This is a genomic window from Nitrococcus mobilis Nb-231 (assembly GCF_000153205.1).
GTDB lineage: Bacteria > Pseudomonadota > Gammaproteobacteria > Nitrococcales > Nitrococcaceae > Nitrococcus > Nitrococcus mobilis.
Map to the genome: position 1 here is coordinate 2451 of NZ_CH672427.1, position 57671 is coordinate 60121.

Below are 57671 nucleotides of genomic sequence, written 5' to 3' on the forward strand. Positions count from 1 at the left end.
CAACGTCTGCCCGTTGTGCTCACGCGAGAGGAAATCCGCTCCGTGCTGGCGCATCTGCAAGCCGTAACGCGCTGATGGCGTCATTGCTGTATGGCGCCGGGTTGCGGTTGCTGGAATGCGTTCGCCTGCGGGTGAAAGATGTCGAGCTCGACCGGCGGCAAATCGTGGTTCGGGATAGGAAAGGCGGACGGGATCGGGTGACACTGCTGCCGGAGTCGATGCGACCGTCGCTCGAAGAGCAGATCGACCGTGTTCGAGAAATCCATAATCAGGATCTAGCCGATGGCTTTGGTGCAGTTTGGCTGCCGCACGCGCTTGCGCGCAAATATCCCAATGCGCCGCGGGAGTTCGGCTGGCAGTACATGTTCCCGTCGGCGAAGCGCTCCACCGACCCGCGCTCGGGCCGCGTCGGTCGGCATCACATCGAGCCGAAATCGCTGCAGCGGGCGGTGAAACAGGCCGTGCGCGCAGCGGGCGTGTCGAAACCCGCCTCCTGTCATACGTTCCGGCACTCGTTCGCCACCCATCTACTGGAGGCGGGCTATGATATCCGCACGATTCAGGAGTTACTGGGGCACCGGGACGTGAATACCACGATGATCTATACGCACGTCGCGAACTGCGGCGGCCGGGGTGTGCGCAGTCCGCTGGATCGGTGATTCCAGAGCTGGCTGTTTTCGAGCTTCTCATGGCCGAAACTCGCGGACCACCAGCAGCGCAGCGCGTCTTACCCGATCCCATTACGGACCGGCCGCGGCGAGCCACGTGTTAAGGTGGTGCCGTTGGGGCTGGACGTGGTCGGTCGGCATAGCGATCGGTACTCATCCGGAACGGCGTCTTACGTGGGTTGTTGACCTCGTCAGCTCTTGCGGTGATGGGCGGCTGGGTGCATTCAAGGTACACTTTCGCCGAGCGTTGCAGACATCTGCAATGGATGTGGTGGGCGCGGTCTTACTGTTCCCGTTATTTAGCCATGTTGGCCGGTCAGTCGTCGCTGACCCGCTCGCGGGATGGCAAGATATGGACCCTATCCGGAATTAGATTGCAGGCTGTTTGCTATTCAGAAGCCGTGTTGCTTGCAGCGTAAACGCTTGCCGGCGGAATACACCGGCACACATGATGCAGAAAAACGCCGCGGCTGGCCGCAATTTTGAACACTATGCTAGCAGATTTATGAGGATCTATTGATATGGCACTTCCGGTATCGCTGCGCCAAATTGTGACTGAAGTCGAAGCCCTACAAGATGGCTGGACGATCTATCTCAATCGCAAAACCGGCGAGCTAATGACCATAACGGACAGGGAAGCGCGGATCGCCCTGGAGGAAGAGCAGGCGAGCGAGCTCGCCGATTGGTTGATGGAGGATTTTTTGCCAAAGGTCAAGGAAGTGGTGACCTCGGATGACTCTGTCGCTTTACCGAACAAAGCGAGCGTCGAATTCGCGCTGATGGAGAAATACTGCGCTGCGGTTGATGACCCGCAATTCCGGGAAAGTTTGCTGAACGCGGTTCGCGGCCAGGAGGCAGCGGCCCGTTTCAACGACCTGATCGAGGCCAAGAGCGCTCAGGATGAGTGGAATCAGTTCAAGGAAGAGGCGCTAAGAGATCTCATCGCCGAGTTTCTCGACTCGCACGGGATAGGCTATGTCGAGTCGAAAAGCTCCGCCTGAGCTTGGGACGAGAATCGCTTTGTTGTAGACGCCAGTGAATCAGTGCGTCGGGATCGGTGCGCGGCCCGTTCCCGGCGCCATCGAGTTAAAGCAACCGGTTGCGGGCCTTAAGATTTGCTCCAGTGCTCGCGCTGGCTGCAGCCCTGGCATTATCGAGTCACTCAATTCATCCGCCGATCGAGGGTTTCGGGTATGACGGAACGTGTTCAGGTCGGGGGATTGCAGGTGGCCAAGTCGCTGCATGATTTGGTGGCGCAAGAGCTGGCGCCCGCGCTCGGGTATGATGCAGAGGCGCTATGGACGGCCTTCGCCGGGGTGGTCGCCGAGTTGGGTCCGCGCAACCGCGAACTGCTCGCCGAGCGGGCCGAACTGCAAGCCAAGATCGATGGTTGGCACAGGGAACGCCGGGGGCGGCCGCACGACTCCGAAGCCTATAAGCAGTTTCTCGAGCAAATTGGCTATCTGCTGCCGGAAGAGGCGGATTTCCAGATCACGACCACCGATGTCGATCCGGAGATCGCGCAAGTGGCTGGACCGCAACTGGTCGTACCGGTGAACAATGCCCGCTATGCGCTCAATGCCGCCAATGCCCGCTGGGGCAGCCTTTATGACGCGCTATACGGCATCGACATTATACCGGAGACGGCCGGTGCCGAGCGTGGTACGCGCTACAATCCGCGGCGTGGTAGCCAAGTTATGGCCTATGCTGCCGATCTGCTCGATGAGATCGCGCCGCTAGCGCATGGCCGGCATCGCGATGCGCTTGGCTATGTGCTGGGTGAGGAGAGCGATGGTAAGCGGCGGCTGCTGATCAAGCTGAGCGACGGCCGTGAGACGGAATTGCGGCAGCCGCAGCAGTTCGTGGGCTATGTCGGTGGCCGCGAGCCTGAGGGCGTGCTGTTGCGCAATCACGGGTTACACCTGGAAATTTCGGTGGACCGCAGCCATCCCATAGGCCGTGAACACGCGGCCGGGGTGAAAGATATCGTTCTAGAGTCGGCGCTGACGACGATCCAGGACTGTGAAGACTCCGTCGCCGCGGTGGATGCCGCGGACAAGACGTTGGTCTACCGCAATTGGCTCGGCCTGATGAAAGGGGATCTGGAAGCCTCTGTGGAGAAATCGGGTCGGACCATTACGCGCTGCCTGCATGCGGATCGCCAGTATACGACCCCGGAAGGTGGCACGTTAGTGCTGCCTGGCCGCAGCTTGATGTTGGTGCGCAACGTCGGGCATTTAATGAGTACCGATGCCGTGCTCGACGGCAACGGCGCGGAGGTTCCCGAAGGCTTCCTCGATGCCATGCTGACTTCGCTCATCGCGCTGTATGACCTGCGGGGATTGGGTCGTTACGTCAACAGTCGAGCCGGCAGCGTGTACATCGTCAAACCCAAGATGCACGGTCCGGCCGAGGTCGCACTGAGCTGCGCGCTCTTTAGCCGGATAGAAGAGGCTCTTGGTCTGAGGTGCAACACGCTAAAGCTCGGGGTGATGGACGAGGAGCGGCGCACCACACTCAATCTCAAACAATGCATCCGCGCCGCCAGGGAGCGCCTGATCTTCATCAACACGGGGTTTCTGGATCGCACGGGGGACGAGATCCACACCAGCATGGAAGCGGGGCCCATGGTGCGTAAGGATGCTATGAAACAAACCGCTTGGCTGCGAGCCTACGAAGCTTGGAATGTGGCGGTCGGCCTGCAAGCGGGATTGCAGGGGCGGGCTCAGATCGGCAAAGGGATGTGGACCAAGCCGGATGAGATGGCGGCCATGTTGGCGACGAAGATCGAGCATCCGCTCGCCGGCGCGAATTGTGCTTGGGTACCTTCGCCTACGGCCGCAACGCTCCATGCCATTCACTATCATCGGGTCGATGTGGTTCACCGCCAGGAGATGCTAGCGGCTCGGCCGCGTCCCAACCTGGACGAGCTCCTGCTGCTCCCCCTAATGGACGGGCAGAGGCTCACAGACGCGGCGATTCAGCAGGAGCTGGATAATAACTGCCAGGGTGTCCTTGGTTATGTGGTGCGTTGGGTCGAGCAAGGAATCGGCTGTTCGAAGGTGGCCGATATCCACGACATCGGGCTGATGGAAGATCGGGCCACCTTGCGCATCTCCAGTCAGTATGTTGCCAACTGGTTATACCATGGTATTTGCTCGGAGCAGCAGGTGAGGGAGACGTTGCAGCGCATGGCGCGAGTCGTCGATCAACAAAATGCCGGGGGCTCGAACTACCGAGCCATGGCCCCGGATTTTGATAGTAGCATCGCCTTCCAGGCCGCTTGCGATTTAATCTTCCAAGGCCGAGAGCAGCCTAATGGTTACACCGAACCGCTATTGCACCGCCACCGCCGAGCGGCGAAAAAGAAATACGGCTGTTAGTCGCAGCCGGTGACGCAGGCCGGCATTATGTATGACTCGCGCGCCGCGGTGGCTTGGGTGCGGTATTCAAAGCGGTATTTAAAAAACCGTCGCTAGCATTAAAAACCAACGGGGAATCGGCTGTCCCGTTACACCTATCCAGACTATATAGATAGTGGCTGCGATGGCGGCGAGGAAAGCCCCCAAACCAAAAGATTTGAGCAAACGAGGCCCGCGTTGTTGCTGCTTTGCCATTGGTCTCTCCAGGTGGAGTAGCTGAGATATCGAATTTAATGGAAGCTATTCTACATTACCCGCACGCTTTCTCGGCATCCTTGGGGTGGACACGCTAAAGCGTAATCTCTCGCCGCGCACGCGCCTTGCCTCGAGTGAATTCGGCGCCAGGCGGCGCCGCGGCGTTCCAATATTAGATTCTAATTAGCGAAAGACCGCTGCATACGAGAAGCGGGATCAGCTCGCTTCGCTCTGCTTGGCGAGCGCTCTTATCACATAGTGCAAAATACCGCCATGCTGATAGTAATCCCATTCAGTCGGGGTATCTATGCGCACTGTTGCCTCGAATTCAGTGACCTCTCCGGTCTCGGTAACCGCTTTAACGGATACGCTCCCCGGCTCACCCGCCAGAGTGCCGATCGAAAAAATCTCCTTGCCGCACAAACCAAGCCGCTCGGCGCTCTCCTCGGGCTTGAATTGCAGGGGAAGTACGCCGAATCCCACCAAGTTGGAGCGATGGATGCGTTCGAAACTCTCGGCGATGACTGCGCGAATGCCGAGTAGCTTAGTGCCTTTAGCCGCCCAGTCGCGCGAAGAACCGGCTCCGTAGTCTTTGCCGGCGAGCACCACCAGCGGAGTCATCGTTTCTTGGTAGCGTTGCGCGGCATCGAAAATGCTCATCTGGGTATCGGATGGGAAGTGAGTGGTCCAACCACCCTCGGTATCCGGAGCGAGTTTGTTGCGCAGGCGAATGTTGGCAAAGGTGCCGCGCATCATCACCTCATGGTTGCCCCGGCGCGAACCGTAGGAATTGAAGTCCTTCGGTGCCACGCCATGTTGTTGCAGATAATGCCCGGCCGGGCTATCCGGCTTGATGGCTCCGGCCGGGGAAATATGATCGGTGGTGATGGAATCGCCCAGCATGATCAGGCAGCGTGCGGCCTCGATCTTGGGTGGGCCCGGGGGCTCTAGGCTCATGCCCTCGAAAAACGGCGGGTGCTTAACGTAGGTGGACTCCGGCCATTGATAGATTTCCCCCTCGGGGACCGGTAGCGCCTGCCAGGCCTCACTGCCGGCAAAGACATCGGCGTACTGCTCGCGGTACATGGTTGACGAAATATTGTTTCCCATGAGCTCGGTGATCTCTCTTTGGCTGGGCCAAACGTCCTTGAGATAGATCGCTTTGCCATTGCGGTCTCGACCCAGCGGCTCGCGATAGGGGTCGCTGGCCATGGAACCGAGCAATGCATAAGCGACCACCAAAGGGGGGGATGCCAGATAGTTGGCACGTACGTCCTGATGGATGCGGCCCTCGAAGTTGCGATTGCCCGAGAGGACAGATGCCACGACGAGATCGCCTTCACGGATGGCCTGAGCTATGGCCTCCGGCAAGGGGCCGGAGTTGCCGATGCAGGTCGTGCAGCCGAACCCCACCACATTGAAGCCGAGCGCTGCCAATTCACCGAGTAAGCCTGCTTTCTCCAGGTAGGCGGGGACGACTTGGGAGCCGGGAGCCAGTGAGGTTTTGACCCAGGGTTTCACCTTCAGCCCCAACGCGTTGGCCTTTTTGGCTACCAGCCCGGCGGCGATCAGTACGGCCGGATTGGATGTGTTGGTGCAGGAGGTGATGGCGGCGATGACGATTGCGCCGTGTTTGAGCAGGTGCTTCTCGGCGCCGAGCTCGATCTCGATTGCACCGGTTTCGTGCCCACCCTGCCAGCCTATAGCCGTGTCGCCACCCTCGGAGGCGAAACGTTCCTCCTCATGGTTCGCTGGCAGTGCGTGTCGGCTTTCCAAGTCCTGGCGCAGCGTTCCGAGAAAGGCCTGTCGGGCATTTGTCAGTGCAATGCGGTCCTGGGGCCGTTTGGGGCCGGCAAGGCTCGGCACCACCGCGCCGAGATCCAGGGCCAGGGTGTCGCTATAGTCGGCTTCGCGGCTGCCGGACTCACGCCATAGCCCTTGCAGCTTCGCGTAGCTTTCTACCAACGCAAGCCTTGCCGGGTCGCGTCCAGAGAGTTCGAGGTAGCGCAAGGTTTCCCGGTCGATCGGGAAAATACCGCAGGTGGCGCCATACTCTGGCGCCATGTTGGCAATGGTGGCGCGGTCGGCCAGGGGCAGGTTATCCAGGCCGTCGCCGTAGAATTCAACGAACTTGCCGACCACGCCCTTTTGGCGCAGCATCTGGGTGACGGTCAGGACCAGGTCGGTGGCGGTGGCGCCCTCGGACAATTTGCCGGTTAGCTTGAAGCCGACTACTTGGGGAAGGAGCATAGTAATGGGCTGCCCCAGCATGGCGGCCTCGGCCTCGATGCCGCCGACTCCCCAGCCGAGCACTCCTAGCCCATTGATCATGGTGGTGTGCGAGTCGGTCCCCACCAGCGTATCCGGATAGGCGAGCGTGGCTGGCGGGGTCGTTTTGGTGAATACAACCTGGGCTAAATACTCCAGATTCACTTGGTGTACGATACCCGTGCCCGGCGGCACGACTCGGAAATTGGCAAAAGCCTTCTGGCCCCAACGCAGGAATTTATAGCGCTCCTCGTTGCGTTGGAATTCGAGTTCGGTATTTTTTTTGAGCGCATTTGGCGTCGCGAAGTAGTCGACCATGACCGAGTGGTCGATGACCAGATCGGCCGGTTCCAGCGGGTTAATGAGTTTGGGCTCGCCGCCGAGGCGTTGCATGGCATCGCGCATGGCGGCCAAGTCGACGATGGCTGGCACGCCTGTGAAATCCTGCAGGACCACGCGCGCGGGGGTAAACGCGATCTGCACGCCGGGTTCGGCCATTGGCTCCCAGTTCAACAGCGCCTCGATGTCCTGTTCGGTGACGTGCCTACCATCCTCCTTACGGAGGAGGTTCTCCAGCAGGATCTTCAGGGAGTAGGGGAGGCGGTCGACGTCATATTTGCTCTTCAGCGCCTCGAAGCGATAGATCTGGTAAGGATCGCCATCTACTTCGAGGGTGGATCGGGTATTGAAACTGTTGCTCATGTTATTCCTGCTTTCTTGTCTTTGATCCCGACCGTGGCCGCCGTCGGCATTCGAATAGCTGGTATCGCTGCCACGCCCTATATTTTATAGCCATGCTGAACAGTCATGCCGAGGTTGCGCACGCTCAGACTGCAGCGCTCAGGATGTGGCAAGCTGTCGGTGGGCTTCGGCAATAAGGCGCTGACGGAAGAAGATGAGCCGCAGTCGGTTGCCACCCGCTCGGCGCCAAAGGCTGGCGGCACGGATAGCGGAGAGCAACAACGCACGGATCAGTGCCGCATTGCGTGGATCATCCAGATGCGCGCGCTCGCCACTGACGATGATGGGTGGGCGAATCGAGCTGACCGCCTCAGTATACAGCCCGCCCAGATTTCGGATTACATTATCATGCAAGAGGCCAAAGTAGGCCGCCTGTTCGGCGGCGCGGCGTACCCCTTCGGTCACTTCTCGAAAACGCCGGTGGTTGGCGGTGAGCTTGCGCTCCAGATGCAGCACCGACACCAGATAACGGGTGAGTTGCACCTCGCTGGGGTGGGTGAGGTGGTCCGCCAATAAATGCAGTCCAGGCTGCAATTGATCACGCCCACCATACAGCGCGGCGGTATCGCCCGCATAGATTCCGAGCAACGCGCGCAGGCAGGGTTCGGTGCGGCGCGGGTCGGAATGGCCGTATCTGGCGACTTGGCGTACTTGCGCCAGGGCTTGGACCATCCCGGCCAATGCGAGCACCTGTTCGCTATCAGGCGATTCCATAGCGTGTCTCATGGGTATGCCAGGGGAATGTTTGTTGGATAACTCCACCACCGATACACTCCTCGTCACAATAGAACACCACCGATTGGCCTGGTACCACCGCCCGTTGCGGCTGATCGAATACGGTGCGTGCGCAATCGGCGGTAATGGCCTCCACTACACAGCTTTGGGAGGGTTGGCGATAGCGCGTCTTGGCAAAGCAGCGCAGCGGCGTGCTGGGTGGCCGCCCGGCCACCCAGCACAGCTCGGTTGCCTCCAACCCCACGCTCATCAGCAATGGATGGTCGTGCCCTTGGGCAACGATCAGGCGATTGGCCGGCGTATCCTTGCCGACTACGTACCAAGGTTTGCCTGAGCGCCCCGCGCGCCCACCGATTTCGAGTCCTTGGCGCTGCCCGAGCGTGTAGAAACTGACTCCTTGATGCCGGCCGACGACTACTCCCTCTGGGGTCTCGATAGGCCCCGGGGTGGGTTGGATGTAGCGGCTTAAAAACGGGCGAAAAGCGCGCTCGCCAATAAAGCAGATGCCTGTGCTGTCCTTACGGTCGAAATTGTCGAAGCCGGCTTGCTCGGCTAGGGCACGCACCGTGGATTTGGCGTGTTCGCCCAGCGGGAAGGTGGCGCGTGCCAGTTGGCGCTGCCCTAAAGTGTAAAGGAAGTAGCTTTGATCCTTGTCGGCATCCTTAGCTTTGAACAGATGGTACGTGCCATGGCGCTCGATATTACGGGCGTAATGGCCGGTGGCGATGTGATCGGTGCCTAGGCGTTGCGCATAGTTGATAAAGGCGTGGAATTTGATTCGCTGGTTACACAGAATGTCCGGGTTGGGTGTGTGCCCGCGACGGTATTCACGCAAGCAGTGGTCGAACACCTCCGCACGGTATTCGTGTGCAAAGTTCGCCACATGCAGCGGGATATCGAGCTGTGCGCATACCTGTTTGGCATAGGCGAGATCTTGCTCGGCACTGCAATAGGTGGCGGTATCGTCATCCTCCCAGTTGCGCATGAACAGGCCCTGAATTGCGTGACCTTGCTCAAGGAGCAGCAGTGCGGCGACGGCGGAGTCTACGCCACCGGAGAGGCCGACGATGTAACGCGTGCGAGGGGACATTGTCAGGTCAAAGTGTCACGGCTAATAAAGGTGTATTAATGATACATCTTACATCGGGTGGTAGTATAATACAGTTTGTTGGTCGTGCCCCACTGTTTACTCCAGATCGCGAAACAGCTCCAGCGGGTAACGCCGCCCGGCAAGGTAATCCGTAGCAGACTGAAGCACCAGGGGGCTGCGTAACCACTCCACTGCAGCGGTGAGTTCGTCGCGAGTCAGCCAATGCGTGCCCAGGATGCCCTTATCCAGCGCTTGGTGTGGGTTGTGGGAAAGCGCTCGCGCAGCGAACGTCACCCGCAGGAATGTCTTGCTGTGATTCGGGTGTGGCGGCCAGCGGTAGATGCCGACTAGAGCAAGCCCCTCCACCTCCCAGCCAGTTTCTTCTCGCGTTTCACGAACCATTGCCTCGAGCAGGCTCTCACCCGGCTCAAGGTGCCCCGCCGGTTGGTTTAGAACACGGCGTCCTTCGGCGGTTTCCTCCACCATCAGGAAGCGGTTCGCGCGCTCGACTACTGCAGCGACGGTTACATGCGGTTTCCATACAGTCATTGTCAACTCCGGGCTTCATGCCTCGTCCGCTGCGATGAACACGCTCGCATTGGGATGTAGTCTCGGCGCCGAGCGGTCGGTTGGCTGTGACTCGGGGCGCATCAGCTCGATAAACCGTTTGGCCTGGAGCGAGAGGAACTTGCCGTGGCGCACCATAATGCCGTAGGTCCGTTTCGGGAACACCTCCGGTAGTGGCCGGACCGCCAGCTTCTCGAAACCGGATAGGCAGAGGTTGCTGGCAATGGCGATACCGAAACCGAGCTCTACGTAGCGCTTAATGATCTCCCAACCGCCGACCTCAAGACGCGCTTTGTAAGGAATACTGTGCTGTTGAAACACCAGATTGATCAAGCGCCATGTAGTTAAGTGCCGCGGGGGCACGATGAGCTCGCTACTGGCGAGGTCTTGCAGCGTAATGGCACGCTTGCGTGCCAATGGATGATCGAGCGGGGTGATCAGAGACAAACTGTAGCAGTAGATTGCCCGGTAGCTGATGTCCTCCGGGAGATCCAGCATGGACCCGATGGCGAAGTCCACTTCGTCATGGCGGATGGCGTGACACATCGGCTTGCCCGCCAAGTTGTGCAGTTTTACGTGCATGCCGGGGTGGAGCGTCATGAACCGACCGATCAGATCCGGCAGAAGATACAGTGCTGTGGACTCGCCGGCCGCGATGTCCAGGCGTCCTGATTGTAAGTTTTCGTTGTGAGCGGCGAAGCGCTCAGGTAGCGCATCGATTCCTTCCACCAGCGGTTGTGCCAGTTCGTAGAGTGTTTCTCCGTCCGGCGTAAGACGGATGCGTGGGCCCCGGCGCTCGAACAAGGTAATCCCCAGTTCACGCTCAAGAGCCTGAATCTGCAGAGAGACCGAGGGCTGGCTGAGGCACAGCCGTTGGGCGGCCTTTGATACGCTGCGGTACTGTGCCGTGCAGCAGAAAGCACGTAGCTGTTTAATCCTATTGTATTTATTTCCCCTTTTTGAGGCGGTGCTGAGCACGTATCATTGCCCTCATAATTATTAAATATTGCAATATTTAATTCTTGGTAAATTGGGTTGTCAAATGATTTGGTGTGGCATTAGACTGATTTACAATCGCCTGCGCGCCACTCGTGTCAACGAGCGTACGTAGTGACGAGGTGATGCGGCTGAGGCTTGATCACAGGGGGTGTGGGTGTGACTGGTAAAACCCTCGACGAACTGGGTCGCCGGTCTCGATGGGGCTGGCGGGCAAAGGGAGTATCGGTCACACCGCAGTTTGCGGGAACCGCATAAGAGCGGCGGTTGCCCGATCAGCGTGGATCTCTACCGCGTAACCCTGCGGGAGGAGTTCAAGGTGTCTGCGCCGAAGTCGGTAAGGGGGCATAGCGGCCGATCAGAATGGGCGAACTGCCCGACTGATGGAGGAAATCTCCACGCGTGACGCTTTGAATATGGGACCGCTGGCCCGCGGTTGAGCCGGCAGTACCTCTAGCCCTGAAAGGGAGGCATGAGATGCATAACGACGAAGCGGCTATAGGACAACTCAAGCGGGATTGGGCAGAGAATCGACGCTGGCGCAACATAGCGCGCGGTTATAGCGCCGAAGATGTCGCGAGGCTACGGGGGACGGTAGCTATCGAGTACACGCTGGCGCGGCGTGGTGCCGAGAAGCTCTGGCAATTGCTTCACGAGGAGCCTTTTATCAACGCCTTGGGTGCGTTGACCGGTAATCAGGCCGTGCAGCAGGTGAAAGCCGGTCTGAAAGCCATTTATCTTTCCGGTTGGCAGGTCGCGGCCGATGCCAATCTAGGCCATACCATGTATCCGGATCAATCCCTGTATCCGGTGAACTCCGTACCGACTGTGGTTCGGCAGGTTAATAATGCGCTGCTGCGCGCCGACCAGATTCATCACTGCGAAGGCGCCGGCGGCATCGACTGGATGGCCCCCATTTTAGCCGATGCTGAGGCCGGCTTCGGAGGTGTGCTCAACGCTTTCGAATTGATGCGTGGGATGATCGAAGCCGGTGCCGCGGGTGTGCATTTCGAGGACCAGTTGGCGGCGGTCAAAAAATGCGGTCACATGGGCGGCAAGGTACTGGTGCCGACCCAAGAGGCCGTCCAGAAGCTCATCGCGGCGCGGCTTATGGCGGATGTCATGGGGGTGCCGACTCTGGTGATCGCACGCACGGATGCTCTGGGGGCGAGCTTGCTTACGACCGATGCAGACGAGCGCGACAAGGCGTTCTTGACCGGTGAACGAACTAAGGAGGGTTTCTTCTGTACCGCGGCTGGTCCAGCACAGGCCATCGCTCGGGGCAAGAGCTATGCGCCCTATGCAGACCTTATCTGGTGCGAGACTGACAAGCCGGATCTGCAGTTCGCCAAGGAGTTCGCGGAGGCGATTCGCAAAGACGATCCAGACAAGCTGTTGGCTTACAATTGCTCGCCGTCATTCAATTGGCGGCAGAATTTGGACGAGACAACGATCGCTCGTTTTCAGCGCGAACTCGGTGCCATGGGCTACAAGTTTCAATTCGTCACCCTCGCTGGTTTTCATACCTTGAATTACAGCATGTTTCGCTTGGCGAAGGATTACACGGAACGGCAGATGTCGGCTTATGTGGAGTTGCAGGAAGCGGAGTTTGCCGCGGAGAGCGGCGGCTATACGGCCACCCGGCATCAACGAGAGGTGGGCGCTGGTTACTTCGACGAAGTGACGCGGGTGATTCAAGGGGGAGAATCTTCGGTCACCGCCTTGAACGGTTCCACAGAGGAGTCCCAGTTCCAGGTGGCGAAATAAGACAGCTTTGACCTGAGGGGGGCTCTGTGACCATTCGGAAACCGGGGCCAAGCGTCCCGGTTTCTGGCTTTAGCGGAAACTTGTGCGCTGCTCGTTGGATGGACTCGCGGGGTCTTTTACAATGAACATTGAGGCCCCAGATAAATGGTCTGGGTCGATAGATTGATGGTAAGGCCATGAGTCGAGACAAAGCCCCCCGACGTGAAGGCGACCTTTCCGTAAAGCAGGCGGAGCCCCAGGTCAAACGTCCACCGTTGTACCGTGTGGTGCTGCTCAACGACGACTACACTCCTATGGAGTTCGTTGTAGAGGTGTTGCAGATATTTTTCCATATGGATCGTGGCAAGGCGACTCAGATCATGCTCCACGTCCATACGCGCGGGAAGGGTGTCTGCGGCGTGTACAATCGGGACGTGGCAGAGACCAAAGTGGATCTGGTCAACGAACATGCACGCAAGAACGACCACCCCCTGATGTGCACGATGGAGCCGGTCTGAGCGTGTTGGAACTCAATTTCGTACCCGTAGTCTAATTAGAGCGGGCGCTCCGTGAACACGTTGAAACCAGGTGAAGGCGCATGCTGAGTAAAGAGCTTGAGTTTACGCTGAATCTTGCCTTTAAAGAGGCGAGGGAGAAGCACCACGAGTTTTTGACCGTGGAACACCTTTTGCTGGCACTGACGGACAATCCGGCGGCGCTAGAGGTCTTGCGTGCCTGTGGTGCAAATCTGGATCAGCTGCGCCGGGACCTGGAGAGCTTTCTGGATGAGACCACGCCGGTGCTGCCACCCAATGACAGCCGCGAAACTCAGCCGACACTGGGCTTCCAGCGCGTGTTACAACGGGCAATTTTGCACGTGCAGTCTTCAGGGAGGAAGGAAGTTACTGGAGCGAATGTGCTCGTGGCTATCTTCAGCGAGCAGGAATCGCAGGCGGTGTATTTCCTGCACAAAGAGAACATTTCTCGTTTGGATACGGTGAATTTCATCTCCCATGGGATCTCCAAGGTGCCGGGTGATGGCGATGGCACTGAACCCAGTGGAATGCCGCAGGATGACGAGGAAGCCGCTGCAGAGCCCAGTTCACGCAAGCCGCTCGAGAGCTTTGCCGCGGATCTCAACGCCAAGGCGGAGCGTGGCGAGATCGATCCCTTGATCGGTCGGCGCAACGAGATTGAGCGAACGATCCAAGTGCTTTGTCGGCGGCGCAAGAATAATCCGTTGTACGTCGGCGAGGCCGGCGTCGGCAAGACCGCGATCGCAGAGGGGCTTGCCAAGATGATCGTGGACCGGCAGGTTCCGGATGTACTCAAAGATGCCCGTATCTATTGTCTCGATCTGGGCGCTGTCGTTGCCGGGACCAAATATCGGGGCGATTTCGAAAAGCGTCTCAAGGGAGTGCTTGCACAGCTCAAGCGCGAGAAAAACGCCATTCTCTTTATCGACGAAATCCATACCGTGATCGGCGCGGGTTCGGCCTCCGGTGGCGTGATGGATGCTTCCAACCTGATCAAGCCGATGCTGGCGAGTGGCGAGCTGAAGTGCATCGGCTCGACAACCTACCAGGAATATCGTGGAGTCTTCGAGAAGGATCGGGCACTTGCGCGCCGGTTTCAGAAGATCGACGTCTCCGAGCCCACAATCGAGGAGACGGTGCTGATCTTGCGGGGGCTCAAGGAGCGTTTCGAGGCGCACCACGGGGTGCGCTACACACAGCCCGCCCTTGAGTCTGCGGCGGGGCTCGCAGCGAAGTACATCACCGATCGGCGGCTGCCGGACAAAGCCATTGACGTGATCGACGAGGCCGGCGCCAAGCTACGGTTGCTGCCGCCGTCGAAGCGGCGCAAGACGGTCAACGTCACCGACGTTGAAACCATCATCGCCAAGATGGCGCGGATACCCCCACGGCGGGTTTCCACATCGGATATGCGGCTGCTGGAGAATCTCGACCAGGATCTCAAGCGGGTTATCTTCGGCCAAGATCAGGCCATCGATACCTTATCGACGACCATCAAGATGTCACGTGCCGGATTGCGCGATACCGAGAAGCCGGTAGGGTGTTTTCTGTTCGCAGGGCCTACAGGTGTGGGTAAGACCGAGGTGACGCGCCAGTTGGCCGAGGTCATGGGAGTTCAGTTGCTTCGCTTCGATATGTCTGAGTATATGGAGCGGCACACCGTTTCGAGGCTGATCGGCGCACCGCCTGGTTACGTCGGTTTCGACCAAGGCGGGTTGCTTACCGAGGAGGTGATCAAACATCCCCATTCGGTGGTGTTGCTCGATGAGATCGAAAAGGCGCATGCCGATGTATTCAACCTGCTCCTGCAAGTTATGGATCATGGGGCGCTGACGGACAACAACGGCCGGCAAGCCGATTTCCGCAACGTCATTCTGGTGATGACAACCAATGCCGGTGCGCAGGAGCAGAGTCGGCGCTCGATCGGATTTACCGCGCAGGACCACTCATCGGATAGCATGGAGATCATTCGGCGGATATTCGCTCCGGAGTTTCGCAACCGGTTGGATGCCATCATACAGTTCAATGCATTGGCTCCAGCGGTGGTCGAGCGTGTTGCGGACAAATTCCTGCGCGAGCTGCGCCACCAGCTGGCTGAGAAGAAAGTCACCCTTGACGTCAGCGATTCGGCCCGGTATTGGCTGGCCGAGCATGGCTATGATCCGAAGATGGGTGCTCGGCCCATGGCTCGGCTCATCCAGGATCGGATCAAGCGGCCATTGGCGGACGAACTGCTCTTCGGGCGACTGGCGAGCGGCGGTCACGTCGTCGTGGATGTCGAGGACGATGAGCTCACCTTCGCTATCAACGAGCCCGATGTGGTGACTTGACCTGGAACTGCCAGGGAGGGCGGTTTGTTGATGATCAGCATGCGCTCGAATTTTGGAATGCAAGGGCTTAACGTGCGCGATAAACGATGCGCCCTTTGCTCAGATCGTAGGGCGTGAGTTCGACGGTCACCTTATCACCGCGCAGGATACGGATATAATGCTTACGCATTTTGCCCGAGATGCGTGCGGTCACCAGATGGCCATTTTCGAGTTCGACCCGGAACATTGTGTTGGGTAGGACCTCCACTATAGTCCCCTGCATTCGAACGTGGTCTTCTTTGGTCATTCAGCCCTCTCGTATTGTTGTCTGGATTTCCGATTTGTGTGGGCAGGCGGTTGTTGGGTAAGCATGAGCAGATTTTGCCGCCAGCGGAACATTTTGCCGTACCTTGGTACGGTTCGGCGCCTGTTACCACGGCTGGTCTGTGGGGTAGGGCCGAGGCGAGATTCTAGCGGAGCCGGCGCCGCTAACCAACTCCTGCCGGCGATTAAACTCACTTTACCGAGACCCAGCCTGTGGGTGTCAGCACTTCATGGGGGCGAAACTCGCTCTTGTACCACATGCGCGCGCAGCCCGCGATCCAATAGCCGAGGTAAAGATAATCATAGCCGCGGCGGCGAGTTTCCGTGATCGCCCGTAGGATAGACAAAGTGCCTAGACTGCGCTCGGGAAGCTCGGGTTCATAGAACGTATACACGGCTGATAAGGCGTTGCCGAGATCGTCCACAACAGCGACCGCCAACAGCCGGTTGTTCTCGCGCAGTTCCAGCAACTCGGTGTTACACCAGCTGCGCGTCAGGAAGCTTTGATAATTCTCGGGCGTTGGGTTGGCCATGCTGCTATCCGGATGGCGGGCCGCCAGGTAGCGGCAGTAGAGCGCGAAATGCGCATCGCGATAGCGGGGGGCGACGGAGTCGAGGCGAACGTCGATATTGCACCGCAGGCACCGCTGGTGTCGGCGACGGGCACGGAATTGAGTCACCGGAATACGCAGCGATTGGCAGGCGCTGCAGCGGGGGCAGCGAGGTCGATAGAGGTAATAGCCGCTGCGGCGGAAGCCTTGTTCGATCAGTTCGGCATAGAGGGCCGTATTGAGCGGGGTGCCTGGTTCAATGAAAGTCGTACGCGCGCTGCGCCCGGCGATATAAGGACACGCGTGCTCTGGTGTTGCCAGCACGGTGAGCCGCCGCGTGCGAGCCTGGTCCAATTGGCTCATGGTTTGTCCTCTGTGATCTTATGTTTGATCCACGTAAGTGGATCAAACTGCGCGCTGAACTCCCAGGGACCCAAGCGAGTGGGATATGCTAACGCCGCGTCGAGCTCACGGATGAACCGACACCGCGAGATTTCGACACCTCCCAAGGCATGCAAGTGAGGGGTCGGCAGCTGACAGTCGATGAAGTGGAACGACCATGCATCGAGCTGGGCCGCTAGCCAGGCCAACGCGATCTTGCTGGCATCGGTGGCGCGACTGAACATCGATTCACCGAAAAAGGCGGCGCCTAAAGACACCCCGTAGAGCCCGCCAACCAAGAGTCCGGCGCGCCAGACCTCCACCGAATGGGCAATGCCGCGTCGGTGCAGCTCCCAATAAGCCGCCCTGATCTCAGGGGTGATCCAGGTGCCTGCTTGGCCTTGCCGGGGTGTCGAGCAGGCTTCGATAACGGCTTGGAAGCATTGGTCCATGGTGAGCTGATAGTCCTGCTGTCGCAGGCGTTTACGAAGACTTCGCGAAGCATGTAAGCTCCGCGGGTAGATAATGAGGCGGGGGTCGGGACTCCACCATAGGACCGGTTGCTCCTCGGAGAACCACGGGAAAATACCGCAGCGATAGGCTCTTTCCAAACGCTCCGGCGATAGCGGTCCGCCTATGGCCACTAGCCCGTTAGGCTCCCGCAGCGCCGTCTCGACGTTGGGGAAAGGGCTGGTGTGGTCATCCGGAGCAATCCACGGAATGTGCGACATGGTCCAAGTGTTCGCTCCCTGCTGAGATTTTGTCGTATGGGTCGGGCCTTCGCAAGACCGGCTATTCCGAGGCCGCAGGCGAGGCCAAATAAAAGGCACCCTCATTTTGACATGAGTTGATGCGTTGGTCTGGCGGCACGGTAGTCGGGGCTCAATGGCCGCTACGGGTTCGACGAGACGATTCGCTCCAACGCATCCAGGCGAAATGGGCCGGCCTGGGTTCGCTCGCGAATGTAGTCCTCGATAGCGGCCCGTTCCTGGCGCAAAAACTCGTCCACGGCAAGCCGAAAACGCCGATCCAGCAGGTGGTGACAGGAGTAAGTGGGCGTTGGGAGAAAACCCCGCGCCACCTTATGCTCGCCTTGGGCGCCGGATTCGAAGCGGCGCAAACCCTCGCGAATGCAATAGTCGATGCCCTGGTAGTAACAGGTTTCGAAGTGCAAGCCATCGTGCATTTCGCCATTGTCGCCCCAGTAGCGCCCATAGAGTGTGGTATCGCTGCGCAGATAAAGTGCGGCGGCGATGGTGCTTCCTCGCGCACGCGCCTCCACCAGGACCACACGGGATCGTAGACGCTCGCCGAGCTCGCGGAAAAAATCCAAGCTGAGTAAAGGAATATTGCCATGGGCGTGAAAGGTATTGACATAGAAACGGTGAAAGCTATGCCATAGGTCGGCTGGAATTTCGTGGCCCGCATGCGTGCGGAATTCGATGCCCATCTCTCTAACCCGTCGGCGCTCGCGCCGGATGCTTTTGCGTTTCTTCGACGAGAGTTCGGCGAGGAATGCTTCGAAGCTTTCGTATCCTGCATTGTTCCAATGATATTGGTAGCCGAGGCGAATGCTGTAACCTGCGGCGGCAAGGGTGTAGGCCGTCTCCTGCTCCACGAAGAGCCAGTGAGTCGAGCTCAGCGCCTTGTGCCGGATGAGCTCTTGCGCCTGCGCGGCGAATTCGCTCACCACCGCCATCCGATCCAGTCCTGGGCGCACCAAGACGCGGGGGCCGGTGACCGGAGTGTAGGGCACCGCGCTGACCAGCTTTGGGTAGTATTCCATGCCATGACGGTCATAGGCGTCTGCCCAGGCAAAGTCGAACACGAATTCACCCCATGAATGCAGTTTTTGATACCCCGGGGACGCGGCTGCCAGGCCGTGTTCGTCATAAAGAGCAAGATGATTCGGAATCCATCCGGTTCGGTGCGAGACCGCCCCGTGATGCTCCAGCGCGGCAAGGAATTCGTGACTCAGGAATGGATTGGCGGTGCCGGCAAGGGAATTCCATTCGGGCGCTGGGATCGTTTCGAGCGAGTGCAGAATTTTGAGCTTCATGGCTGTGCACGGTGCGGCATCGACGAGACTTTAGCGGTGGCCGGTGACTACGAGCTACTATGGGCGAAACTGGCTATGGATGAAACCGATAATGCCGTAGGGGGCGCGGCCAGGCTGATGCTCTTGCTGAGGCGTACCGATGGACGCAACCGCGGTACGCTCGCCGTGGGTTGCCTTCGTGCCGGACAAACCGCTTTTGCCGCTTATGTATAATCCTTTTCCGCAGTGTGTGCCCGCGTTCGGGGTTGCTTCATTGCATATGTTTCATTATTCATAGCAAGTTAGAATGTGTTTTTAAGTGCAATTCTCAGCCAGGATGGCCACCATGGTGTCAAAACAGGAGTCCAACAATCCGCCGTATCAGTTCGCGCAGCAAATCGGCCACGGGTTGCGGGAGGCTGCGTTGCTCGTTCTGCTTGCCGTTGCCGGTTTTCTGCTGCTGGCGCTGGTGAGCTATGATCCGGCCGATCCGGGTTGGAGTTACAGTGCGGCCACCCGAACCATCCACAACCGTGGCGGCGTGGTGGGTGCCTATTTTGCGGATTTCACGCTTTATCTGCTCGGTTATCTGGCCTATCTCATACCGGTGCTGATCGCACTGCTGGCTTGGCTGATCTACCGCTGGCAGAAGGAAAACGGCCACATCCGCTGGGATGTTTTTGCATTGCGCGTATTCGGGTTCGTAATCACCGTGGTCTCGGGTGCGGTTCTGGCGAGCCTGCATTTCGCGCCGCTACCGGCAACGTTGCCGCTGAGCTCGGGGGGGATTCTCGGTAACTTGGTCGGCGGCTGGTTGGAAGCCAATTTCAGTTTTGTTGGCGCGACCCTGTTGGCTTTGGCGGTGTTTCTCGCCGGAATGACCGTATTCAGCGGATTGTCCTGGATTCAGCTTATGGACTTCACCGGGCGGCTGACGTTGCGCCTGCTCCAGCGCGGGGCAATGGCCGTGGGGCGTTATCGCAATACCAAAGCGGAGCAGCCGCATGTCCTGCGGCCGGCCGCCCCGGCGTCGGGGCGGCCGGCGCGCAAGTCGGGTAAGCTTGGCAAGGAACGCCAGGCGCCACGTATAGAACCGGTGCTCGAGCCGTTCAAGCAAGAGGCGCGTAGCCGACGGGAGCGGCAGATGCCGTTATCCGAGGAGGTGCAGCCAGGCAGTCTGCCACCGATCAGCCTCCTCGATTCCCCCAGAGAGCAGCCGCCAGGCTACAGCCGTGAGGTGCTTGAATCGATGTCCCGGCGGGTCGAGCACAAACTGCGTGACTTCGGGGTAGAGGTGAGCGTGGTCGCTGTGCAGCCGGGGCCGGTCATCACCCGCTTCGAGCTGCAGCCGGCGCCTGGAGTGAAGGTAAGTCAGATCTCGAATCTGGCCAAAGATCTGGCCCGGGCATTATCGGTGACCAGCGTTCGCGTAGTCGAGGTGATTCCCGGTAAGTCAGTGGTCGGGATGGAGATTCCGAACGAGCACCGGCAGCTGATTACGCTGGCCGAGGTCATCGAGCCCGCCCTCAACGAGTCCTCGGCCGCGCCATTGAGCCTCGCCATAGGCAAGGACATCGGTGGTCATCCAGTGATCGTGGATTTAGCCAAAATGCCGCATTTGCTCGTGGCGGGAACGACCGGTTCCGGTAAATCGGTCGGCGTTAACACGATGATCCTGAGCCTGCTCTACCGCAACCGGCCCGAGACTGTGCGGGCGATCATGATCGATCCGAAGATGCTGGAACTCTCTATCTACGATGGGATACCGCATCTGCTTGCACCGGTGGTCACCGACATGAAAGAGGCCGCCAATGCGTTGCGCTGGTGCGTGGCCGAAATGGAGCGCCGCTATCGTTTGATGGCCACGCTCGGCGTACGCAACGTGACTGGCTGCAACCGCAAGATTCGCGAGGCCATCGAACACGGCGAGCCTATCCGTGACCCGGTGTGGTCCCCACCGGAGCCGCTCGTGGTGGGTGAGCCCATCGAGCACGCGGAGCCACCCCTGCTCGAGCCAATGCCTTACATTGTCGTGTTGGTGGACGAATTCGCCGATATGATGATGATGGTCGGTAAAAAAGTGGAAGAGCTCATCGCCCGTTTGGCGCAAAAGGCGCGCGCCGCCGGTATTCACCTCATTTTGGCCACGCAAAGGCCGTCTGTGGACGTAATCACTGGTTTGATCAAAGCCAACATCCCTACTCGTATGGCCTTTCAGGTCTCCTCCAAGGTCGATTCGCGTACCATTCTCGATCAGATGGGCGCCGAGGCGCTATTGGGTCATGGCGATATGCTCTATCTCGGTCCCAGCAGCCGTGGGGTTCCGGAGCGCGTGCACGGCGCTTTCGCTTCCGACGCCGAGGTGCACCGAGTCGTGGAATATCTTAAATGCGCCGGCGAGCCCGAGTACATCGACGCGATTCTGGAGGAGCCGGGCGCCTTGGCACCCGCGATCCCCGGTCTCGCCTCACCAAGCGATGCGGGTGAGAGCGATCCGCTCTACGATCAGGCCGTGCGGGTGGTTACGGAGACACGCCGTGCTTCGATCTCCGGGGTACAGCGTCGTCTCAAGATCGGTTATAACCGAGCGGCGCGATTGGTCGAGGAGATGGAGTCGGCGGGCATCGTTGGACCCTTGCAGTCAAACGGTGCGCGCGAAATATTGGCTCCGCCGCCACCCGAGTGAAGTCGTGTTAATCTCAGGCCCCTGACGCTCGGGGAGCGTCCACAGAAGAGCCCATCCGGCATCTGGAGGTTGTGTGCGTATCCACCGAGTTATTCTGCCATTACTTCTCATGTTGCCGTGGGAACCCGGCGCTGCAATAGACGCCATACAGGCGTTGCAGCAATACTACGATTCCGTGCACACCCTGACCGGCCGTTTCGTTCAGGAAACCCGTGCTGAAGACGGTAGCCGGATTGATGCCTCCTCCGGTGCGTTTGCCCTGGCCCGGCCGAACCGTTTCGATTGGCTCTATGAGAAGCCCTATCGGCAGCGAATCGTCGCCGATGGCAAACGGTTGTGGGTCTATGACGTGGAGCTGCGGCAGGCCACCGCCCGATCACTCGACGAGGTTCTGGGTGTGGGGCCGGCATTGCTGCTCAGCGGCCGTTTCTCGGACCTGCAGCGGAGTTTCGAACTGAAGGATCTCGGCGCCGGCTGGATTCGCTTGCGGCCCAAGACCGGTCAGTGGGATTTTCAGCGGCTGCGGCTACATATGGCGCAAGGCGTGCCGGACGTCATCGAGCTCGACAACGGGCTTGACCAGAAAACGCGGTTAGGGCTGCGTGATTTGCAACGCAATCCGCGACTTGACCCGCAGCGTTTTCAGTTCACCCCGCCGGAAGGAGTGGACGTTCTTGGCCTAGGCCTCAAGGCCGCAACGCCGCGATGATTGATTGGACACGACCGCTGGCGGATCGCATGCGCCCGCGGCTACTAACGGAGTTCGTGGGGCAATCGCACTTGCTGGATGCAGGCAAACCCTTGCGTGAGGTCATCGAGGCGGGGCGGCCGCATTCCATGGTGTTCTGGGGGCCACCCGGAACCGGTAAGACCACTCTGGCACGGCTTATCGCCGAGGCCACCGAGGCCGAGTTCCTGGCTCTGTCGGCGGTTATGGCGGGAGTCAAGGAGATCCGTCAGGCGAGCGCTACTGGGCAAGCGAATCGGGCGCGCGGGCGCCAGACGATCCTGTTCGTGGACGAGGTCCATCGCTTCAATAAAGCTCAGCAGGATGCTTTCCTACCCTTCATCGAGGACGGCACGGTCGTTTTTATCGGTGCCACCACCGAAAACCCGTCCTTCGAGCTCAACAATGCGCTGCTCTCACGGCTGCGCACCTACGTGCTGCGGCCGCTGGGTGAGGCGGCGCTGGCCCGGATCATCGACTGTGCGCTAGAGGACAGTGAGCGCGGCCTTGGCACCAAGCAGCTTGCGCTCAGCGAGCAAGCCCGATCGCTGCTGATCCAAGCGGCGGACGGCGATGCGCGGAGCGCGCTCAGCCTGCTCGAAGTGGCGGCGGATCTAAGCGCCGCGGAGGCACGGATCGACATCGATTTGATTCGTGCGGCGGCCGCTGGCGGCCGCGCGCGCTTCGACAAGCGCGGCGAGGCGTTCTATGATGAAATTTCCGCTTTGCACAAAGCCGTTCGAGGCTCGGCACCCGATGCGGCGCTGTATTGGTTGTGCCGTATGCTAGCCGGGGGATGCGATCCGCTCTATCTTGCCCGCCGGCTGTTGCGGATGGCCTCCGAGGATATCGGCAATGCCGATCCGCGGGGGCTGCAAGTCGCATTGAACGCCTGGCAGGCTCAGGAACGACTGGGTAGCCCGGAGGGGGAGCTGGCGATTGCCCAGGCCGTGGTCTATCTCGCCAGCGTGCCCAAGAGTGATGCGGTTTATCGCGCCTATCGGCTCGCCGCGGAAGATGTCCGTAGTCACGGAAGTTTGGAGGTGCCGTTGGCGTTGCGCAATGCGCCGACGCGGCTGCTGCGGGAACTCGGTTATGGGCGCGGCTACCGTTATGCGCATGATGAGCCGGAGGGCTATGCGGCAGGGGCCGAATATTTTCCTGCGGAGCTAATCGGCACGCGCTACTATCATCCCGCCGACCGTGGGCTGGAGCGCCAGATTGGTGAGCGCCTGCGCCGGCTGCGCGAACTCGATCGTGCGACCCGTGCGAAGGAAGACGACTGACCACGGCCAATTCATGACAAGCTAATCAGCCTACTCGAGTACTCACTGCAGGTGACGCGCCTTATACGGGTGCGTTATCGAGCGCTCGCTAAACACTCGAAGAGACGGATGGATGCTGGACCCCAAAGAGCTGCGGAACAATCGTGAGGCGCTTGCCGGGCAGTTGCGCCGGCGCGGCTTTGAACTCGATACGGCGCGCTACGGCGAGTTGGAGGAGCGCCGTCGCCAGCTACAAATGGACACGCAGGCGTTGCAGAACGAGCGCAATCGCCAGTCTAGGGCGATTGGTCAAGCCAAGGCGGCTGGCGAGGACATCGAGCCACTGCTCGCGGAGGTGGCGCAGCTCGGTGAACGGCTTGGCGCCGCTAATAAGGCGTTGCACGCAATCCAAGTCGAGTTGCATCGGTTGCAGCTCGAGATCCCCAATGTGCCACACGCAAGCGTACCGGACGGCGCTGATGAGACGGACAATATCGAGATCCGCCGCTGGGGTGATCAGCCCACCTTCGATTATGCGCCTCGTGATCATGTCGAACTGGGTGCGCTGAGCCGTGAGATGGATTTCGAAGCGGGTGCCAAGCTTGCCACGGCGCGGTTCGTGGTGCTGCGCGGCCGGTTCGCGCAGCTGCACCGGGCGTTGACCCAGCTCATGCTGGATTTGCACACGCAGGAGCATGGCTACGAGGAAGTGCACGTTCCATACTTAGTGAATCCGCAGACCATGCAAGGCACCGGACAGCTGCCGAAGTTCGAGGAGGATCTGTTCCGGGTCGCTGCCGAGAATCCGCTTTTTCTGATCCCGACCGCCGAAGTGCCAGTGACAAACCTGGTGCGCGAGTGCATCGTCGAAGCCGACGTTCTGCCGTTGCGCTTCGTTTGCCACACGCCGTGTTTTCGCTCCGAGGCGGGTTCTTACGGCAAAGATACCCGGGGCATGATCCGCTTGCACCAATTCGACAAGGTGGAACTGGTGCAGGTGGTGCGGTCCGAGGCCTCTTACGGCGCACTCGAAGAGCTCACGAGTCACGCCGAGAAGGTGCTGCAGTTGCTGGGCCTGCCGTATCGGGTTGTCGCCTTGTGTGCTGGCGATATGGGCTTCGCGGCGGCGAAGACCTACGATTTGGAGGTTTGGCTGCCGGGTCAGCAACGCTACCGTGAGATCTCCTCCTGCAGCAACTGCGAAGCATTCCAAGCCCGCCGTATGCAGGCGCGCTGGCGCAATCCCGAGACCGGCCGTCCCGAGCCGGTGCACACGTTGAACGGCTCCGGCCTGGCGATCGGCCGCTGCCTAGTGGCGGTGCTGGAGAACTATCAGGAAGCTGACGGCCGAGTGCGGGTTCCTGCGGCCTTGCAACCGTACCTTGGGGGAAGGGTCTATCTCGACGACTAGTCGAGTCCGAGCGGCCGCTTGAGGGCCGTGCTTGCGCCAAGTCGTCAGCGCATCTCCAACTGAGGCTGGAACTCGCGAATGAATTGCTCCCGTTCCTCCGTAGTCCGAGCCGCGATTGCACGCTCGACGACGCTATGCGTAAGGTGGGGGGCGAAAGCCTCTATGAAATCGAACATATAGCCGCGCAGGTACATGCCGCGGCGAAAACCGATGCTGGTAATGCTAGGCTCGAACAAATGGCTCGCATCGAGGGCGGTCAGGCCCGTATCGCGCTCGGGGTTGAAGGCCATAGTCGCTATGATACCGACACCAAGGCCCAGCTCGACATAGGTTTTGATCACCTCGGAGTCCGTAGCGGTAAAGACCACCTCGGGATTGAGTCCGGCGGTGGCGAAGGCCTTATCCAACTTCGAGCGTCCGGTGAAGCCGAATACATAGGTGACAATCGGATAGCGAGCCACGGTCTCCAGGGTCAACGGCTGCTCGTTGCACAGAGAATGTTCCGCTGGGACGATAATGCTCCGATTCCACCGGTAACACGGCATCATGACCAGATCCTCGAACAGTTCGAGGGCCTCGGTCGCGATGGCGAAGTCCACCGAACCGCGCGCCGCCATCTCCGCGATTTGCAAGGGCGTGCCCTGATGCATATGCAAGCTGACGTTCGGGTAGCGGGTTCGGAACGCACCCACGACCAACGGTAAAGTATGGCGCGCCTGGGTGTGGGTGGTCGCGATGGACAGACTGCCCCGCGATTCGCTCACATGCTCCTGGGCTATGGCCTTAATGTTCTGCACCTCGCCCAGGATGCGTTGGGCAACCGCCAGCACCTCCTCGCCGGCCGGTGTCACGTGGGTCAGATGTTTACCGCTGCGGCTGAAGATCTGTACCCCGAGCTCTTCCTCGAGCATGCGGATTTGTTTGCTGACACCGGGCTGAGAAGTGTAGAGCGCCTCTGCAGCGGCGGAAACATTGAGTCCACGGCGGGCCACCTCGCAAATATAGCGCAGTTGATTGAGCTTCACGGCTTGCCTTTCTAATAATCTATTAGCCTATAAATGAAAAAATATCCTTTTTGTAAATAGAGCGGTACTCACTGTAGTTTTGTTTGATGGAGTATTTTTACCATGAGTTATCGAAGTATGCGCCAAGCTCGACCGATAATCTTGGCCGGAGGAGGCACGGCAGAGCCCTTGGATGAGACAGGATCTGGTTGCTCGATTGGCCGCTGGTATGGCGGAAGAGTGCCAAGGGCTACGTGGCTTAATCACGCGCCGCTCGGCGACGAGCGGGCAGTAGGGAGCCGATAGAGTGATCGGGGAGGTCTATTTGATCGGCGGCGGACCCGGCGATCCGGATCTGCTTACGTTGCGGGCGCTGCGGCTGCTACGTCGCGCCGATGTCGTCCTCTATGATCGGTTGGTAGCCCCCGCCATCGTCAAGATGGCGCGGATCGACGCCGAACGGATCTATGTGGGCAAGTGCCGTGATCAACACCCTGTTCCCCAGGAGGAGATCAGTGCCATATTGGTGCGGCTTGCTCGGCAGGGCAAGCGCGTCGCCCGCCTGAAGGGTGGGGATCCTTTCATTTTTGGCCGCGGAGGCGAGGAAGTCGACTCGCTGGTGGCCGAGGGTATCCCGTTCCAGGTCGTTCCGGGTATCACGGCCGCCAATGGCTGCGCTGCCTATGCCGGCATCCCCCTGACCCATCGAGACTATGCACAATCCTGCGTGTTTGTAACCGGTCATCACAAGGCCAACGGCGAGTTAGCCGTGGATTTCGAGGCTCTCGTGCGGCCGGGGCAGACCGTGGTGTTGTATATGGGCTTAACCGGATTGGCGCAGCTTGCGGCGGGGTTGATTGGACATGGCATGCGTGCGGATATGCCGGCCGCTTTGATACAGCAAGGCACGACGGCTCGGCAGCGCGTGCTGATCGCACCCCTCTGCGAGCTGCCCCAGCAGGCCGTGGAGCAGGCGATACAGCCGCCGACGTTGATAATCGTCGGCGAGGTGGTGCGATTGCGTGAGCGTCTCGCTTGGTTCAAATCAGCCGCTGAAGCCGATAAAACGCCTGACTGAGGGCGTACCCTTATTCGACCGTCTTTGGCGGCGTTCTACCGGAACCTTGTATAACGGGGGATGGGCCGAGTTCGGAGGAGCCCCAAGTCCGGCGGGGCTCCTCAGTTCGCGCCGCTTAGTGTAGCTCAGCGCTCTCCGGCAAATGCGGCCAGCAAATGCAGTAGGCTGGTGAAAAGATTGAATACAGCCACATAGAGTCCGACGGTGGCCATGATGTAGTTGCTTTCACCGCCATGGACCATCTCGCTGGTCTGATAGAGTATGAAGCCGGCCATCAGTACGATGGCCGCTGCGCTCACCGCCAAGGCCAGGCCGGAAATATGGAAGACAATGGCACCAATGCTGGCAAGGAACACGACAATGATTCCCGCCAGCACGAAGCCGCGTATGAAGCTGAAGTCCTTGCGGGTGGTGAGCGCGTAGCCGGACAGGGTAAGGAAGATCGCACCGGCGCCGCCCAAAGCCATCATCACCAACTCGGCGCCATTGGCGAGCGTGCTGATGTAGAAGTTCAGCATCGGGCCGAGGGTGTAACCCATGAACCCCGTGAGCGCGAATACGGATAGTATTCCCCAGGCGCTATTACGCAGGGCGTTGGTGAGGAAGAGCAACCCGAAATAACCTCCCAATACCATCAACCAGTGCAACGGCGGGGCATTAGTTGCCATTGCGATACCGGCCGTGGCGGCGCTGAACAGCAGCGTCAGCGACAATAGGGCGTAGGTATTGCGGATGACGCGATTGGCCCCGAGCACTCCTTCGAGATGGGTTGTAGCCTTCCCAAGCGCAATGTCACGCGCACGATCTACCATAGTGTTGATGACCTCCATGAAAGGGATATTTGAAATCTGCCATTTTTCAGGCGCCACTGTCCAGCCCCGCTGCCAGGCTGATGCCGTAGGTCTCAGGTAACGTATGGAGCGTGCTTGCGTACCCTGTGCGACCGCATGGTGTAATAGTAGGCTACCATACAAGCAAGCCGTCGGCGCCCCGAAACAGGATGGTGAAGTATGCCTGTGACATTCGATGGCAAGCTGGTCGTCGGGATCTCCTCACGGGCCCTGTTCGATATGAGCGAGGGCCATAGGATATTCGAGACCGAGGGCATCGATGCTTACTGCCGCTATCAAATCGAGCATGAGGAGAAGCTGCTCGAGCCAGGAGTGGCCTATGAGCTGGTCCGCAAGCTCCTGGCGCTGAACCGCGACACCGAGTGCACCCGAGTCGAGGTGATCCTGTTGTCGCGCAACAGCGCCGATACGGGGCTGCGCGTTTTCAATTCCATCGAGCACTATGGCCTGGGGATTACGCGGGCCGCTTTCACCAATGGAGCAAGCCCGTGGCGCTACGTCCCGGCGTTTTGCGCTCATTTATTTCTATCCGCCGATCCGAGCGACGTTGTGGCGGCACTCGATCGAGGCTATCCGGCCGCCACGATCCTGCCGCGTCTGACCGACGCTATGGTCTCCACCCAGGCTGATATTGACGAGCAGCTACGAATCGCATTCGATGGTGATGCCGTGCTGTTCGGGGACGTGGCGGAGCGGGTTTTTCGTCAAGGCGGGCTGGAGGAGTTCTCGAGCAGCGAGCAGCAACATGCTCGGGAGCCGCTACCGGGGGGGCCGTTCAAAAGTTTCCTCGCCGCGCTGCACAGTCTGCAGTCCGAATATTCGGCGCAAGCCTGCCCGATTCGTACTGCGCTAGTAACCGCGCGCGGCGCACCGGCTCATGAGCGGGTGATTCGGACATTGCGCAGCTGGGAGATTCGAATCGACGAGGCGTTGTTTCTCGGCGGGCTGTCCAAAGGGGAGTTCCTGCAAGCCTTCGGTGCCGATATATTCTTCGATGATCAGCACGGACACTGCGAGTCCACTCGGCGCCATGTCGCTACCGGGCATGTACCGCATGGAATCGCCAACGAGGCGTCGGGTTGAGCCGGCCGGTATCAGTCTTGCAGGAATCCAGAAAAACGTTTAGCTTGTCGAGCGCTTTTGGTTCGGTTCCACAGTCGAATCATATGATGCTCGATACTTCTTCAAAAACCATTGGATCACGCGTTGGGCCTCTCATGCGGGTTGCCGTACTTGCTGATACCCACGGTTTCCTCGATCCCCGAATTCGGGATCACGTGAGCCAGTGTAATGTCGCGATTCATGCCGGCGATATCGGGGGCGCCGACGTGCTGCTCGCAATGCAGCCTCGGGAAAAGGTCGTCGCGATCCGCGGCAATAACGATATCCCGGAGAAATGGCCTGCAGCCGAGCATCAGCTGCTCGCAACCCTGCCGCGCGAGGCGAGCGTCGAGCTGCCGGGCGGGCTGCTGATCGTCGTGCATGGGGATGAACCCGAGACCCTGCAACAACGACACAGCCGTTATCGGCGATGCTACGCGCATGCCTGCGCGGTGGTGTATGGTCATAGTCACCGCCTGCTTACCGATTTCGAGGAACGACCCTGGATTCTAAACCCCGGGGCGGCTGGGCGTACCCGCACTCATGGCGGACCGTCCTGTTTGTTCATCGAGTGCGAACCGCAGGGCTGGCGGGTTGAAACATTGCGCTTAGAGCCGCGCAAATATCCTTCGATTCGCGGTGTCTCCCGCCGCGCCACGAATGCACCGCCGACGTCCAGGGAGAGGAACTGACGGATTCACGCGACCATATGGCTTGCTTAACCGAGAAAGCACGCCCCTTCCAAGAGCTCAAGACGCAGCTCACCCGTCTGCCCCGGGCCTGGGTTCCTACTTTTCGCCGTCGTCTTTACGGCTTGGAGCGCCGCCAACGGCAAGGCCGCCCGTTCGAGCAAGGGCTGAACCGGCTCAAGCACGATCTCGCCAACGTACAGCAGCGTTACGAACAGCGCCAATCCCAGGTGCTGCAACCTGCTTTCAGCGCCGCCCTGCCCATCATGGACCAACGCGCGGAAATCGCGCGTGCACTCAGTGCGCATCAGGTCATTGTCGTCTGCGGTGACACCGGATCGGGTAAGAGCACTCAACTGCCGCAAATCGCGCTCGCATCGGGCTTTGGGGTCGAGGGTATGATCGCGCATACCCAGCCACGACGAATCGCCGCGCGCAGCCTGGCAACCCGGATCGCCGAGGAGCTCAACACTGAAGTCGGCGCTGGGGTCGGGTACAAGGTGCGTTTCAGCGACCGGGTGAGATTTTCCACCCGCCTCAAGCTCGTCACCGACGGCATGCTGCTTGCCGAGACCCAAGGCGATCCGGATCTGGCCCATTACGACACCATCATCATCGACGAGGCGCACGAGCGCAGCCTCAATATCGATTATCTGCTCGGCTATCTGAAGCGGCTCTTGCCACGCCGTCCTGAACTGAAGGTCATCATTACCTCGGCGACCATTGATCCGCAACGTTTCTCGCGCTATTTCAACGGGGCTCCGATCATTCAAATCGCCGGACGCAGCTATCCAGTCGAAATCCGGTATCGCCCGTTGGTGAGTGAGGATGAGGATGAACGCGACCGCAGCCTGCCAGAGGCTATTTTGGAAGCGCTCGACGAGCTCGCCGCGGAGACAGCAGGGGATGTGCTGGTGTTCCTGCCGAGCGAGCGGGATATTCGGGAGACCGCGGAGAATCTGCGCAAGCATCATCCCCCCCGCACCGAGGTTCTGCCGCTTTTCGGTCGGCTCTCGGCCACCGAACAGTTGCGCGTGTTCGCGCCTCATGACCGGCGGCGGATCGTACTTGCCACCAACGTTGCGGAGACTTCTCTGACCGTGCCGGGTATCCGTCATGTTGTGGACAGCGGGCTTGCCCGGATCAGCCGTTACAGTTACCGCACCAAGGTGCAGCGGTTGCCGATCGAGCCGATCTCCCGGGCCAGTGCCGATCAGCGGGCGGGACGCTGTGGGCGTGAGGCCCCAGGCGTATGTATTCGGCTGTATGCGGAGGCGGATTACCAGGTTCGCGCGGAGTTTACGGAACCGGAGATCTTGCGGACCAACCTGGCCTCGGTCATTTTACAGATGAAATACCTGAAACTGGGAGAGATCGAGCGCTTCGATTTCATCGACCCACCGGATTCGCGCGCCATCCGTGACGGGCTAAAGTTGCTCTATGAGCTTGGTGCCGTGGCCGCGGACAATACGCTCACCGGGCTGGGGCGGCGTCTCGCTGCACTGCCGGTAGACCCGCGAATTGCACGCATGCTGGTAGCCGGCGAGACGGAGCGCGCGCTCAACGAAGTATTGGTGATCGCGGCGGCGCTGAGTATCCCGGATCCGAGGCAACGGCCCATGAATGCACCGCAGGCAGCCGATGCGGCGCAGGCGCGCTGGCGCGATCAGCGCTCCGATTTTCTGGCCCTGGTCAAACTATGGAACGATGCTCAGGAGCAGACGCGGGAGCTTTCACAGCGCAAACTGCGCCTGTGGTGTGCCGAGCATTTTCTCTCTTACGTGCGCTTGCGTGAGTGGCGGGATATCCATCATCAGCTGCGTGAGCTCGTCATGGGCATAGGCTGGCGCGAGAATGCGCAGCAGGCCGATACTGCGGCCGTACACCGCGCGCTGCTTACTGGGTTGCTGGGTAACATCGCCTGGCGTACCGACGAGCAACACTATACCGGGGCGCGTGGTTTAAAGCTGCTGATTTTCCCCGGCTCTGGCATCGCCAAGCGCCGCCCGCGCTGGATCGTGGCGGCGGAGCTGGTGGAGACGAGTCGAATATTCGCCCGCACGGTAGGCGAGATACGACCCGAGTGGGTGGAGCCACTGGCGGCGCATCTGGTCCAACGGCGCTATTTCGAGCCGTTTTGGGAAGAAAAAAAAGGCCGGGTGGCGGGCTACGAGAGTGTGACGCTGTACGGTCTGCCTTTGGTCGCACGCCGCAAGATCGACTATACCCGTGTAGATCCTGCGGCGGCCCGAGCATTGTTCATCCGTGAGGGACTGGTCTATGGCCGACTGCGCACGCAGGGCCGCTTTCTAGCGCATAATCGCCAGCTCATTGCCGAGATCGAGGCGTTAGAGGCAAAATCGCGCCGCCGTGATGTGCTCGTGGACGAGGACGTATTAGCAGCTTTCTATGCCGAGCGCTTGCCCGCCGATTTGGCCGATGGCGCGAGCTTCGAGCGCTGGATCCGTCGGCCCGAGCACGATCAGGCTTTGTTCATGACGCCACAGCTGCTGATGGAGCGCGAGGCGGTTGAGATCACCGCCGACGCTTATCCGGAGCATCTGAGCGTTGGCGGTATGCGCCTGCCACTGCGCTACCATTTCGACCTGAATCAGGCGGCGGACGGGGTCACCGTGATCGTTCCGTTGGCCGCGCTCAACCAACTTGCCCTAGAGCGGTTCGAATGGTTGGTTCCCGGACTGCTACAGGAGAAAGTGGTAGCGCTGATTCGGTCGCTGCCCAAGCGCCTGCGGCGCAACTTTGTCCCTGTGCCGGAGTTCGCAGCGGCCATCTTGGCAGCGGCCCCTCAGGGCACGGGTTCTCTTATTCAGGTGGTTCGGGATGAGCTTAAGCGTATGACGGGCGTGCTTATTCCGTTTGATGCCTGGGAGAACGTCGAGCTGGCAGCGCACCTGCAGATGAATTTTCGTGTGGTGGATACGCACGGGCGGACGGTCGGTGAGGGGCGCGATCTCGCTGCCCTGCAACGCGAACTCGGCACCTGCGCTCGTGTGCAGGCCGGCGACGCCCGGCACCGCTGGGGGCGGCGTGGGTTGCAGCGCTGGGATTTCGATACGCTGGACGAGCATGTGGAGTTCAACGACGCCGGAATTACACTGCGTGGCTATCCGGCGGTGGTTGATGAGGGCGAGAGTGTAGCCTTGCACTTGCTGGACTCACCCGAGCAGGCTGCGCGCACGAGTCTCGGCGGGATACGCAAGTTATTCATGCTGCAACTGCCCGATCAGGCCAAATATCTGCGCCGCAAGCTACCCGGAATCGATCGGTTGTGCTTGCTCTATAGCGTGCTCGGCTCCTGTGAGGCTTTCAAACAGGATTTTCTGGCCGCCACCTATCAGCGCGTGTTCATGCCTGATGGAACCCTGCCACGGACCCGCGAGGCTTTTCAGGCGCGGTTGCAAGCGGGTCGGGAAGAGCTGATTCCAACCGCGACTCGGCTGGCCCAGACGCTGCTTCAAGTCTTGGAGCATTATCAGGAGGCGCGTCAGCGGTTCAAAGCCCCGCTGCCGCCGGCGCAGCTGGAATCCTATCGCGATATGCGTGAGCAGCTCGATGCCATGGTTTATGCGGGCTTCGTGCAAGACACTCCGTCCGAGTGGCTGGGTGAGCTGCCTCGCTATATGCGGGCACTGGTACGTCGTCTGGAGCAGTTGCGGCGGGACCCAGGAAAAGATCGGCGCGGGCTGCAGGCGATTCGTCCCCTCTGGGAGCAATACCGGCGCCGGCGTGAACAGCATGCGCGCCAGGGCACCGAAGATCTGCAGCTCGAGCACTACCGCTGGCTGCTGGAGGAATACCGAGTGTCGTTGTTTGCCCAGGAGTTGGGCACGCGTGAGAAGGTCTCGGAGAAGCGGCTGCGTACGGCGTGGCAGCGTGTGCGCTGAGACTTGAGTGCGTCCGAGCCCCATGGTCTCGGATTTTCACACGGATTTCGCCACCGCGAACTGGTATCATGCGTCTTCAGCAGCCCATCGAGGCAACAAGGCGGCCATGCTTGAGTTCAGCGCATTGACTGCAACCCTTAACGACCTCCAGGGCCGTATCGAGTCCCTGAGGGGGTATCTTTGACTACGAGGCGTGCCAGCACCGTCTCGAGGAGGTCTCTCGCGAGTTGGAGCAACCGGATGTTTGGAACGATCCGGAACGTGCCCATGAGCTCAATCGCGAGCGGGTGCGCTTGCAGACCCTGGTATCGAGCCTGGAGCGTCTGACCCGCGGGCTTGCCGATACCGCCGAATTGTTGGAACTCGCGCGCACGGAAAACGACGAAGCGACGCTCGCCGAACTCGACGCGGACGTTACGGGGTATCAAAGCGAAATCGAGGCGCTCGAATTCCGCCGGATGTTCTCCGGCGAGATGGACGAGCGCAATGCATTCCTTGACATTCAAGCCGGCTCCGGTGGCACAGAGGCTCAGGACTGGGCCAATATGCTACTGCGGATGTACCTGCGTTGGGTTGAGCAAAAGCGCTTTACGGCGGAAATCATCGAGTTCTCCGAAGGCGAGGTCGCCGGGATCAAGAGCGCGACGCTGCGCATCGAGGGCGATTATGCATTCGGTTGGTTGCGCACCGAGACGGGGGTTCATCGGCTGGTGCGAAAATCCCCCTTCGATTCGGGTAACCGCCGCCATACTTCCTTTGCTGCGGTCTTTGTCTCGCCGGAGCTTGATGACGCCGTGGAAGTCGAGATTAATCCGGCCGATCTACGCATCGATGTCTATCGGGCGAGCGGCGCTGGTGGGCAGCATGTCAACCGCACGGAATCGGCGGTGCGCATCACCCACATGCCAACCGGTATCGTTACGCAGTGCCAGAATGATCGCTCGCAGCACAAAAACAAAGCGACTGCCATGAAGCAGTTGCGGGCCAAGCTCTACGAGTTGGAGATGCATAAACGCCGCGAACAGGCCGATCAGGTGGAGGAATCCAAAGCCGATATCGGTTGGGGCAGCCAAATCCGCTCTTATGTCCTGGATCAGTCACGCATCAAGGACCTGAGAACCGGTGTCGAGATCGGACACACTCAGGCCGTGCTCAACGGTGCCTTGGATCCATTTATCGAAGCGAGCCTCAAGGCCGGCTTATAACCCGCCCAAGATCGGAGCGCACCGATGAGCAAGAAAAACAGCGCAGGGCCTGCATCACAGGACCAGAACAAGCTCATTGCCCAACGCCGCCAGAAGCTGGCGCAATGGCGGGCGAGCGGGCAGGCCTTTCCCAATGATTTCCGCCGCGATAGTCTAGCGGCGGAGTTGCACCGACAGTTCGGCGATCGGACAACCGAGGAGCTGGAAGAGGCCGCCGTGCCGGTGAAGGTGGCCGGGCGGATGATCGGCAAGCGAGTTATGGGCAAGGCGAGCTTTGCTCATCTCCAGGATATGAGCGGGCGCATTCAGCTCTTCCTGCGCCGGGATGATCTCTCCTCAGAGGTTTATCAGCAGTTCAAGAGCTGGGATGTGGGCGACATCATCGGCGCCGAAGGCCACGTATACAAGACTCAGGCCGGAGAGCTTTCCGTCAGGGTCTCCGCCATCCGATTGCTGACGAAATCGCTGCGCCCACTGCCAGAGAAGTACCACGGCCTGGCCGACCAGGAAGCCCGTTACCGCCAACGCTACGTCGATCTCATCGTAAATGAAAACGCGCGGCGCACGTTCATCCTGCGCGGGCGCATCATTCAATCCATTCGAGCCGCATTCAACGAGTGGGGTTTCCTCGAAGTCGAAACGCCGATGATGCAGCCCATTCCCGGCGGCGCCGCAGCACGGCCTTTCATAACCCACCACAATGCATTGGATGTCGATCTCTACTTGCGGATCGCCCCCGAACTCTATCTTAAGCGCCTAGTGGTGGGCGGCTTCGAGAAAGTCTACGAGATCAATCGCAATTTCCGCAACGAGGGGGTCTCGACTCGGCATAATCCGGAATTCACGATGTTGGAGTTTTATCAGGCCTATGCCGATTACCATGACCTCATGGACTTGACCGAAGAGCTGCTGCGGCGCTTGGCTGCAGAGGTTTTGGGCACACAGCGGCTCCACTACCAGGGCGAGGCCATCGATCTGCACCGCCCTTTTGCTCGACGCACCGTACGGGCGGCCATCCTCGAACACAATCCGCAGCTCAGCGCTGCCCAGCTCGATGATCGCGAGGCGGCCGGCGGCTTGGCGCAGCAGCTCGACATCGACGTTCAGCCGCATTGGGGCCTTGGCAAGCTGCAGTTGGAGATCTTCGAGAAGACCACCGAGCATCGACTCAGACAGCCTACTTTTGTCACTGAATACCCCAGGGAGGTCTCTCCGCTCGCTCGACCCAAGGACGAAGACCCTTTCGTCACGGAACGCTTCGAGCTGATCATCGGCGGTCGGGAGATCGCCAACGGCTTCTCTGAACTTAATGACGCCGATGACCAGGCGGAGCGGTTTCGGGCGCAAGTGGCTGGCAAAGAGGCCGGTGATGAGGAGGCCATGTTTTACGATGCCGATTTCATCCGGGCCCTCGAATATGGACTGCCGCCGACGGCGGGGGAGGGCATCGGTATCGACCGACTTGTGATGCTATTTACGGATGCACCCTCGATCCGCGACGTACTGCTGTTTCCGGCCATGCGTCCGTCAGCTGAGCCCGATTGAAGGCTAACCTCCGACGCCGAAAGCGTAGGGCAAATCAAGCAGCTGCAGTGGCGTATCGTTAGGAGAACTTACAGACAAAGGATCTATGCGCCAAAAATTTGCTTTGCGGGTCTCGATATTGCCATGGGGGAAGATGGCCCAGTCGTCGTTGAGATAAATGCCAGTCCGGGCAAGGAAGGCGCCGCATTCATGGATCTGCCGATGCGGTCGCTCCTATAGCTCGTTATCGCTGGCTTTCGGATTCTGAGGTGGCGCGGAGAATGGCCTACCCGACGCCCCCCGAGACCGCGCCCATATGATCCCCTGTCTGATGAGTGTCACCAACGCTATATTCATACCGAACGAAAAAATTGGCGCCCCTCTGCCGGCGTCGACACACCAGCCTGCGTAAACCGAACACGATCAGGGCCAAGGAAAAGAGACTCGAGGCGTCCGGCTCCGTGATGAGCTGCACACTCGCCGCTTCGCCGATGATCCGGTGGGTGACCCGCGTCGGGTGCACCAGATCCCAGAACAAATACTCGTCCGGGTTGGGCGCTACGATGTTGTTCAGTTGATCCAACGCGGGATCGTCTACATTGCTCAGCCCGAACGCGGAGGGATCGCCGACGATGGCTTGCGAAAGCGTGAACATATCAACAGTGACAATGTCGATGTCGAGCAAAGGATTTAGAAAGCTCAGCCGTGCTTCCAGCTGGCTGTTGAAGAACAGCACACCGGCGAGCACATCGGCGGGATCCGGCGATATAGGCAGATCGAAGAACGGGATCAGGCTCAGGTTCAACTGATTCGGTACCAGCACCGTGCCCGCGCCGTTGTCATCCAGCGTGCGGATATGGGTTTCCAGATTGTCCACGATGCTCACGATGTCTGCTGGAGACGTGGCATCTCGAAGGTCGTTCGCACCTACCCACAAGCTTATCAACTGATCGTCGGAGAATGATCCCCGATCACCCAAGTAAGCGTCGATTTGGCTACCTACACGCTGCACATCCAGGGGTGGGTTCGGTGGAAAGGTCGGGGACATTCGCACGTTGGTGCCGAACCCGGATTTGGCGCCAGCGAAGGCATAATTAGTTCCTCCCGCGAGACTTGCTTCGGGCACCGGTACACCCAACGCTTGTGCCAGGCGGTCTACCCAATTGGGTCCGTTGGTCGCGCGACCGTCCACATAACCGAAAAACGCTGGGGGATCCGGCATGTGAATCGGGCTCGCCGTGGTGGTGATCAACACATTGCCCGCGTCGGACAAGCTGTCCCCGAACACGACCATTTCTGAGAAAACTGGACCGGCCGAGGCATTACTACTCAAAGACCCCACCAGCACCGCCGCCGCAAGGCGCTTCGCGAAGTACTTCATTACCCCCTCTCCCTAACCCGAAAAATTCACAAAAAAGGGCGAGCCTCATTTAACCCACTGATATAATGGGTGTTCTGCCAAAAACTCTTCGGAAGAAGTCAAACGAGGTCGCCCGTGTCGAATTCTACCCCAAAGCCGCTGCGTTTCCCTGCCATCGATGGACTCACCGTGCGCGGCGCCTTCGACGGCGGCGCGCTGATGCTGCACGGCGACGGACATTCTGCCAACCCCGAGCTCATGGCGCTCGCCTTCGAGGAGGCGCACCCCGACTTCCTCTTCAGGCTCCCCGGCAACGCCGTGCTCGCGCGTCTGGCTGCCCCCCAGCTTGCCGCCACCCGGGCGCTGCATGCGCGCCGCTGCGCCAATGCCAAGCGCGCAGACGGCTCGCCGCCGCCTACGTGTTCCACCACAGCCTCTGCCATGAGGGCTCGTCCACACCGAACTCGCCCGCGCCCAGCCGGCTACGGTGATCACGAAGCTGTTCAAGATCGCCGTACGCGTGGTCGCCTACAAAGACCCCGTCAAGCTCCACCTGCCAAGCAGCTGCCCGGTAAAGGCACGGCTCCATCGGGTCACCGAGATTCTCTACCACAGCCGCCCGCCACCGCGCGGCCAGCCGACCTGATCCGCGCCGCCTCGCTCCCAAGCACTCATCCGGCCGCCGCCGGAGAACCGCCCCTGCGCGCGGCGCGGAGAATCACGCCACTTTACATGTACTCGCGGCGCCGGCGAGGCGTCATGGCCGCGTATTTCATCGCGATAGGCACGCACTGGGCGATGCATAGCGGGCGAATAACAGTGATTCGATCGCGCATTGGTGCAAAACTGATCACTCGCGCCAAATTTGTGAAACGATCATGTCTAGGCCGGCGCCGCTGCAGGCGCAGGTCAGCGTTGATAATCGCGACATTGGCTTTGCGCAGCCGGGCAGAGGGTGCGGCTGAAGCTCGCTGTTTACTCTTTTCAGCGCTTTGGTGCGGTTATGACGACCGTTCACATGGCCAGTCCGGATGGGCTCGGGCGAACGCGGGACGAACGACAAATTTCGGCCTGCGTTTCAGGGGGCCTACCGGGCCGTGCTCGATCTCGATCGACAAACCCTTGCCTACGCGGGTCGGCGATTGTAGTTAAGAGCCGGTATAGATGTCACGGCCGAGATCAAATTGGGCGAGCGCAGCGTCATTGAATACCTGCTCTCGCCGATCGGGCGTATCCTCGATTACGCGGCGAAGGAACGCTGAACGTCGCTTGCAGAGCGTACCGCCACTGCCTCCGCAGCCCGCCTGGTGCCGCATTCCTCGCTGAAAGCCAGCTCTGCGCGAGCTATTATTAGATGTGATCCCTGTCAGAATGACGCGTTTGGGAGTAACTTACCCGAGGGGGAGTCGGTGGTGTAACGATGATCAAGTATTTGATTTCGATCCTTGGCGTGTCGGCGTTGCTTTTGCTAAACGGTTGTACGAGCGTGTTCGAGCCGCCGCAACCACAGCCAGCGCCGCAACCGCGTGTTCAGGCGGTGAGCAAGCCGCCCCAGGCCGTCTCAAAGCCAGCAGTTATTCAGCGACCTGCGGACACAGGGGTCGGGTGGGTCACTGATATCAGTGACCTGAAATCTCGGCATCGGTTCCAGCTTGCGCAGCACCTCGTCGAAGTTGACAACGCCACGCACTATTATGGCGGTTCGGTCACGGATATTGAGGTGGGGGCGCGGTTGCGTGCGGTCGGTGTTTACCGCGACGAGGTTGTTGTGGCGGATACGGTCTACATCGAGCGACTGGCTCGGCCCAGGCCCGCAAAAGCGACTACTGGTAGCAAGGAGCCGGGCGCGAAAGCGGACCAGCCTCGAGTCTCTAGGACGTCGCAGCCAACCGAGCGCTCTGCGAGTCCCCCTAAGGGCCCCGATGCTGACAAGGTCGAGAGAACCGCCACCCAACCTGTGGCTGCAAAGCATGATGCTACGCGGCCGAGGGCTGAGAAGGCGGTTAGTGCACCAGCGGCCAAGTCACGTCCCCTTGCAGTGAAAAAAGAGCAAGTGAAGGCTACCGAATCTTCGAAGAAAACCCCGCCCGCCACGTCAGCGAAGACGGGCGAGTCGCAGCTCGCCAAGGCGGAGCCAAGCATCCGGCCCACGGTACCCGAGAAGGAGGCCGTCAAGCCGACCGAGCCCACGCCCCCGGCCCCGCCGACCAAGGATTTCAGCCATCTGGTCTTCGACGATCGTATCCTGCCGATGGCGTTGGACCATGGCTGGAGGCTGGATCGGCAGCGGGATGTCGTGGACGGGGCGCCCCGCTGTATGCTGCTTTCACCTGCGGTTACCATTTTCGACGGTTATTATCCCGCCAAGGTGTGGTTGCGCATCAACCCGGTCCGAGCATGGGTGAAAACCGACTCGAACATCGATAACAGCTACCCGGGGCAGGGCCTGCGTGTGGATGGCGGGGCTCTGGCGCCTTTCGCGAAGAAGCTGCTGGATGAGCAAACCACTTATACGGATGCCTCAGTGCTGCACGGCATGGCCGAAGGCCGCACCCTGACGGTGGCACTCGGATTTTGGCCAACCTGGCCTAAGACCAAGACGCAGACAGCGCGCCTTGATCTCGCCGGTTTTGCCAACGCCCATGCGGCGCTACAGGCATGTTCGCAACAACAACAGGCCGCACGTAAGTAGCCCGGCCTTGAGGGGAGTGACGTACGACCCATGAGCCTGCGACTTAAATTCAATCTGGTACTGAGCCTCGCCTTGCTGGTCGGGATCGGTTTAGCGTCGCTTTTCAGCTATCACTTTCTCGAGCAGAAGGCCAAGGACGAGGTGCTCGATGCCGCTCGCATCATGCTGCAGAGCGCGCTGTCGGTGAGGCAGTACACGGTGTCGGAAATTCGACCTTTGCTGGCGCTGCAGCAAAAGCGTGAATTCCGACCACAAACCGTGCCGGCCTACTCGGCGCGCAAATACATCGAGCAGCTACAGAAAAAGTACCCGGATTACAGCTATCGGGAGGCCACTTTGAATCCCACTAATCCGGTGGACCGGGCGACCGCGTGGGAGGCGGATATCGTCAATTGGTTTCGCAATAACGAGGAAAAGGAGCTCATCGGTGTGCGCTCCACGGCGACCGGGCCGGCCATGTATTTGAGTCGGCCCATCAAGATCACCAACCCGGCTTGCTTGACTTGTCATGGCGCGCCGTCGACGGCGCCTCCGACGATGATCGACAGCTACGGCACGGCCAATGGTTTCGGCTGGAAGCAAGGCGAGGTCGTCGGTGCTCAGATCGTCACGGTACCCATGTCGGTGCCTCTCGAAAGGGCACGAAATACCTTCTTCGTATTCATCGGTGCGCTGGTGGTGGTTTTTCTGCTGGTCGCGATCTTGCTGAACGTCATGCTGGAATTCGTGATTATTCGTCCGGTGAAAGTGATGTCCAGCAAAGCCTCCGAGATCAGCATGGGGGCATTGAATGTGGCTGAGCTGGAGGTGAGCGGCAAGGATGAAATCGCGCAGCTGGGCCGGTCCTTCAACCGAATGCATCGCAGCCTGGCCAACGCCGTCAAAATGTTGGACGAAACCGATAGCTAAGCTTGGCGTTGCTGTTGCAAAACGGTGCGGCGAGGGTGAGCGCTGGGCCGCGCGGATCACTTTTCTTGCCCAGCAACCGAATGGTGGAATGGCCTCGGGGGTTGGGAGCTTTTTGGGGGACGAGGCCGAGAAGCCAGAGGGTGACTCAACGGCTGACATCGACCGGAAGAGATGATGGTACCCGACAAGGTGGGGAAGTACGAGCTCCAAGCCGTCATTGGGCAGGGCGGCATGGGCATGGTCTACAAAGGCTACGATCGGGATATCGATCGCATCGTGGCAATCAAGGTCATGCATCCTTATTTGGCGGCTCAGAGCGCCGGCTCCGATCTCATGCGGCGCTTCAAGCAAGAGGCCCGCGCAGCGGCGCGCTGTGTACACCTCAACATCGTAACCGTGTTCGACTACGGCATCAATGAGGATTCACCCTACATCGTGATGGAGTACGTCGAGGGCTTGGATCTGCATTCATTTTTGAAGGCAGAGCAGGTGCTGCCGTTGCGCCAGAGCGCCGACATCATCCTGCAGACATTGGCGGCCCTTGATTATGCCCACAAATGCGGAGTGGTCCACCGCGATATCAAACCGGCGAACATTCTCCTGCTGGAGAGCGGGTTGGTTAAGGTGGCCGACTTCGGTATCGCCAAACTCGAGACCTCCGAGTTGACTGCACCCGGCGATATTATCGGTACGCCGATTTATATGTCTCCTGAGGCGAGAAGGGGGTTGCCGACCGACGCCCGCACCGATCTGTATGCGGTGGGTATGGTGCTGCTGAGGCTGGTCAGTGGCAAACGTCCAATACAAGGTGGTGGCGGTACGCCCGACCTTGCGGCTGTGCCGATGCCGTGCGAGTTGGCGGCGGCCGAGCAGGTGCAATTCCGAGAGCTTTTGGCAACGGCGCTGGCCCCGCATCCGGAGGATCGTTTCGGAAGTGCGCATGAATTCACCTGCCAGCTTAAGGCTATTTTGGCGCCTCATGCGGTTTATGAGTCGTCTGTGCAGGAGTTGGCGAGTACGATCGTAAAAACCAAACGTTGGGTTACCCAGCAGCGCGCTAAACAGCCGATTACCGCCGCTGCACCCACTTCAGCCAGTAACCTTTCGCACTACCTGACGCCGCAGGCGGCGGATCTGCTCAATGATGAACTGGCAAGTTATCTCGGCCCAGTCTCATCGCGACTGATCTTGGCAACCGCTGCAAAATCCAGAACGCTGGATGAGCTCATCGAGAAACTCACCAAGCACATCCCCAGCGAGGTCGAGCGTAAAGCGTTCATGCGTAGTGTCGAGCACAAAGGAGTGCGCTGGCTGAGTATGCTGGCGGCCGCTCGAGAAGGCAGGAGTTGGCCCACGCGCGAGTCTGCCGACGGCCAGGCTAAAAGCACGCCGGGCTCGTCAGAACAGGGCATCCGCCGTGCGGAGCACAGCGGTGCGCCCGGCGTGAGTTTAGAGGAATTGGCCACCGCCACGGATCGGCTGGCGACCTATATCGGTCCGCTGGCATCGTATCTGGTAAAGCGTTCCGCGGGCAAAGCCGTCAATCTGCGACACCTCTATGAACTCCTTGCGGTGCACATCGAAGATCCAGTCGAGCGCAAGCAGTTTCTCAGTAAACAGCCTTAACCCGGAAAATTCATGAATCACACACGCCCTCGCTTGCCCCTTGAATCCACAGGAGCTTTTGCTCAGTCGGCCGTAATCACCGATACGCCACTCCTTCACAAAAACTCCTGTGAATCCACAAGCTGCACAATCATTAATCATCGCGCGGATTCATGAAATTTCCGGGTTAACTACTTGCTGCCGTGTGATCATGCGTTCGGTTTGTTTCGATTATTACACGGCTCGTCAATTGGGCTCCTGCGCCAGGCGCTTGATGTACGCCAAGAACCCGTTTTCGGGATACAGGGAATCGAGAATGCACCGGGCTTCGACAGAGAGCAGCCCCTCGAAGCACTCGCCGAATGCGCCGCCCAGGGTGGCGAGTGCCAATGACTGGCGAATGTAGGCGCTCGCCAACTCTACGATCAGCGGTTGCTCGGTCAGCATCGCATTCACCTCGGTCTCGCAAGCCGCGGCCGCCAACATACGGGTGGCGTCGGCCACTAACAGGCACCAACGGGCCGCGCCGGGTGGCGCGAGGTTGTAGCGGTAGATATCCCCTTGGCAGCCACCGCACTCTGTGGGACAGCTTTCCATGCACAGCGTGGTGATAACGACGCCGCGTGCGCGAGCTTCATCCAACAATGCCGCCAATGCGGTTGCTTCCGGCGGTTGAATGGCGACCAGCAAGGTATTACGGGTCGATTCGATCAAGGACTCGGCCTGTGAGAGGAACTCGCCGCGGCCCGACAGGTTGAAGATCGCCGGTACCTCGGCGGGTACTCTAAGCGTAGCCAGCGCCCGGCGTGCGCTCGTGAGCGTGCGCCGTTGACCAGCTTCGATGTGCTCGAGCAAGCGCTCGGGTAGTGTAGCGGTATAGCGATTCCCATCGCGTGTTTCGAAGCGTCGTGCCGCGCCGCGCTGTACCAGTTTCTCCAACACCGGGTAGATATTGGCACGCGGCAAGCCCGCATCTCGCGCCGTTTCGTAGCCGTTCAGTGAGCTGCCCTGCGCCAGCGCCACGTAGGCGCGGGCCTCGTATTCGCTGAATCCCAGTTTCTGCAGGGCGAGCGTGATTTCCATACCGTACTTATAGTAGTCATCATCAAAACCACTATAAAATATTTAGGTGAGGAATCAAGACACTCCCTGCGGTTGCCAGCGACGGATTCGGGATTGCGACTCGCGGGGGCGGCCTTTGTCAGCACGATATTGTTGCCGCAGCTACGTCGTAATCCAGCGCACGCGCTGGATGGCTTTCGGGCAATCGAGTGCCGGTTTGCGCCTCAGGTGCGCGGCGCCATTGTGCTGGTGGGCGCCTCCGGTGCTTGGATGCTCTACCGGCTCGATCTTTGGCGAGTGCTCGATGACCCAGTTTCTGGTGGCTGCATGCCATGCTTGCTCTGTGGACATTGTTTTTCTCATGCTCTTCGTCCTGGCTCCGCTCGGGGTGCTCCGGCGCGTCATGTTCGGATCGCCGCAAGGGGATATGGCTCGACGACTCGCCCGGATGCACTATCTGCACGTGGCATTACTCATCTTGGCACTCGCGAGCATCGCTGGCGGCGTAGCGGGTAGCCATGGTTTGAACTGAAGCCCGATACGGCGCTCGGGCTACATGGATAAGCGGCGCGGTGTGACGGCTGTGGAATGGTTATCTCGGCGCAGTGGCGCAAAGGAAAAGGGAAGAAGCGTTTGCCAGGAGGCGAGCGCTCGACCACAAAGCGCCTTTCCAAGCGAGCGCGCTGGGGCCTCATGCGGCAGAATGCAAAAAGTGATCAATTCGACGAGACGTATTTCTCCCGCCGCACGTTGCGCATCGAAAACCCGTTCTCGGTCAAAAAGGCGGTCGCTTCGTCGATCATGGTCGGATTGCCGCAAAGATAGACGATATCACGCTCCGGGTTGAGCGCCATGTTCGGTAATATTCCCTGCACATAGCCGCTGTGTTCGAATTCGCCGGCCCGCTCCGGCTGCTCACGACTGTAACAGGCGCGAAAGGTAAACGCGTTGCATTGGCTCGCGAACGCGGTGAATTCATCGCCATAGATCAGTTCTTCTGGGCCGCGCACACCGAGCAGCAGTTCGACGTGGAAACCCTCCAAATCGATGCGCCGCTCAAGTTCCGGCAGCATTGCCCGGTAGGGGGTGACTCCCGTGCCGGTGGCCACCAGCAGATACCGACCCGGCGGGTCTTCACGCAATACCAGGCGGCCAAAGGGTCCCATGGCTTGGATACGCTCGCCAGGCTCTATTTTGAACAATCGTGCCGTAGCACGACCGCCTTCCACATAGGTCGCGGCGATGCGTATCTCCTCCGACTCGCTACCCGGGATGCTGGCGATGCTGTAGCTGCGCCGCAGCCGTTCGCCGCCGGATTCGATGAACAGCGTGATGAACTGCCCCGGTGTGTAGTCCAGTGGGCTGCGATCTTCGCGTACGAAAGTCAGCTCGCGCACGCGTGGAGTGATCATGCGAGCTGCTTGTAGAACGAGCTGGAATTGTTTCTGTGCCATGTGCGTGAATGCCGCCTCAAACTATAAAAAATGTAAGCATAACATTACCAAGGCAGCGCGGTCGCGCGAAGAGCGATGCCGATATCAGCGCTAAATAGAACGACGCTCTACACTAGCGTTGCGATGCGGTGCAACCAGCATCAACACGGCTGGCAACACGATCAGGGTGCAAATCAGAACCCAGCCGAGTGCGATGCTCAGCGTGCGGCCCAACATCGCTACCCCTGGATCGGAAGCGAGCGCCAGGCTACCGAAGGAACTCATGGTGGTCAGCGCGCTGAACAAGATGGCGGTCGGAGTACTGCTCAGTAGCACTTGGCCGATGTGCTCGCCACTGCGCCAGCGCAGCACGAAGTAGATGCCATAGGCGACACCCAGACCGACCAGGAGCGGCAGAACGATGATGTTGGCCAGATTGAAGGGAATCGCAAGGATTTCCATGCTGCCTACGGTCAACAGTCCGGCGAGCGCCAGTGGGGCTAGGGCCAGTAGCGTATCCCAAGGGTTGCGCAAGACCACCAGCAATAGGATTAGAATCGCGACGACGGCGATGAGAGAAGCTTGACGAAAGGCCGTGATTACGGCGTCACCTCCCTCCTTCAGCAATACCGGCAAGCCGATCGCCTGTGGTCCGACCGCCTGTACTTGATTGACGAAACGGCGCAGCTGCGGAATTTGATTCAGATCCAAGCTCGAAAAAACTTGCACTCGGGCCCGGCCGTCGGCGGTAAGATAGCGCTCGCGTAGCTCGGCCGGAAGGTTATCGAGGGTGATCTCCTGCGCCTGCAGGGCCAGGCTCAGGCGCTTCAGCTCGGTGGGCAGTGTACGCATGATGCGCCGCTGCAGTTCCGTGATGTTTTCGGGGCTATCGCCAAAGCGTGTCTGATAAGTATCGATCGCCTGCTGTAGGCCAGTGAGCGGGGCGGCTAAATCGGCCGCTCCGTGTGCCTGCCAATAGGCCAAGCGAGCGCGAAAGGTATTCAAGGCGGAGTGTAGCTCGGTAAGGTCGGGGGGACTGTCAGTTGCCGGTGGAACGAGGGTATATGGCGGAATGATAACCGTCAGACTCTCAACTCTAGCAAGCTTATCCGCTTGGTCTTCAGGGATGAAACTCGCCAGCGTTACGGCTTGTGCAACGGCTTGCAGCGCGGTGACACGCGCGGCCAGTTGCCGTGCGGCGGTAAGATTGGGCTGCATGAATTCGATGGTGTAGAGCGAGTACTCGCTTTCGGTCAGCAGCGAACGTAAGGCGCTGACGGCTTCCGAATTCGGATCCTGTAAACGTATCGGGTCGAAATCGAAATCGGCCTGTGTTGCCCAAGGGATGGCGGCCAGGCCGGCCAGCACGGCACCAAGGGTGATCCCCCAGGCGCTGCGTTTGAGCAGTAACGGGGCGAAGCCTAGCCGTTGTTTGAAGTGACTTGCGCGCGGATGAGTGCCCAGCAGTGTGAGCAAGGCGGGTAGCAGCGTGAGATTGGCAAGTAGCGCAATCAGCATACTGGTACCGGCGATGATGCCAAGATCGATGATTCCGGCGTAGCTGGTCGGCACGAACGAGTAGAAGCTTGCGGCGGCGGCTACCGCCGCCAGGCTCAGCGCTCCGCCCATGTTGCGCGCTGATAGGCGCAACGCCGTTGGAAGATTATGCGTGTAGCTGAAGTCCTCACGGTAGCGCATGCAAAATTGAATGCCGAAATCGATGCCGATGCCGACGAACAATACCGCGAAAGCAAGGGAGATGACGTTGAACGGCCCGACTATGGCAACGGCGAAAGCCGTTGTCCAGATCAAACCGACGAGCAACGTCACGAGCGTCGCCAAGACGAACCGCCAGTTACGCAGGCCAACCAGCAAAAGGATAATGATCAGCGTGATTGACAGGATAACGGCGAACGTCATACCGGTCGTGGCAGTTTGCAGCTGCTCATTGTCGAGCACAGCCTCGCCGGTGAGGCGCACGCGCACTCCGGGCTCGCGGTTCAGCCCTAGGGAGCGCACGGCCCGCTGGGTGGCGCTGATCGCGTGCTGAAAGGGCTGGGCGGCGTTTGCTTCCGGTCGTGGTTTGGCAAGGATCAGTTGCCGTCGTTCCAGCTGAGCGCGTGGCTCACCGAACATTAAGCGTTCCCAGGACAGCTGATAATGCGAACCGCTCGACAGTGCGTTGAGTGTCCGGGTGAGCTCCTGGAGAATCGTTTCGAGACCGGGCAGTGATTCATTGTCGGTGGCTTGGTGATCGAGTGCTTCGCCAAGCAGCGTGAACAGACCTCGCAGGCTGGGATCCTGTGCGAGTCGGGCCAGGAGTGGCTGGGCCTCAGAGAGCCGCTCGCTGAGCTCGTCCAGCGCTGTTGGCTCGAGGTACAGCAGGCCGTTCTGAGTGAAAAATGCCCCAGCCGTGGGTTGATACACTTCTGAGAACAGGTCAGGGTGCTGTTCGAACCAGCGAGTCAACCGCTCGGCGGCCTCCCGCGCAAGTCCACCGGTTTGCCCGTCGACGACCACCACGATGTTCTGGCTCAGATTGGGGAAAGCGCGGTTGAACTCGGCGTTCAATTTTTGGAAGGGCAGATCGCGCGAGAGCATACCGGTGGTATCGGGATTGATGGCGAAGTGGTTGGCGACGAAATACGCCAAACCGGTGGTCGATAGGACCGCGGCCAAGAATACCCACCCCGCCGCGCGGCGGGAGCGGTCGACCAGCCAGCAGAGACAACGTACGTAGGCAATGCCGGCCGCTCGGATGAGCTGGCCGGTCCGTTGCGGCTTATCCAAGGTCACGGAAACCGATCCGGGTAATGCCGTGGTCGATGAACGTGGCCGCGACCGGTGGGCTTATCAATGCCTCGAGCTCGCGCTGGTGTTGGTAGCCTGGCAATGTTGGCGCAATAAGCGCATGAACTCCGCTCCCTCGCGCAGGCGCAATCCATTGTCGCGCATGACCTTCAAAGTCTTATACGGGACATTTGCTTTGGTGTTGCAGGGCCGGGTGACTCCGAGCTTGCCGAGCCCGCAGGCGATCTCCTTGGCACACGGTTTGAAATCCCTGGAAGGGTCGTCGTCGGGAAAGACTTCCTTGGCCTGTGGGAAATGCTCCTGGACATCAGTCGGTGCGTCGATGAGCTTGTTGCCAGGCCGGAGGGCCGTTGGCTGGGCGAGCCAGGTGGGGCACCAGAACGAGCGGATTTCCCAGTTTGCCTGATAGTGGGCGCCCGCCCCGCCGTCAAAGCCGTCGAATAGCGACGGATGCAAGAGCAGCGTTCTCACAGCAATCCCCCTCCCGTTCGGTTGCGAGCGGAACCGTTCGCTTGAACGTTGAGCCAGCGCCGGCGCCAACGGACGCTGCGGGAACCGAAACCCGCACACCAAGCGGTGAAAGTCAATATATCCCGTATCGGGATCAGCCACGGCTGCGCTCGTTCGCCGCGCCCAGAAAACTTGTCGACTTCGTAATGTAGCATAAGGCGCATACCCAACGAGAGCCCCCAACAGCAGCAGTAACGGCGGCTGTCCTCCCCCCAGCGAGCGGGCCGAGCAAGCAGAGCGGTACCGTGTGACTCGGAGCGTTGAGTGCATAGCCTCATGGCTGTAGCCTGCGGATGGTGCGCAACCAGCGTACTTCGTGCTGCCACAAGTGGGCGAAATTGGGTTCGGCAACCACGGTTTCGACGAGATAATCCGAGAGCACAGTAGACGAGTTGAAAGCGGGGTGATTCTGGGCGCAGAAGGCGTATAGGCTCGTATAGAGCTCAGGTTCATCGCCACACAGCGGCTTCAGGACGGTGACCGGGGGTGCGGCCCCACGCTCTTGCGCAGTCTGGCCGGTTGTTTGACGCGCCAGAACATGGTCGCCATGAGTGCAACACACTGATAACTTATGACCAACAAGCAGATGGCGTAGCGGAGCACACATAAAATTCGGGCGGTAATCGGATCCGCAAGCAGTACCTGGCGCGCCGAGTCGGCGCGTGCGATCGTACAGCTGCTATTGCCGAGTTGGCACGGGCGGCACCAATACTCTGAAACAAGCAAAAATAAGATGGGCATTGCAATACCCTGAGGAGGGTGGCGCCGTACGATGGGTCCCACATTACTCACCGGAGCGAGTGGTTTTGTCGGCTCGGCCGTGTTACGCAGGCTGCAGGCCGCTGGCCATGAGGTGCGTGTCTTGGTTCGGCCGACCAGCAGCCGACGCAACCTCGAGGGGCTCGACGTGGAGGTGTTCACCGGCGACCTCACGCAGCCAGCCACGCTCGCACGGGCGGTTCGCGGGTGCCGGGTGCTGTTTCATGCGGCGGCCGATTACCGGCTCTGGAGCCGTGATCCACGGGCCCTCTATCGCAGCAACGTGGAGGGTACTCGATATATGCTGGCGGCCGCGCTCGAGGCGGGGGTCGAGCGGGTCGTCTATACCAGCAGCGTTGCGACCTTGGGGATCCGATCCGATCATGTGCCCGCCGATGAGGCTACCCCGGCCACGCTGGTCGACATGGTGGGGCACTATAAGCGCTCGAAGTACTTGGCCGAAGAGGAGGTCAGGCGCTTGATCCGCGCGACTGGGTTGCCGGTGGTAATTGTAAATCCCTCGACACCGATCGGACCACGTGATCTCAAACCCACGCCGACCGGACGTATGGTACTCGATGCGGCGGCCGGCCGAATGCCGGCCTATGTCGATACCGGACTCAATATCGTGCATGTGGACGACGTGGCCCATGGGCACTTGCTGGCGCTCGAGCACGGCCAGGTGGGGGAGCGTTATATCCTAGGTGGCACCAACATGAGCCTGCGCGAGATACTGATACAAATCGCGGCCATCGTCGGCCGGCCGCCGCCGAAGCTGCGCCTGCCGTATAGTTTGGTGCTCCCCATCGCTTATGCAGCCGAAGCCTGGGCTCGGGTCAGCGGCCGGGAGCCGCGGGTCAACGTGAACGGTGTCCGCATGGCCAAGAAGCACATGTACTTTTCCAGCACCAAAGCCGAGCGCGTACTGGGCTACTCACCGCGGCCCGCCGAGGCGGCGCTCGAGGACGCGATCCTTTGGTTCAAGGAGCAAGGCTACCTCAAATGATAATTATCGCCAGGCGCTATCGAAAGAGCAGTGATCGGCCTCTGGTCACGAGGCTGGCGATTGTCATGGCGAGCATACCGGTTATGAAAATTCCGTCGAACAGGCCCGCGCCGCCTATCGATGCGACCGGAGTACCCAGGCTGTGAATATGGTCCAGGTTGAGCAAGTCGCCGCCGATCAAAGTGCCGAGGCTGCCGCAAATGTAAGCGAGCGGTGCGGCATAGATTCTGGACAAGAGTAAGGCGACCGCCGCGCTCAGCAATGGGGGGGTTAATACGGGCACGGCGATGCCGGTTCCCGGCACAGGGGAAGCCAGCAGCAAAACCACCGCGCCTACCGCCGTTACGCCGAGCAAGGAAAGAAGATACAGCTTGTTCCTGATCAGCAGATAAATGGAGAGCAGGATCGGAATCAGTGCGCCACCGACATTGATGGCGAGCACGGTGCCGGGCGCATTCACGATAACCGGTAGGGTGTATTCCATCCCGAAGAAGAGGGTTTCGTGCTCTGCCAGATACCCCCTTGATGGGATGTGCGCGAGTGGAATGTTGATATAACTGCCGAGCCACGACAAGAGCAGCATTATGAATAGATAACGCCGATTGACGGCGGCGCGGGAGTGGGTGTTCGGCAGGACTCTGACGTCGATTAGGATGAGCACGGCGATGAGCGCACCAAAAAGCAAATATAGGAACTCGGGAGCGACTCGGAAATAATCCATTCGGAATTCCTAACGTGTTGGCGTTGCCGTATTGTGCCCCCCCTCAGCCCGACCTGAGCCGCCCACTGAGCTTATTGGTGTACCTGTTTGCCGGTAGGTTTTTCCGCCTCTTGCTGCTGGGACGATAGCGCAAGGCTGTCGCTGCGCAGATGCAGATCGCGCTGCGGAAAAGGAATCTCGATGCCCTCCTGGCGGAAAGCATCATCGATGGCAAAGTGGAGATCGCTGATCGTGGGTAGATAGTAATCGGTATCGTAGACGTAGCAGCGCAGTTCGAAGTTCAGCGAAGAATCACCAAAGGCGAGGAAATAGGCCGCCGCAGGCGGATAGCGCAGGATATGGCGATGCGCTTGGGCGCAGTGAAGCAGGATCGCGGCCACTTTTTTTGTATCACTGCCATAGGCGACCCCTACCCGAATGCGCACCCGCGCTAGGCGATTTTTATAAGTCCAATTAGTGACCGGTGAGGAAATAAACTCCGAGTTCGGCACGATCACGGAGGAGCGATCGAAGGTCTCTATTTCGGTCGAGCGTACGGAGATGCGTTTCACCGTACCCTCGGTCGCGCCGACGATGATCCAGTCACCAACCTTGACGGGTCGCTCGAGCAACATCAGCAGGCCCGCCACGAAGTTCTGAACTACGTTTTGCAGGCCAAAGCCGATACCGACGCCAAGGGCGCCGGCCACCAGGGCGAGGTTTGAGAAATCAACACCTAGGGTGGAGATGGCGAGCAGTAAGACGATGGCCACGCCGAGATAGCCGGTTGCGGCGGCAATCGAGTTGCGGGCGCCGAGATCCAAGCGCGTATTGGGCAGCACACGATTGGCGAGCCAATGTCGGAAAATGTTCGTGATGATCACGCCCACGATCAGTACCAGAGTCGCGAGCAGCATTGCACCCAGGGAGATGGAGATGCTGCCGATCTGGATACCCGAGAGCAGCTGACCGATCCACAGCTGCAAGGTTGTGGGAGGGACACCGCAGATGAATAGAATAAGGTAAATCAACGGTAGAAAGATCAGCAGGTTCAACACCATGCCGATCCAGAACATGGTTCCGCGGATTCTACGCTGATCCGTATCAGCGGCTTTTTTTACCGCCCCGTTTGGCATCAGCCGACGGCGGGTGAGTCCGCGCTCGACCATCTCCCCAATTGCCAAGCGCAGCAGGAGGGCAAACCCGAACAGGATCGCGACGGCCACCAGCCGCGATTGGATAAAAAAAGCGAGCCTGCCATAGCCCGCCAGCGCAAGGAATGGGGTAAGCAGCATGATTAGGCGGCCGGCTTTACGGCCGCGTTCGAACCAGGAGTGAGGGGAGGTCTCTTCCTCGCTTGCGGTCAGCTCTGCTTTATCGTCCGTTGCCGAAGGCTCTCCTGTACGCTCGGCGGCTTGCTCTACGCTACCGGCGCTCTGAGATTCCGCGAGCGAGGTCTCCCAATAGGCGGGTGCCAAGGCCCAGATCATAAGCAGACTCGTCAAGGGGACCTGGATGATGAAAAAGGCCGATTCCAGCTCCGGGGTCAGCATTTTGCTGTAGTAGGCCGTAATCAACAGTGCGAACGCGATCAGCAAGCTTGCGGTGACACCGCGAATAGCCGCCAGCAGGCGGTAGACATGAGCCGGCTGTACCGGGGCGATCCGCCAGGCAACCAGATGCGGGGAGGCGGCGGCGCGGACGAGACCCATGATCATGAGAAAGGCGGCGAGCGCTGTTCCACCGGAGTAAAACAGCAAAGCGAATAGGCCCGTCAGCACGCCTTGCAGATACAAGATCAGTAAGGTCAACACGACGATCGCGGCGGGTATGACGGCGTTAGCAAAACCGTCGGCCAGAGCCGCGATAAGGCGCCGGGCGTAGGTCGGCCCCTGCTCCGCTCCATCACGGCCAAAGCGCCGCGTCAGCCAGATTCGGGTCGGCCAACCGATTCCCAGGCCAAGCACCAACACCAGCATAAGCGGGCCGAGAAGCCGCCACGTACCGTCCTGGAGACGATGGATATCCCACCACGCACGCGGCGCTTCAATTGCCTGTCTGGCAAACGCCAGGGCATCGACACTGGCTTTCTGCCAGATCTGCAGATGAAAGGGCAGGGGGTTGCGCTTGAGGATCTCCGAGCGGATGCGCGTCTGCTCCCAACCGGCGATGGATGCCAGGAGATCATTGGCCTGGCCGATGATCAATTTGGTCTGGGTCACCTCGGCGTTGAGCTTGGTCACACGGCTTTGCATCTCCTTGCGTAGCGCGGCGATCTGCGGCGTCTCCGCCGGCGGCGCCTCAGTAGCCCCCGGCTCCTTGGATTCCTTGGTAGCGGGCACCGGCGTCAGGCTCTCCAGGCGCTGCTTAGCGGTCTCCAGTTGCGCCATGGCTTGGCCACGGGCCTTGCGGGCGGAGTCCAGCGTGGCTTGCAGGTCGCCCTTGATTTCGCTCATTTCCACGCGGGCAAAGTCGCTTTCGAGCGCTTCTTGGGCACGCTCGATGGTTTGATTCCAGCTCTTGAGGAGCTGGTCGAACGGCACGCTCTCCGATTCTTCACCCAGCGCGCTGCCCATCCCTAGCAGGGCTAACAGCAGCACGAGCGTAATCCATTTCACGGCGTGTCCGAGAGCGCCCAATCGTCCTGAAAGAGGGTGGTCATGGCGGCGGCGTGCATCCATACAACTGCTTCGTCCGTTAGAGGTTGGGTGGTGCCCGTTGGAGGGTACTATCACTGCCCAATGGTACGCCAGCGCGGCAAGAAGGTACGGGGCGGAATGCTCAACTGGTGAGCAATTCGCCGACATTTCAGGGATCACGCTCAGGTAGTTCAGCAGACCCTTCTGGTGCTTCTTGACAGTAGTAGGAGGGCGTTGGTTCGCTATCGTTTTTGATCTTAGCGCACGTATTATCGAGAAGGCGCTACGGTACCCGTTTGCCGAGTGCTATGAGTTGAAGAATAAAAATCCGGCCAACTGCATTTTACGCCCTTGGAGGTGGCTATGTCCGCCCGTATTTCGACCCGATCTATCGATGTGGCGGTGTTGCTGGGGGATCCCCGTCTGCCGTACGCCTACGCTATTGGGGCGTGCTTCGGGGCAGAGGAGCAAAACGCCGTCGAGCAGCTCAAGACGGCTTTGGCTGCGCTCGAGGGTTTCACGTTTACGTATCTGGATGATCATACGACCTTACTGGACGATCTGCGGCAACGCCCTCCTTCCTTGGCGTTCAATCTGTGCGATGTAGGGTTTCGCAACGACACTGCTCGTGAGCTCAATATTCCGGCGCTGTTGGAGATCTTGAATATTTCATACAGCGGTGCCGATCCCGTGGGCATGAGTCTCGCGACCGACAAGTCCATCGTCCGGGTAGTGGCGCGGAGTCTCGGCATCCCGGTGCCCAACGAAATGTTCGTGGACCTCGGGGCCGACCCGCTCGTGCTGCCGGCACTGTATCCTGCCCTGATCAAGCCAAATTTCAGCGACGGCAGCTTCGGTATAACCGCAGACTGTGTGGCGCACGATGCAGCCGAGGCGGAGCGCTATCTGCATTGGTTGGCGGGCGAACTGGAGCGCCCCGAGGCGTTGATTCAGGATTTTCTGACCGGCACCGAGTACACGGTTGGGCTGATCGGCAATGCAAGCCAAGGGTTCACCTACTTGCCGCCGTTGGAAGTGGACTACAGCCGGTTGGATCCGGAGCTGCCGCCTATCCTCTCCTACGCATCCAAGGCCGATCCCGACTCGCCTTATTGGCAGAAGCTGCGGTTTCGCCGGGCACGGATCGACGAGGTCACCCGAGGCCGGCTCTATGAGTACTGCACGCTGCTATTCAAGCGCCTCGGCTTGCGTGACTACGGTCGCTTTGACTTCCGCGCCGGCGCCGACGGCGAGCCCAGGTTGCTGGAGGTAAATCATAACCCCGCCTGGGCATGGGATGGCAAGCTCAGCTTGATGGCCAGTTATGCCGGCTATTCTTACTCCGATTTGCTGCGCTTGATCTTGGCGGCGGCCATGCGCCGCGTTGATCTCGGCGTGGCGCAAGATTAGCCGCTCGCTCGGTGGGGCGGATCGCGCAGTACGCGTTGCTGCCTGGATGGCAAGTCCGATTAGCCGGGCGTCTAGACGAGCCGGCGTTTGATCTTGCGATCCCATTGCCGAGAGAAAAAGCGTGTCTCCTCTTCATAGCACTCGAGCCGAGCTCGGATTCGAAATGCCTCCCGATCAGCGAAGAGCTCGGTATGGCAATCGATGCGGGTCGCCCAGCCGCTGCGCCGCAGCACCGTCTGCTGCTCGATCTGGGCGCGTGCCGAGAGCGGATCATCGTCCTGGATGCGAAAGATCTTGCGTATGGTGTAACCCACGACCAGGTCGATGTCGGGCAGATGAGCGAGCGAGGCGCCCGCGAAATCGCCTCCGTCACTAAAGGTGGTATATACCGTCTCGTTGCTGGTGAGATCGCGCTCGAGCGTGCGTTGCACTTGAGTCATGCGCAGCGGTGTATGCTCGGGGGCCGGGGCCCGTGCCGGGCGTTCGAAGGTGTGCAATGCCTCATCCTCCGGGCGCGGCGGACGTACCGGGAGATCGAGCCAGCTGGCGGCCGTGAAGACGCTCAGCGTGATCGGCTGTGGCGCCGGCCATACCACCGGCCAATAGCTGGTGGACACCGCCACGCGGATGATGTGACCGGCCGGGAAGGCGTGAGCGATGTCGTTGAGCTGGACCGATACGCGGTAGCGTCGACCCGGTTCCAGCGGCCGCGCGTGTTCATGGCTGTCGCGATGGGTCAGATTGAGAACGCCGTAGGTGACCCGCATGGCCGCGCCGTCCGGTGCGACGTCGTTGAGCCGTACCGCCACGAAAGCGATCGGCCGGTCGACGGCAAGCTCCAGCGTCACGACGGGTGCGCCGAGGATCTCGAAACCTTTCTCCAGCGCCTCCGTGTCGAACACCAACGATTTGCCGTCGTCCTCCCGCTGATCGGCGGGCATTTCGCCTTCACCGCCGAATCCGCACCAATCGCCGGCACCGAGCCCGGTCGTTTGCGGGGAGCGCAACGTGAATTGCAGCTCGGCACCCGGTTCGTCCCGTAAGCCGTGCACATCCAGATACCAGCGCCGGTGCCGGATTCGGCTCGAAGGCCAGCTGTCTTCGGCGACCCAGCGTCCGGGCCGCTCCTCATAGAAGGGGGCCGGGGGAACCCACTCCTGCATCCAGGCGCGATACATCGGCTCATCCATGACCCCCGTATCAAGGCCCTTGAGCCAGTGATCCCACCAGCGGATGGCTTCCTGGAAGAAGCCGATGCTGGGGCCGGGCAGGGCATCATGGGGCAGCGCATGCGACCATGGTCCTACGAGCGCCTTGCGGGGCACCTCAAGGCCCTCCATGAGGCGGGGGATGGCACTGGTATAGCCATCGGCCCAGCCCCCGATCGCGTATACCGGGCATGCGATGGCGGAGAAATCCTCGCAGACCGAGCCATGCTTCCAATAGTCGTCGCGCTGCTGATGGTGCAGCCAGATCTCGGGAAACAACACGGCTTGCTCGAGGCGTTGCCGCCACATGTCGCGCCAACGCTCGCCGACGATTTTAGGGTCGGGAGGATAGGCGTTGTAAGAGAGCAACACCGAACCCCAAGTGAGGTTCTCGTTGAGCAGGCAGCCGCCCATATAATGGGCATCGTCGGCGTAGCGATCATCGGTGGAGCACAGCGTGATGATGGCTTTGAGGGGCGGTGGTTGCCGCGCAGCGACTTGCAACGCGTTGAATCCGCCCCAGGAGATCCCGATCATGCCCAGTTCGCCGCTGCACCAAGGCTGGGCGGCGATCCAGGCAATGGCCTCCACCGCATCGTCTTGTTCCTGCCTGAGATACTCGTCGCGGAGCACGCCGTCGGAGTCCCCGGAGCCGCGCAGATCCAACCGGATCGAGGCGTAGCCGTGGCCGGCGAAATAATGATGCAGCGGCTCATCACGCAGCCGTGTGAAGTCCCGTTTGCGATAGGGAATGTATTCGAGGATCGCCGGCACGGGGTGCGTCTCGGCATCGGCCGGCAGCCAGATGCGGGCGGCCAACCGGCAGCCATCGGACAAAGGGATCCAGAGATTTTCGATCACCCGCACCTGGCGCGGAAAGGATTTCATGATTTCCATGGAGCGCCTCGCCTACCCGCACCCGCGTGGTCAAGTATTTTGCGTGGGCGATATCCGTCCGTCGAGCCGGGGGCCCAGCGGCTGCCCGGTCCAGAACAGCAACGCCAGCCGATCGCGGACCCAAAGGCCCCTCCCGAGGTCCCAGCAATTGACGATGGCCAGCCGGAAACCGCCCGGCGGCATCGCATGCAGTTCCGCCGGCTTATCGACATGGAAGGTAACCTGAATACTGGACACGCCGGGCTCGTGTGCCAGCTTATCGATGCTCCGTGGATCGGTGGGTTCATATTGAGGACCATGACCCCCGAATAGCACCACGCTGTAGCCGTCACGACGGGCTGTATCCGCATATTGCCAGCGTCCATGGACATAGAGCTCGACCACCGCCTCCAACCAGCCCGGACCATAGAGATCCGGCCATTGATCGGCGAAGCGCAGATGTGCCTCTATGATACGCCCGCCGATGGTCTCCAAGTTCAAGAATCCACTGTAGCCTTTCAGGTTGTGTCGCAGCCACTGCCCGCAGTAGGCCTCCAGTTCGGGACGGTGCTCGGCCAGCACCGTCCAGTAATCGAAGACCCCGGCGTCGAGGCTTTTGCCGACGGTGTGCCGCCACCATTGCGGTTCGCCATCTACGACGGCGACGTCGGTGCTGAC

43 protein-coding genes and 2 pseudogenes (1 of these 45 only partly in view) are annotated in these 57671 nt (G+C 60.0%); 24 read left to right on the forward strand and 21 right to left on the reverse strand.

The genetic code is table 11. The annotated features are described in order from the left end of the window. Nucleotides 1-74 precede the first annotated feature (74 nt). From NB231_RS00060 to NB231_RS00070, 3 genes are all read left to right on the forward strand, one after another. A complete protein-coding gene (locus NB231_RS00060) occupies nucleotides 75-659 on the forward strand; it encodes an integron integrase (protein WP_004998506.1) in 585 nt (194 codons plus the stop codon). 530 nt (nucleotides 660-1189) lie between these two features. Continuing rightward, complete coding sequence (locus tag NB231_RS00065; RefSeq protein ID WP_004998508.1) at nucleotides 1190-1669, forward strand: UPF0158 family protein; 480 nt, start codon at nucleotides 1190-1192, stop codon at nucleotides 1667-1669. 192 nt (nucleotides 1670-1861) lie between these two features. Next, a complete protein-coding gene (locus NB231_RS00070; RefSeq protein ID WP_004998509.1) occupies nucleotides 1862-4051 on the forward strand; it encodes a malate synthase G in 2190 nt (729 codons plus the stop codon). A gap of 450 nt (nucleotides 4052-4501) precedes the next feature. Here NB231_RS00070 and acnA read toward each other — a convergent pair whose 3' ends face one another. From acnA to NB231_RS00095, 5 genes are all read right to left on the reverse strand, one after another. After that, on the reverse strand, nucleotides 4502-7255 hold the full coding sequence (gene acnA, locus NB231_RS00075) for an aconitate hydratase AcnA (RefSeq protein ID WP_004998512.1): 2754 nt from the start codon (nucleotides 7253-7255) through the stop codon (nucleotides 4502-4504). A 138-nt stretch (nucleotides 7256-7393) separates the two neighbouring features. After that, nucleotides 7394-8008 (reverse strand): high frequency lysogenization protein HflD, encoded by a 615-nt coding sequence (hflD, locus tag NB231_RS00080; protein ID WP_004998513.1) that lies wholly within the window; start codon nucleotides 8006-8008, stop codon nucleotides 7394-7396. Beyond that, entirely contained in the window at nucleotides 7995-9119 is a 1125-nt protein-coding gene (gene mnmA / locus NB231_RS00085; RefSeq protein WP_004998515.1) for a tRNA 2-thiouridine(34) synthase MnmA, read from the reverse strand. Before mnmA ends, hflD begins: the two co-directional genes overlap by 14 nt. Before the next feature lie 96 nt (nucleotides 9120-9215). Next, the gene (locus NB231_RS00090) at nucleotides 9216-9668 is read right to left on the reverse strand and encodes an NUDIX hydrolase (RefSeq protein ID WP_004998517.1); all 453 of its coding nucleotides are present in this window, start codon (nucleotides 9666-9668) and stop codon (nucleotides 9216-9218) included. 15 nt (nucleotides 9669-9683) lie between these two features. Further along, the gene (locus tag NB231_RS00095) at nucleotides 9684-10664 is read right to left on the reverse strand and encodes a LysR family transcriptional regulator (protein ID WP_004998518.1); all 981 of its coding nucleotides are present in this window, start codon (nucleotides 10662-10664) and stop codon (nucleotides 9684-9686) included. 495 nt (nucleotides 10665-11159) lie between these two features. Between NB231_RS00095 and aceA the strand changes: the two genes are divergently transcribed. From aceA to clpA, 3 genes are all read left to right on the forward strand, one after another. After that, nucleotides 11160-12449 carry an isocitrate lyase gene (gene aceA / locus NB231_RS00100; protein WP_004998521.1) on the forward strand — a complete coding sequence of 430 codons (1290 nt, stop codon included), beginning with the start codon at nucleotides 11160-11162 and terminating at the stop codon, nucleotides 12447-12449. A 176-nt stretch (nucleotides 12450-12625) separates the two neighbouring features. Further along, the gene (gene clpS / locus NB231_RS00105) at nucleotides 12626-12946 is read left to right on the forward strand and encodes an ATP-dependent Clp protease adapter ClpS (RefSeq protein WP_004998522.1); all 321 of its coding nucleotides are present in this window, start codon (nucleotides 12626-12628) and stop codon (nucleotides 12944-12946) included. An 80-nt stretch (nucleotides 12947-13026) separates the two neighbouring features. Continuing rightward, on the forward strand, nucleotides 13027-15294 hold the full coding sequence (gene clpA, locus NB231_RS00110; RefSeq protein WP_004998523.1) for an ATP-dependent Clp protease ATP-binding subunit ClpA: 2268 nt from the start codon (nucleotides 13027-13029) through the stop codon (nucleotides 15292-15294). Nucleotides 15295-15361: 67 nt separating this feature from the next. On the opposite strand, the gene infA is transcribed toward clpA, so the two are convergent. From infA to NB231_RS00130, 4 genes are all read right to left on the reverse strand, one after another. Next, on the reverse strand, nucleotides 15362-15580 hold the full coding sequence (infA, locus tag NB231_RS00115) for a translation initiation factor IF-1 (protein WP_004998524.1): 219 nt from the start codon (nucleotides 15578-15580) through the stop codon (nucleotides 15362-15364). Between the two features lie 208 nt (nucleotides 15581-15788). Continuing rightward, nucleotides 15789-16511, reverse strand: coding sequence for an arginyltransferase (locus tag NB231_RS00120; protein WP_004998525.1), 723 nt, complete (start codon nucleotides 16509-16511; stop codon nucleotides 15789-15791). Beyond that, nucleotides 16508-17260 (reverse strand): leucyl/phenylalanyl-tRNA--protein transferase, encoded by a 753-nt coding sequence (gene aat / locus NB231_RS00125; RefSeq protein WP_004998527.1) that lies wholly within the window; start codon nucleotides 17258-17260, stop codon nucleotides 16508-16510. The genes NB231_RS00120 and aat overlap by 4 nt, the downstream gene beginning before the upstream one ends. A 161-nt stretch (nucleotides 17261-17421) precedes the next feature. Further along, on the reverse strand, nucleotides 17422-18588 hold the full coding sequence (locus NB231_RS00130; protein ID WP_040661427.1) for a GNAT family N-acetyltransferase: 1167 nt from the start codon (nucleotides 18586-18588) through the stop codon (nucleotides 17422-17424). On the opposite strand from NB231_RS00130, the gene NB231_RS18165 reads away from it, so the two are divergent. The 5 genes from NB231_RS18165 (at nucleotide 18568) to serS (ending at nucleotide 24656) form a co-directional block, all read left to right on the forward strand. Then, nucleotides 18568-18801: a hypothetical protein gene (locus NB231_RS18165; protein ID WP_156776843.1), complete on the forward strand. Its 234-nt coding sequence runs from the start codon at nucleotides 18568-18570 to the stop codon at nucleotides 18799-18801. The two genes, NB231_RS00130 and NB231_RS18165, sit on opposite strands and share 21 nt — an antisense overlap. Before the next feature lie 103 nt (nucleotides 18802-18904). After that, nucleotides 18905-21253: a DNA translocase FtsK gene (locus tag NB231_RS00135; RefSeq protein ID WP_004998532.1), complete on the forward strand. Its 2349-nt coding sequence runs from the start codon at nucleotides 18905-18907 to the stop codon at nucleotides 21251-21253. A gap of 109 nt (nucleotides 21254-21362) precedes the next feature. Then, complete coding sequence (lolA, locus tag NB231_RS00140; protein ID WP_004998535.1) at nucleotides 21363-21962, forward strand: outer membrane lipoprotein chaperone LolA; 600 nt, start codon at nucleotides 21363-21365, stop codon at nucleotides 21960-21962. Beyond that, nucleotides 21959-23266: a replication-associated recombination protein A gene (locus NB231_RS00145; RefSeq protein WP_004998537.1), complete on the forward strand. Its 1308-nt coding sequence runs from the start codon at nucleotides 21959-21961 to the stop codon at nucleotides 23264-23266. The genes lolA and NB231_RS00145 overlap by 4 nt, the downstream gene beginning before the upstream one ends. A 112-nt stretch (nucleotides 23267-23378) precedes the next feature. Then, entirely contained in the window at nucleotides 23379-24656 is a 1278-nt protein-coding gene (serS, locus tag NB231_RS00150; RefSeq protein ID WP_004998540.1) for a serine--tRNA ligase, read from the forward strand. A gap of 44 nt (nucleotides 24657-24700) precedes the next feature. Here serS and cysB read toward each other — a convergent pair whose 3' ends face one another. Further along, nucleotides 24701-25681, reverse strand: a complete 981-nt coding sequence (gene cysB / locus NB231_RS00155) for an HTH-type transcriptional regulator CysB (RefSeq protein ID WP_004998542.1) — start codon at nucleotides 25679-25681, stop codon at nucleotides 24701-24703. A 292-nt stretch (nucleotides 25682-25973) separates the two neighbouring features. Between cysB and cobA the strand changes: the two are divergent. Continuing rightward, nucleotides 25974-26738 (forward strand): annotated as a pseudogene (gene cobA / locus NB231_RS00160) (uroporphyrinogen-III C-methyltransferase); the annotation flags it as partial. A gap of 125 nt (nucleotides 26739-26863) precedes the next feature. Here cobA and NB231_RS00165 read toward each other — a convergent pair. Next, complete coding sequence (locus tag NB231_RS00165) at nucleotides 26864-27568, reverse strand: Bax inhibitor-1/YccA family protein (RefSeq protein ID WP_004998548.1); 705 nt, start codon at nucleotides 27566-27568, stop codon at nucleotides 26864-26866. A gap of 180 nt (nucleotides 27569-27748) precedes the next feature. Here NB231_RS00165 and NB231_RS00170 point away from each other — a divergent pair, with 180 nt between their 5' ends. From NB231_RS00170 to lysS, 5 genes are all read left to right on the forward strand, one after another. After that, the gene (locus NB231_RS00170; RefSeq protein WP_040661433.1) at nucleotides 27749-28672 is read left to right on the forward strand and encodes a 5'-nucleotidase; all 924 of its coding nucleotides are present in this window, start codon (nucleotides 27749-27751) and stop codon (nucleotides 28670-28672) included. A 134-nt stretch (nucleotides 28673-28806) separates the two neighbouring features. Continuing rightward, nucleotides 28807-29382 carry a metallophosphoesterase family protein gene (locus tag NB231_RS00175; RefSeq protein ID WP_004998552.1) on the forward strand — a complete coding sequence of 192 codons (576 nt, stop codon included), beginning with the start codon at nucleotides 28807-28809 and terminating at the stop codon, nucleotides 29380-29382. Between the two features lie 17 nt (nucleotides 29383-29399). Continuing rightward, nucleotides 29400-33284, forward strand: a complete 3885-nt coding sequence (gene hrpA, locus NB231_RS00180) for an ATP-dependent RNA helicase HrpA (RefSeq protein ID WP_004998553.1) — start codon at nucleotides 29400-29402, stop codon at nucleotides 33282-33284. A 106-nt stretch (nucleotides 33285-33390) separates the two neighbouring features. Beyond that, a protein-coding gene (gene prfB / locus NB231_RS00185) for a peptide chain release factor 2 (RefSeq protein WP_156777058.1) occupies nucleotides 33391-34489 on the forward strand; the annotation gives its coding sequence in 2 pieces (ribosomal slippage) (nucleotides 33391-33465 and nucleotides 33467-34489; 1098 coding nt in all). Between the two features lie 24 nt (nucleotides 34490-34513). Beyond that, on the forward strand, nucleotides 34514-36034 hold the full coding sequence (gene lysS, locus NB231_RS00190; RefSeq protein WP_004998556.1) for a lysine--tRNA ligase: 1521 nt from the start codon (nucleotides 34514-34516) through the stop codon (nucleotides 36032-36034). Between the two features lie 265 nt (nucleotides 36035-36299). Here the strand turns inward: lysS and NB231_RS00195 are convergent, their stop codons facing one another. Both NB231_RS00195 and NB231_RS20180 read right to left on the reverse strand, forming a co-directional pair. Continuing rightward, entirely contained in the window at nucleotides 36300-37394 is a 1095-nt protein-coding gene (locus NB231_RS00195; protein WP_004998557.1) for an SGNH/GDSL hydrolase family protein, read from the reverse strand. 45 nt (nucleotides 37395-37439) lie between these two features. Then, entirely contained in the window at nucleotides 37440-37742 is a 303-nt protein-coding gene (locus NB231_RS20180) for a hypothetical protein (protein ID WP_004998558.1), read from the reverse strand. A gap of 79 nt (nucleotides 37743-37821) precedes the next feature. On the opposite strand from NB231_RS20180, the pseudogene NB231_RS20185 reads away from it, so the two are divergent. The 4 genes and pseudogenes from NB231_RS20185 to NB231_RS00225 all read left to right on the forward strand — a co-directional run. Continuing rightward, nucleotides 37822-38019 (forward strand): annotated as a pseudogene (locus NB231_RS20185) (transposase); the annotation flags it as partial. 774 nt (nucleotides 38020-38793) lie between these two features. Next, on the forward strand, nucleotides 38794-40065 hold the full coding sequence (locus NB231_RS00215; protein ID WP_004998570.1) for a hypothetical protein: 1272 nt from the start codon (nucleotides 38794-38796) through the stop codon (nucleotides 40063-40065). Between the two features lie 30 nt (nucleotides 40066-40095). After that, nucleotides 40096-40974, forward strand: coding sequence for a c-type heme family protein (locus tag NB231_RS00220; RefSeq protein ID WP_004998572.1), 879 nt, complete (start codon nucleotides 40096-40098; stop codon nucleotides 40972-40974). 171 nt (nucleotides 40975-41145) lie between these two features. Continuing rightward, nucleotides 41146-42600 (forward strand): serine/threonine protein kinase, encoded by a 1455-nt coding sequence (locus tag NB231_RS00225; RefSeq protein ID WP_004998575.1) that lies wholly within the window; start codon nucleotides 41146-41148, stop codon nucleotides 42598-42600. A gap of 225 nt (nucleotides 42601-42825) precedes the next feature. Here the strand turns inward: NB231_RS00225 and NB231_RS16505 are convergent, their stop codons facing one another. Beyond that, entirely contained in the window at nucleotides 42826-43662 is an 837-nt protein-coding gene (locus NB231_RS16505; RefSeq protein WP_004998577.1) for a TrmB family transcriptional regulator, read from the reverse strand. A gap of 283 nt (nucleotides 43663-43945) precedes the next feature. Between NB231_RS16505 and NB231_RS19290 the strand changes: the two genes are divergently transcribed. After that, nucleotides 43946-44173, forward strand: a complete 228-nt coding sequence (locus NB231_RS19290) for a hypothetical protein (RefSeq protein ID WP_232210353.1) — start codon at nucleotides 43946-43948, stop codon at nucleotides 44171-44173. A gap of 184 nt (nucleotides 44174-44357) precedes the next feature. Here NB231_RS19290 and NB231_RS00240 read toward each other — a convergent pair whose 3' ends face one another. The 3 genes from NB231_RS00240 to NB231_RS18890 all read right to left on the reverse strand — a co-directional run bounded on the left by NB231_RS00240 (nucleotide 44358) and on the right by NB231_RS18890 (nucleotide 48356). Then, nucleotides 44358-45095 (reverse strand): ferredoxin--NADP reductase, encoded by a 738-nt coding sequence (locus NB231_RS00240; RefSeq protein WP_004998586.1) that lies wholly within the window; start codon nucleotides 45093-45095, stop codon nucleotides 44358-44360. 90 nt (nucleotides 45096-45185) lie between these two features. After that, nucleotides 45186-47870 (reverse strand): MMPL family transporter, encoded by a 2685-nt coding sequence (locus NB231_RS00245; protein WP_004998588.1) that lies wholly within the window; start codon nucleotides 47868-47870, stop codon nucleotides 45186-45188. Nucleotides 47871-47927: 57 nt separating this feature from the next. Next, nucleotides 47928-48356 (reverse strand): hypothetical protein, encoded by a 429-nt coding sequence (locus NB231_RS18890; protein WP_198007204.1) that lies wholly within the window; start codon nucleotides 48354-48356, stop codon nucleotides 47928-47930. Between the two features lie 811 nt (nucleotides 48357-49167). Between NB231_RS18890 and hpnA the strand changes: the two genes are divergently transcribed. Beyond that, entirely contained in the window at nucleotides 49168-50160 is a 993-nt protein-coding gene (gene hpnA, locus NB231_RS00260) for a hopanoid-associated sugar epimerase (protein ID WP_004998600.1), read from the forward strand. A gap of 16 nt (nucleotides 50161-50176) precedes the next feature. Here the strand turns inward: hpnA and NB231_RS00265 are convergent, their stop codons facing one another. Next, nucleotides 50177-50881, reverse strand: coding sequence for a DUF1614 domain-containing protein (locus tag NB231_RS00265; protein ID WP_004998601.1), 705 nt, complete (start codon nucleotides 50879-50881; stop codon nucleotides 50177-50179). A 71-nt stretch (nucleotides 50882-50952) separates the two neighbouring features. Further along, complete coding sequence (locus NB231_RS16510) at nucleotides 50953-53478, reverse strand: mechanosensitive ion channel domain-containing protein (RefSeq protein WP_004998604.1); 2526 nt, start codon at nucleotides 53476-53478, stop codon at nucleotides 50953-50955. A gap of 384 nt (nucleotides 53479-53862) precedes the next feature. Between NB231_RS16510 and NB231_RS00275 the strand changes: the two genes are divergently transcribed. Beyond that, on the forward strand, nucleotides 53863-54909 hold the full coding sequence (locus NB231_RS00275) for a D-alanine--D-alanine ligase family protein (RefSeq protein ID WP_004998606.1): 1047 nt from the start codon (nucleotides 53863-53865) through the stop codon (nucleotides 54907-54909). A 71-nt stretch (nucleotides 54910-54980) separates the two neighbouring features. Here NB231_RS00275 and NB231_RS00280 read toward each other — a convergent pair whose 3' ends face one another. Further along, nucleotides 54981-57014, reverse strand: a complete 2034-nt coding sequence (locus NB231_RS00280; protein WP_004998608.1) for a CocE/NonD family hydrolase — start codon at nucleotides 57012-57014, stop codon at nucleotides 54981-54983. Between the two features lie 30 nt (nucleotides 57015-57044). Further along, nucleotides 57045-57671: the 3' portion of a hypothetical protein gene (locus NB231_RS00285; protein ID WP_004998610.1), read on the reverse strand. The gene runs 330 nt beyond the window's last position; the window shows 627 of its 957 coding nt (coding positions 331-957); the start codon falls outside the window, past its right edge; its stop codon occupies nucleotides 57045-57047.

Coding starts and splice junctions, on each gene's coding strand:
- NB231_RS00060 (WP_004998506.1), top strand. CDS start 75: ATGGCGTCATTGCTGTATGGCGCCGGGTTGCGGTTGCTGGAATGCGTT.
- NB231_RS00065 (WP_004998508.1), top strand. CDS start 1,190: ATGGCACTTCCGGTATCGCTGCGCCAAATTGTGACTGAAGTCGAAGCC.
- NB231_RS00070 (WP_004998509.1), top strand. CDS start 1,862: ATGACGGAACGTGTTCAGGTCGGGGGATTGCAGGTGGCCAAGTCGCTG.
- acnA (WP_004998512.1), bottom strand. CDS start 7,255: ATGAGCAACAGTTTCAATACCCGATCCACCCTCGAAGTAGATGGCGAT.
- hflD (WP_004998513.1), bottom strand. CDS start 8,008: ATGGAATCGCCTGATAGCGAACAGGTGCTCGCATTGGCCGGGATGGTC.
- mnmA (WP_004998515.1), bottom strand. CDS start 9,119: ATGTCCCCTCGCACGCGTTACATCGTCGGCCTCTCCGGTGGCGTAGAC.
- NB231_RS00090 (WP_004998517.1), bottom strand. CDS start 9,668: ATGACTGTATGGAAACCGCATGTAACCGTCGCTGCAGTAGTCGAGCGC.
- aceA (WP_004998521.1), top strand. CDS start 11,160: ATGCATAACGACGAAGCGGCTATAGGACAACTCAAGCGGGATTGGGCA.
- clpS (WP_004998522.1), top strand. CDS start 12,626: ATGAGTCGAGACAAAGCCCCCCGACGTGAAGGCGACCTTTCCGTAAAG.
- clpA (WP_004998523.1), top strand. CDS start 13,027: ATGCTGAGTAAAGAGCTTGAGTTTACGCTGAATCTTGCCTTTAAAGAG.
- infA (WP_004998524.1), bottom strand. CDS start 15,580: ATGACCAAAGAAGACCACGTTCGAATGCAGGGGACTATAGTGGAGGTC.
- NB231_RS00120 (WP_004998525.1), bottom strand. CDS start 16,511: ATGAGCCAATTGGACCAGGCTCGCACGCGGCGGCTCACCGTGCTGGCA.
- aat (WP_004998527.1), bottom strand. CDS start 17,260: ATGTCGCACATTCCGTGGATTGCTCCGGATGACCACACCAGCCCTTTC.
- NB231_RS00130 (WP_040661427.1), bottom strand. CDS start 18,588: ATGAAGCTCAAAATTCTGCACTCGCTCGAAACGATCCCAGCGCCCGAA.
- NB231_RS00135 (WP_004998532.1), top strand. CDS start 18,905: ATGGCCACCATGGTGTCAAAACAGGAGTCCAACAATCCGCCGTATCAG.
- lolA (WP_004998535.1), top strand. CDS start 21,363: ATGTTGCCGTGGGAACCCGGCGCTGCAATAGACGCCATACAGGCGTTG.
- NB231_RS00145 (WP_004998537.1), top strand. CDS start 21,959: ATGATTGATTGGACACGACCGCTGGCGGATCGCATGCGCCCGCGGCTA.
- serS (WP_004998540.1), top strand. CDS start 23,379: ATGCTGGACCCCAAAGAGCTGCGGAACAATCGTGAGGCGCTTGCCGGG.
- NB231_RS00165 (WP_004998548.1), bottom strand. CDS start 27,568: ATGGAGGTCATCAACACTATGGTAGATCGTGCGCGTGACATTGCGCTT.
- NB231_RS00170 (WP_040661433.1), top strand. CDS start 27,749: ATGCCTGTGACATTCGATGGCAAGCTGGTCGTCGGGATCTCCTCACGG.
- NB231_RS00175 (WP_004998552.1), top strand. CDS start 28,807: ATGCGGGTTGCCGTACTTGCTGATACCCACGGTTTCCTCGATCCCCGA.
- hrpA (WP_004998553.1), top strand. CDS start 29,400: ATGGCTTGCTTAACCGAGAAAGCACGCCCCTTCCAAGAGCTCAAGACG.
- lysS (WP_004998556.1), top strand. CDS start 34,514: ATGAGCAAGAAAAACAGCGCAGGGCCTGCATCACAGGACCAGAACAAG.
- NB231_RS00195 (WP_004998557.1), bottom strand. CDS start 37,394: ATGAAGTACTTCGCGAAGCGCCTTGCGGCGGCGGTGCTGGTGGGGTCT.
- NB231_RS20180 (WP_004998558.1), bottom strand. CDS start 37,742: ATGCAGCGCCCGGGTGGCGGCAAGCTGGGGGGCAGCCAGACGCGCGAG.
- NB231_RS00215 (WP_004998570.1), top strand. CDS start 38,794: ATGATCAAGTATTTGATTTCGATCCTTGGCGTGTCGGCGTTGCTTTTG.
- NB231_RS00220 (WP_004998572.1), top strand. CDS start 40,096: ATGAGCCTGCGACTTAAATTCAATCTGGTACTGAGCCTCGCCTTGCTG.
- NB231_RS00225 (WP_004998575.1), top strand. CDS start 41,146: ATGATGGTACCCGACAAGGTGGGGAAGTACGAGCTCCAAGCCGTCATT.
- NB231_RS16505 (WP_004998577.1), bottom strand. CDS start 43,662: ATGGAAATCACGCTCGCCCTGCAGAAACTGGGATTCAGCGAATACGAG.
- NB231_RS19290 (WP_232210353.1), top strand. CDS start 43,946: ATGACCCAGTTTCTGGTGGCTGCATGCCATGCTTGCTCTGTGGACATT.
- NB231_RS00240 (WP_004998586.1), bottom strand. CDS start 45,095: ATGGCACAGAAACAATTCCAGCTCGTTCTACAAGCAGCTCGCATGATC.
- hpnA (WP_004998600.1), top strand. CDS start 49,168: ATGGGTCCCACATTACTCACCGGAGCGAGTGGTTTTGTCGGCTCGGCC.
- NB231_RS00265 (WP_004998601.1), bottom strand. CDS start 50,881: ATGGATTATTTCCGAGTCGCTCCCGAGTTCCTATATTTGCTTTTTGGT.
- NB231_RS00275 (WP_004998606.1), top strand. CDS start 53,863: ATGTCCGCCCGTATTTCGACCCGATCTATCGATGTGGCGGTGTTGCTG.
- NB231_RS00280 (WP_004998608.1), bottom strand. CDS start 57,014: ATGGAAATCATGAAATCCTTTCCGCGCCAGGTGCGGGTGATCGAAAAT.